General features: G+C 41.2%; 34 protein-coding genes, 15 tRNA genes, 12 rRNA genes, 1 pseudogene and 2 riboswitches (2 of these 64 cut by a window edge). Of the genes and pseudogenes, 12 read left to right on the top strand and 50 right to left on the bottom strand.

Annotation, left to right across the window (positions count from 1 at the left end; translation table 11 throughout):
• The 7 genes from MHH45_RS14905 to MHH45_RS14935 form a co-directional block, all read left to right on the top strand.
• A protein-coding gene (locus tag MHH45_RS14905; RefSeq protein WP_088094704.1) for a response regulator transcription factor crosses the window boundary here: on the top strand, positions 1-323 show its end. The gene continues 391 nt to the left of window position 1, outside the view; 323 of the gene's 714 nt are visible here — the last part of the coding sequence; its start codon lies beyond the left edge, outside the window; its stop codon occupies positions 321-323.
• Positions 313-1,356, top strand: a complete 1,044-nt coding sequence (locus MHH45_RS14910) for a sensor histidine kinase (RefSeq protein ID WP_016117057.1) — start codon at positions 313-315, stop codon at positions 1,354-1,356. The genes MHH45_RS14905 and MHH45_RS14910 overlap by 11 nt, the downstream gene beginning before the upstream one ends.
• Positions 1,357-1,402: 46 nt before the next feature.
• Entirely contained in the window at positions 1,403-2,344 is a 942-nt protein-coding gene (locus MHH45_RS14915) for an ABC transporter ATP-binding protein (RefSeq protein ID WP_033670936.1), read from the top strand.
• Positions 2,337-3,074 (top strand): ABC transporter permease, encoded by a 738-nt coding sequence (locus MHH45_RS14920; RefSeq protein WP_016117055.1) that lies wholly within the window; start codon positions 2,337-2,339, stop codon positions 3,072-3,074. The genes MHH45_RS14915 and MHH45_RS14920 overlap by 8 nt, the downstream gene beginning before the upstream one ends.
• A 214-nt stretch (positions 3,075-3,288) precedes the next feature.
• Complete coding sequence (locus tag MHH45_RS14925; RefSeq protein ID WP_088094705.1) at positions 3,289-4,812, top strand: serine hydrolase domain-containing protein; 1,524 nt, start codon at positions 3,289-3,291, stop codon at positions 4,810-4,812.
• 33 nt (positions 4,813-4,845) lie between these two features.
• A complete protein-coding gene (gene bacA, locus MHH45_RS14930) occupies positions 4,846-5,643 on the top strand; it encodes an undecaprenyl-diphosphate phosphatase (protein WP_016117053.1) in 798 nt (265 codons plus the stop codon).
• A 332-nt stretch (positions 5,644-5,975) separates the two neighbouring features.
• A complete protein-coding gene (locus MHH45_RS14935) occupies positions 5,976-6,422 on the top strand; it encodes an ASCH domain-containing protein (RefSeq protein ID WP_033670935.1) in 447 nt (148 codons plus the stop codon).
• Between the two features lie 194 nt (positions 6,423-6,616).
• On the opposite strand, the gene rrf (MHH45_RS14940) is transcribed toward MHH45_RS14935, so the two are convergent.
• The 17 genes and pseudogenes from rrf (MHH45_RS14940) to groES all read right to left on the bottom strand — a co-directional run bounded on the left by rrf (MHH45_RS14940) (position 6,617) and on the right by groES (position 32,950).
• Positions 6,617-6,732: ribosomal RNA gene (gene rrf / locus MHH45_RS14940) — 5S ribosomal RNA — on the bottom strand.
• 49 nt (positions 6,733-6,781) lie between these two features.
• Positions 6,782-9,703 (bottom strand): 23S ribosomal RNA (locus MHH45_RS14945).
• A gap of 145 nt (positions 9,704-9,848) precedes the next feature.
• Positions 9,849-11,400 (bottom strand): 16S ribosomal RNA (locus tag MHH45_RS14950).
• Together the 16S, 23S and 5S rRNA genes form the textbook arrangement of a ribosomal RNA operon.
• Before the next feature lie 626 nt (positions 11,401-12,026).
• Positions 12,027-12,950 (bottom strand): DMT family transporter, encoded by a 924-nt coding sequence (locus tag MHH45_RS14955; protein ID WP_016132251.1) that lies wholly within the window; start codon positions 12,948-12,950, stop codon positions 12,027-12,029.
• 531 nt (positions 12,951-13,481) lie between these two features.
• A 5S ribosomal RNA gene (rrf, locus tag MHH45_RS14965) occupies positions 13,482-13,597 on the bottom strand.
• Positions 13,598-13,647: 50 nt separating this feature from the next.
• Positions 13,648-16,569: ribosomal RNA gene (locus MHH45_RS14970) — 23S ribosomal RNA — on the bottom strand.
• A 145-nt stretch (positions 16,570-16,714) separates the two neighbouring features.
• Positions 16,715-18,266: ribosomal RNA gene (locus tag MHH45_RS14975) — 16S ribosomal RNA — on the bottom strand.
• A gap of 432 nt (positions 18,267-18,698) precedes the next feature.
• Positions 18,699-19,170, bottom strand: a pseudogene (locus MHH45_RS14980) (alpha/beta hydrolase).
• Positions 19,171-19,875: 705 nt separating this feature from the next.
• Positions 19,876-19,991: ribosomal RNA gene (gene rrf, locus MHH45_RS14985) — 5S ribosomal RNA — on the bottom strand.
• A 49-nt stretch (positions 19,992-20,040) separates the two neighbouring features.
• Positions 20,041-22,962, bottom strand: a 23S ribosomal RNA gene (locus MHH45_RS14990).
• A gap of 145 nt (positions 22,963-23,107) precedes the next feature.
• A 16S ribosomal RNA gene (locus MHH45_RS14995) occupies positions 23,108-24,659 on the bottom strand.
• A 291-nt stretch (positions 24,660-24,950) separates the two neighbouring features.
• Positions 24,951-26,438 carry a sensor histidine kinase gene (locus MHH45_RS15000; protein ID WP_016117051.1) on the bottom strand — a complete coding sequence of 496 codons (1,488 nt, stop codon included), beginning with the start codon at positions 26,436-26,438 and terminating at the stop codon, positions 24,951-24,953.
• Between the two features lie 25 nt (positions 26,439-26,463).
• Complete coding sequence (locus MHH45_RS15005) at positions 26,464-27,165, bottom strand: response regulator transcription factor (protein ID WP_016117050.1); 702 nt, start codon at positions 27,163-27,165, stop codon at positions 26,464-26,466.
• 141 nt (positions 27,166-27,306) lie between these two features.
• The gene (locus MHH45_RS15010; protein WP_088094655.1) at positions 27,307-28,632 is read right to left on the bottom strand and encodes an NCS2 family permease; all 1,326 of its coding nucleotides are present in this window, start codon (positions 28,630-28,632) and stop codon (positions 27,307-27,309) included.
• Between the two features lie 128 nt (positions 28,633-28,760).
• Positions 28,761-28,863, bottom strand: a riboswitch (purine riboswitch).
• 162 nt (positions 28,864-29,025) lie between these two features.
• Positions 29,026-30,564: a glutamine-hydrolyzing GMP synthase gene (gene guaA / locus MHH45_RS15015; RefSeq protein WP_139350085.1), complete on the bottom strand. Its 1,539-nt coding sequence runs from the start codon at positions 30,562-30,564 to the stop codon at positions 29,026-29,028.
• A 160-nt stretch (positions 30,565-30,724) separates the two neighbouring features.
• A riboswitch (purine riboswitch) is annotated at positions 30,725-30,826 on the bottom strand.
• 167 nt (positions 30,827-30,993) lie between these two features.
• Positions 30,994-32,628, bottom strand: a complete 1,635-nt coding sequence (groL, locus tag MHH45_RS15020; RefSeq protein ID WP_016117048.1) for a chaperonin GroEL — start codon at positions 32,626-32,628, stop codon at positions 30,994-30,996.
• Between the two features lie 37 nt (positions 32,629-32,665).
• Positions 32,666-32,950, bottom strand: a complete 285-nt coding sequence (gene groES, locus MHH45_RS15025; RefSeq protein ID WP_000917306.1) for a co-chaperone GroES — start codon at positions 32,948-32,950, stop codon at positions 32,666-32,668.
• Positions 32,951-33,386: 436 nt separating this feature from the next.
• On the opposite strand from groES, the gene MHH45_RS15030 reads away from it, so the two are divergent.
• Entirely contained in the window at positions 33,387-34,130 is a 744-nt protein-coding gene (locus tag MHH45_RS15030) for a CPBP family intramembrane glutamic endopeptidase (protein WP_088094656.1), read from the top strand.
• Positions 34,131-34,132: 2 nt separating this feature from the next.
• Entirely contained in the window at positions 34,133-34,327 is a 195-nt protein-coding gene (locus MHH45_RS15035) for a YdiK family protein (RefSeq protein WP_088094657.1), read from the top strand.
• A gap of 25 nt (positions 34,328-34,352) precedes the next feature.
• Here the strand turns inward: MHH45_RS15035 and MHH45_RS15040 are convergent, their stop codons facing one another.
• Positions 34,353-34,982, bottom strand: coding sequence for a redox-sensing transcriptional repressor Rex (locus MHH45_RS15040; RefSeq protein WP_016117045.1), 630 nt, complete (start codon positions 34,980-34,982; stop codon positions 34,353-34,355).
• A 184-nt stretch (positions 34,983-35,166) separates the two neighbouring features.
• On the opposite strand from MHH45_RS15040, the gene MHH45_RS15045 reads away from it, so the two are divergent.
• A complete protein-coding gene (locus tag MHH45_RS15045) occupies positions 35,167-37,092 on the top strand; it encodes an ABC-F family ATP-binding cassette domain-containing protein (RefSeq protein WP_212667646.1) in 1,926 nt (641 codons plus the stop codon).
• Between the two features lie 279 nt (positions 37,093-37,371).
• Here the strand turns inward: MHH45_RS15045 and tsaD are convergent, their stop codons facing one another.
• The 23 genes from tsaD to MHH45_RS15160 all read right to left on the bottom strand — a co-directional run bounded on the left by tsaD (position 37,372) and on the right by MHH45_RS15160 (position 47,084).
• Positions 37,372-38,388, bottom strand: a complete 1,017-nt coding sequence (tsaD, locus tag MHH45_RS15050) for a tRNA (adenosine(37)-N6)-threonylcarbamoyltransferase complex transferase subunit TsaD (protein ID WP_088094658.1) — start codon at positions 38,386-38,388, stop codon at positions 37,372-37,374.
• Positions 38,388-38,831: a ribosomal protein S18-alanine N-acetyltransferase gene (gene rimI / locus MHH45_RS15055; protein ID WP_016117042.1), complete on the bottom strand. Its 444-nt coding sequence runs from the start codon at positions 38,829-38,831 to the stop codon at positions 38,388-38,390. The genes tsaD and rimI overlap by 1 nt, the downstream gene beginning before the upstream one ends.
• Positions 38,832-38,842: 11 nt before the next feature.
• Positions 38,843-39,535 carry a tRNA (adenosine(37)-N6)-threonylcarbamoyltransferase complex dimerization subunit type 1 TsaB gene (gene tsaB / locus MHH45_RS15060; RefSeq protein ID WP_016117041.1) on the bottom strand — a complete coding sequence of 231 codons (693 nt, stop codon included), beginning with the start codon at positions 39,533-39,535 and terminating at the stop codon, positions 38,843-38,845.
• Complete coding sequence (tsaE, locus tag MHH45_RS15065) at positions 39,516-39,989, bottom strand: tRNA (adenosine(37)-N6)-threonylcarbamoyltransferase complex ATPase subunit type 1 TsaE (protein WP_044880901.1); 474 nt, start codon at positions 39,987-39,989, stop codon at positions 39,516-39,518. The genes tsaB and tsaE overlap by 20 nt, the downstream gene beginning before the upstream one ends.
• Positions 39,990-40,180: 191 nt before the next feature.
• A tRNA-Asp gene (locus MHH45_RS15070) sits at positions 40,181-40,256 on the bottom strand.
• 2 nt (positions 40,257-40,258) lie between these two features.
• Positions 40,259-40,335 (bottom strand) — tRNA-Met (locus tag MHH45_RS15075).
• 11 nt (positions 40,336-40,346) lie between these two features.
• A 5S ribosomal RNA gene (gene rrf, locus MHH45_RS15080) occupies positions 40,347-40,462 on the bottom strand.
• A gap of 101 nt (positions 40,463-40,563) precedes the next feature.
• A 23S ribosomal RNA gene (locus tag MHH45_RS15085) occupies positions 40,564-43,485 on the bottom strand.
• 145 nt (positions 43,486-43,630) lie between these two features.
• Positions 43,631-45,182 (bottom strand): 16S ribosomal RNA (locus tag MHH45_RS15090).
• A 76-nt stretch (positions 45,183-45,258) separates the two neighbouring features.
• A tRNA-Gly gene (locus MHH45_RS15095) sits at positions 45,259-45,329 on the bottom strand.
• A gap of 1 nt (position 45,330) precedes the next feature.
• Positions 45,331-45,407: transfer RNA gene (locus MHH45_RS15100), tRNA-Pro, on the bottom strand.
• Between the two features lie 3 nt (positions 45,408-45,410).
• Positions 45,411-45,487, bottom strand: a tRNA-Arg gene (locus MHH45_RS15105).
• 92 nt (positions 45,488-45,579) lie between these two features.
• Positions 45,580-45,665: transfer RNA gene (locus MHH45_RS15110), tRNA-Leu, on the bottom strand.
• A gap of 3 nt (positions 45,666-45,668) precedes the next feature.
• Positions 45,669-45,749: transfer RNA gene (locus MHH45_RS15115), tRNA-Leu, on the bottom strand.
• A gap of 15 nt (positions 45,750-45,764) precedes the next feature.
• Positions 45,765-45,837 (bottom strand) — tRNA-Lys (locus tag MHH45_RS15120).
• A 5-nt stretch (positions 45,838-45,842) separates the two neighbouring features.
• Positions 45,843-45,917: transfer RNA gene (locus tag MHH45_RS15125), tRNA-Gln, on the bottom strand.
• Between the two features lie 86 nt (positions 45,918-46,003).
• A tRNA-Asp gene (locus MHH45_RS15130) sits at positions 46,004-46,079 on the bottom strand.
• Positions 46,080-46,081: 2 nt separating this feature from the next.
• A tRNA-Met gene (locus MHH45_RS15135) sits at positions 46,082-46,158 on the bottom strand.
• 23 nt (positions 46,159-46,181) lie between these two features.
• Positions 46,182-46,257 (bottom strand) — tRNA-Val (locus tag MHH45_RS15140).
• Positions 46,258-46,262: 5 nt separating this feature from the next.
• Positions 46,263-46,337: transfer RNA gene (locus MHH45_RS15145), tRNA-Glu, on the bottom strand.
• 8 nt (positions 46,338-46,345) lie between these two features.
• Positions 46,346-46,436, bottom strand: a tRNA-Ser gene (locus tag MHH45_RS15150).
• A gap of 3 nt (positions 46,437-46,439) precedes the next feature.
• Positions 46,440-46,514 (bottom strand) — tRNA-Asn (locus MHH45_RS15155).
• Between the two features lie 105 nt (positions 46,515-46,619).
• The gene (locus MHH45_RS15160) at positions 46,620-47,084 is read right to left on the bottom strand and encodes a SprT family protein (protein ID WP_088094342.1); all 465 of its coding nucleotides are present in this window, start codon (positions 47,082-47,084) and stop codon (positions 46,620-46,622) included.
• Positions 47,085-47,338: 254 nt separating this feature from the next.
• On the opposite strand from MHH45_RS15160, the gene cmpA reads away from it, so the two are divergent.
• Positions 47,339-47,455 (top strand): cortex morphogenetic protein CmpA, encoded by a 117-nt coding sequence (cmpA, locus tag MHH45_RS15165; protein WP_017154227.1) that lies wholly within the window; start codon positions 47,339-47,341, stop codon positions 47,453-47,455.
• Between the two features lie 110 nt (positions 47,456-47,565).
• Here the strand turns inward: cmpA and MHH45_RS15170 are convergent, their stop codons facing one another.
• The 6 genes from MHH45_RS15170 to acpS form a co-directional block, all read right to left on the bottom strand.
• A complete protein-coding gene (locus tag MHH45_RS15170; RefSeq protein WP_016132240.1) occupies positions 47,566-49,734 on the bottom strand; it encodes a Tex family protein in 2,169 nt (722 codons plus the stop codon).
• Positions 49,735-49,799: 65 nt separating this feature from the next.
• On the bottom strand, positions 49,800-50,150 hold the full coding sequence (gene ndoA, locus MHH45_RS15175; protein WP_003194532.1) for a type II toxin-antitoxin system endoribonuclease NdoA: 351 nt from the start codon (positions 50,148-50,150) through the stop codon (positions 49,800-49,802).
• Between the two features lie 4 nt (positions 50,151-50,154).
• Positions 50,155-50,442, bottom strand: a complete 288-nt coding sequence (locus MHH45_RS15180) for an antitoxin EndoAI (RefSeq protein WP_000004571.1) — start codon at positions 50,440-50,442, stop codon at positions 50,155-50,157.
• 248 nt (positions 50,443-50,690) lie between these two features.
• A complete protein-coding gene (alr, locus tag MHH45_RS15185) occupies positions 50,691-51,857 on the bottom strand; it encodes an alanine racemase (RefSeq protein WP_016117036.1) in 1,167 nt (388 codons plus the stop codon).
• Positions 51,858-52,122: 265 nt separating this feature from the next.
• The gene (locus MHH45_RS15190; RefSeq protein ID WP_033671682.1) at positions 52,123-53,070 is read right to left on the bottom strand and encodes a LolA family protein; all 948 of its coding nucleotides are present in this window, start codon (positions 53,068-53,070) and stop codon (positions 52,123-52,125) included.
• A 156-nt stretch (positions 53,071-53,226) separates the two neighbouring features.
• A complete protein-coding gene (gene acpS, locus MHH45_RS15195; protein WP_016117034.1) occupies positions 53,227-53,586 on the bottom strand; it encodes a holo-ACP synthase in 360 nt (119 codons plus the stop codon).
• Positions 53,587-53,678: 92 nt separating this feature from the next.
• Between acpS and MHH45_RS15200 the strand changes: the two genes are divergently transcribed.
• Complete coding sequence (locus tag MHH45_RS15200; protein ID WP_016132236.1) at positions 53,679-54,239, top strand: rhomboid family intramembrane serine protease; 561 nt, start codon at positions 53,679-53,681, stop codon at positions 54,237-54,239.
• 3 nt (positions 54,240-54,242) lie between these two features.
• Here the strand turns inward: MHH45_RS15200 and uvsE are convergent, their stop codons facing one another.
• The 3 genes from uvsE to MHH45_RS15215 form a co-directional block, all read right to left on the bottom strand.
• Positions 54,243-55,205, bottom strand: a complete 963-nt coding sequence (uvsE, locus tag MHH45_RS15205; protein ID WP_088094341.1) for a UV DNA damage repair endonuclease UvsE — start codon at positions 55,203-55,205, stop codon at positions 54,243-54,245.
• 89 nt (positions 55,206-55,294) lie between these two features.
• Positions 55,295-56,851: a DEAD/DEAH box helicase gene (locus MHH45_RS15210; protein WP_016117031.1), complete on the bottom strand. Its 1,557-nt coding sequence runs from the start codon at positions 56,849-56,851 to the stop codon at positions 55,295-55,297.
• Between the two features lie 306 nt (positions 56,852-57,157).
• Positions 57,158-57,671: the 3' portion of a UDP-N-acetylmuramoyl-tripeptide--D-alanyl-D-alanine ligase gene (locus tag MHH45_RS15215; protein WP_088094340.1), read on the bottom strand. Its footprint extends 863 nt past the window's final position; the window shows 514 of its 1,377 coding nt (coding positions 864-1,377); its start codon lies beyond the right edge, outside the window — the gene reads right to left on this strand; the stop codon is at positions 57,158-57,160.

Here is a 57,671-nt window from a genome sequence, read left to right on the forward strand (position 1 = left end):
AGGACAAAACACTCCTAACATTTAAAGGGCTAACAATTGATGTGAAAAAGTACACAGTTAACGTAGATGGCGCAGAAATCTCTTTAACTGGAAAAGAATTAGAATTATTAAAGTTTTTTGCTTTAAACCCTGAACAAGTTTTTACAAAAACACAACTCTTCCGTAATGTTTGGGATAGTAATTATATAGAAGATGATAATACCATTATGGTGCACATTCGAAAGCTTAGAAAGAAAATCGAGGCTGACCCTTCCAATCCTAAATTCATCCAAACCGTCTGGGGCATCGGTTATAAATTTGTAGGTGAGAAGCATGAAGAATGATAAAGTTCTGTATCTTCTTCTATTGCAACTTTTAGCAATTACGGCACTCCTATCTATAGATATAAGTAACAATCAATTAGAAACAGGAAGATTAGCTTTATTTATTGCACTCTTCATTATGACAATCAGTCTTTTCTTTATAAGACTTCATTTTATCGAAAATCGAAAATCCATGGTTACCGGATTAAAACGTGCTATCAAGGGAAGTACACATGCTAGACTCTATACAAATAACGATCATTCATTGGATGAAGTAATTTTTTCTACAAATGAATTAATAACCGCGCTAGAAAAAGTACAAATTGAAGCTGTAAAATCTCATGAATCTAGAAAACAGCTCCTATCTAGTATTTCGCATGATATCCGGACACCCCTTACTTCTATTATTGGCTATGTTGATGCTTTAAAAGATGATATTGCTACTTCAGAAGAAGAGAAACGAGAATATCTTGAAATTATTTCAAAGAAATCAAGCAACTTAAAACAATTAGTTGATGAAATATTTAATATGGCCAAGCTAGATGCAGATGAATTTCCATTGAAGGAAGAGCCTCTCAATTTTGCTGAAATTGCTAGAGAATCTTTAATTGAATTTTTACCTGAACTAACAAAACATGATTTAGAGTTACAAGTTAGCATCCCAGAAACACCTTGTCCCGTTACAGCAGATTATCTTAGCCTTATACGAGTTATAGGTAACCTCATGAAAAATGCTATATATTACGGAAAATCCGGAAAGATAATAGGAATAAAACTCTTAGAGACCACTAATGAATATCAGCTGCTTATTTGGGATAAAGGACCTGGAATTTCAAAACATGATTTAAATAACGTATTTGAGAGAATGTACCGAAGTGAACAATCAAGGAACCATTCTCATGGTGGGAGTGGTCTAGGACTCGCTATCGCTAAAGCTCTCGTAGAAAAAAACGGCGGGAAAATATGGGTAGAAAGTATTCCGTGGGAAAGAACCACCTTTGGATTTTCTATCCCAAAACAAACCATTTTTAAGAAACAGTTAAGAAATGATTAAGTAGCAGTTAAATCCTCCTTTTTATCATGTAATTAAGAGCTTATTTATGGAAAGCAGGTGTTTCAGAGTGAATGCAATTATAAAGACAACAAATCTCACTAAGATTTATGACAAACAAAAATCAGTAGATAATCTAAATATAACTGTAAACCAAGGAGAGATTTACGGATTTATCGGGCGAAATGGTGCTGGTAAAACGACTACAATTCGAATGCTACTGGGATTAATAAAACCTACAAGCGGAAAAATCGAAATATTCGGAGAGGATTTATCTCGGAATCAAAAAGAAATTTTAAGGAGAATCGGTTCTATCGTTGAAGTGCCAGGGTTCTATGAAAACCTAACTGCAAGAGAGAATCTATTAATTAATGCAAAGATAATCGGGGTTCATAAAAAGGATGCGATTGGAGAAGCACTAGAAATTGTAGGCTTGCAGCATGAAACAAAAAAGTTAGTAGGAAAATACTCTTTAGGGATGAAACAGCGTTTAGGAATTGCAAGAGCTCTTCTCCATTATCCCGAACTGTTAATATTAGATGAACCAACTAATGGTTTAGATCCAATTGGTATTAAAGAAATGCGAAAGCTCATTAAATCTTTAGCACAAGAAAGAAATATAACGATATTAATTTCCAGCCATATTTTAGCTGAAGTCGAACAGCTAGTCGATCATATGGGAATTATTCATGAAGGAAAGTTATTAAAGGAAATTGCTCTTGATACACTTCGAAAAACAAATCGAAAATACTTAGAATTCCAAGTAAATAACGATAACAAAGCTGTAATGCTTTTAGAAAATCAATTTCATATTTCGGATTATGAAGTGCATGATGAGGGTAACATTCGCGTCTATTCCCATTTTGGGCAACAAGGACAAATTAATAAAACATTTGTCCAAAACGATATCGAAGTATTAAAAATTATGATGAGCGAAGATAGATTAGAAGATTACTTCACCAAATTAGTTGGAGGTGGAACAATTGGTTAATCTACTATACACAGAATTATTAAAATTAAAACGTTCTAACATGTTCTTAATTAGTATTATTGGAGCAGCTGTGGCACCTTTTATGGTAGTAGTAGCGTCATATGTACACATAAAAACAAAAAATCCTAATCCAACTATACTATTTGATAGACTGTTCTCTGATGTCAATCTATATACTGTTTTAATAATCGGAATCCCCCTATACGGTGTAGTGACTGCTTATCTCTTTAACCGGGAATATACGGAAGATACATTAAAAAATCTATTAACCATTCCTGTATCACGTATTAACTTTATTATAAGTAAATTCATCCTCCTATTTGTTTGGATTATGATGCTAACTATAGTTGCTTGGGGACTAACTTTATTATTAGGATTATTAGGAAACTTCTCTGGCTTCAGTAGCTCATTACTTCTGCAATCTTTAATGAAATTTTTAATGTGCGGCGGATTTCTTTTTATTTTATCAACCCCTATTGTACTGCTAACCCTTGTAATGAAAACTTATGTTCCGCCTATTATATTAACAATCGTTATAACGATGATAAATGTTATGACTGCAAACTCAGAGCACAAAGATTTATTTCCTTGGGCAGCAACAATCGATATAGTAAATAACGAACTGCAACCAACATATCCTCCGGAATATTCATATATCATCATTGCAGCTACATCTATTATCGGCTTTATCACAACAATATTCTATTTTAAAAAGGTTGATATTCATTAATCTAAGTAGATAAATTAAGGGTTTTATTAGTAGATGCGTTGTGTACCACTTAAAATCAGGCTTTTATTCAAAGTTGTTCCCACACCTCTCTTTTGTCCCCCCTGATAATTTTGAGGTGTGGGTCTAATTTCCGGTTATTTAGATTAAACACTCCCTATAAAAGATTTCAACCACTTTGTCATCTATTATTACCTACGGACAGGAGCTATTAAAGATGAATAAAAAGAAGATACTCTACCATTACCTTTCTATCAGTTTTTTAATACTAGTCTTTCTTATCCCATTCTCACAAATTAGCTTTGCTGAAAGTGAACAAACTAAAGAACAACGCATACAACAAATTGACCAATTTATTAAAGAACAACAAGAGCTTAGTCAAATACCAGGAATATCAGTAGTCATTGTCGAAAAAGGAAAAACTGTATATCAAGAAGGATTTGGGTACGCAGATTTAAAAACCCAAAAGGTTGTAAATGAAGATACTTTATTTGAGCTAGCTTCAACAAGTAAAGCTTTTACAGGTTTAGCTATTTTACAATTAGAAAAAGAGGACTTACTAAAAAGAACTGACGATATCACAAAATTTTTACCATGGCTAAAATTAACTTATAACGATAAACCAGGAAATATTACTTTAAATCATTTGCTTTATCAAACTAGCGGAATACCTTCTACCACTATTAGCGATATTCCCATCAGTACAGAGAATGATGCACTAGAAGCAACCGTCAAAACATTACAACACACAAAATTGGATCATAAGCCAGGAAGCTCTTTTGAATACGCAACTATTAATTATGATATTTTAGGACTTGTAATTGAAAAAGTGACAAAAAAGCCATATGAAGTTTATATGAAGCAAAACATCTTAAATCAAATTGGAATGAAAAATTCATTAGTAGGTTACTTACAAGGACAATCCAATGAGATGGCTACTGGGTATAAATTAAGATTTATGAGACCATATGCATATACACAACCTATCTATCGTGGTAATACACCCGCAGGTTATGTTATCAGTAATACAAATGATTTAGCAAAATGGATGAATCTTCAATTAGGAACTGAAACAAACGATTCCATTGATCCACAACTAATTTCGGATTCACATATCCCTGATAAGACAGTGAAACCAGTTGCTAATAATAGCTACTATGCCAGCGGATGGGTTGTTTTACAAAAAGACAAAAAAATTGTATTCCATGATGGAGAAAATCCAAACTTTTCGTCTTTTATTATAATGCAACCGGATGAACAAACAGGCGTAGCGGTGTTAGCAAATATGAAAAGTACATTTACTACATCAATTGGTCAAGGTGTTATAGATCTCTGGAACGGAAAGAACATTTCCGGTACACAGCAAATAGATAGCTTTCAAAAGGTAGATAAAATAGCAACCATAATATTCATTGTGACAGCGTGCTTAAGTATATTATTTATAATTTTAACCATAAGACTTATAAGAAGGTTATTACAAAAACGCCGAAATTGGACTTTATTAAACAAAAAGAAATTCATATTATTTCTCATAAATATATGTGTCGTTGCAGGGGGACTACTATTCTTTTTAAAACTCCCCAAAATACTACTTGGAGTACCTTGGTCGTTTGTTACAGTATGGGCTCCCATTACAGTTACACTAACAATGTATAGCTTTATAACAGTTATAATTTTATATTCCATCTATACAACTTTAATGTTTTTCACTAAGAAAAACGTCAATAGATTTCTTTCATAGATTTTCATTAACATTTGACATAGGAGTGAAATTATGAGCGATACAATTATTGCCTTCATACTCGGTATTGTAGAAGGACTAGCAGAATTCCTACCTATTTCTTCTACTGGGCATCTTATACTAGTCGGACACTTATTAGGTTTTGAAGGAGAAAGAGCAAAAACATTTGAGATTGTCATACAATTAGGAGCAATTTTAGCTATTGCTTTTTTATATCACAAACGCCTTGTTTCCTTATGTAACATTAAGCCTCTCTTGCAGAAAGAGAAAAAATTCAATGCACTACATGTTTTCCTAGGTGTATTCCCAGCTGTAGTTGTTGGCTTACTATTACATGATGTAATCAAAACATACTTATTTCAGCCATATACTGTCGTTATCGGACTTGTAGCAGGAGCTATTCTTATGATTTTTGCAGAAGTTAAAAAACCTGAAGCTACCTCTTATTCATTAGATGATTTAACGTATCGTCAAGCATTAACAATTGGATTATTTCAATGTTTAGCGGTATATCCTGGTTTTTCAAGAGCTGGATCCACAATGTCTGGAGGATTGTTAGCAAAAGTGAATTATAACGCTGCATCAGAATTTTCTTTTCTTATCGCTCTTCCCGTCATGGTTGGTGCAACCGGTCTAGACTTATTAAAAAGTTGGGAACATTTAAGTATAGATGATATTCCAATGTTTGCAGTAGGATTTATTACTTCTTTTGTAGTAGCAATGTTAGCAGTAGTAACGTTTCTAAAGCTACTCTCGAAAATAGGTTTAAAACCTTTTGCCTATTATCGCATTTTGTTAGCTATTGTATTTACTATATTCGTATTGCTCTAACTATAGAAAGATCACCTATAAAAACACTAACTAACCGATATTCCTATGGAAGAATCGGTTAGTTGAAATTATACGACCCTAACAGACATACCTTCTCCATTTTAAAAAAAGATATGCTAAACAAAATCTCCATAAAAAGCGTTGGTTTTATTACTCGAAATAAATTATCTAATCTTAAAAACTTAAGTAGTTGTTTAAAATAACTTGACTTATTAATTCTGAATATTCTTTAATGTTATTATAGAGGTTTATAGGAGAGATAGATGACCAGAACCTTATGACAATGAATTATGTATTTGAATATATAATAGAGAAATAGGTGAATGATACAAATGAACCAATTAGCACAAAAGTATTGGGATGAGTATTGGAAGGAAAGTGAAAAACCTCAATCTGTCAGCGCATGGCAGTTCGGAGCATCTCCTGATTATCTTGCTCAATTAGTAATTGATGGCGTGAAAACAGCAACATGCTCTGGTCATATCTTCTATGAACTAGACAATGAGCCACTTCCAGCAATAAATGATTATAGTATTATCTTAAATAGCCAGGATGAGCCTGTAGCCATTATTAAAACAATAGAAGTAACTGTAACACCAATGAATGAAGTGCCCGAAGAATTTGCCATTGCAGAAGGCGAAGGTGATCGAACTTATGACTACTGGAAAGATACCCACACAAAGTTCTTTACCAAAGAATTGAATGCACTTGGACATGAGTTTTCTGAAGATATGCTACTCGTTTGTGAACGTTTTAAACTCATTGATGTAAAAAAATAAACATACCCACTTTTCAAATACAAGGTCATCACCTATGATTCAAAAAAACGCATAGGTGATGACCTTATCTTATTATCTCTAATGAAGAAGAAAATTTATGAACAGCTATGAAGAAAAATAAAATAAATACTTAGGTACACAAAGCATTTATTTTATTAAACAAAAAAACCTAAGTCGAAACGACTTAGGTTTTTGCTTGGCGACGTCCTACTCTCACAGGGACAAGGTCCCAACTACCATCGGCGCTAGAGAGCTTAACTTCCGTGTTCGGTATGGGAACGGGTGTGACCTCTCTGCCATCATCACCAAACTATGAAGGCATATTCCTTCAAAACTAGATAACATTTGCTTCATATTATATGGTTAAGTCCTCGATCTATTAGTATTCGTCAGCTCCACATGTCACCATGCTTCCACCTCGAACCTATCAACCTGATCATCTTTCAGGGATCTTACTAGCTTACGCTATGGGAAATCTCATCTTGAGGGGGGCTTCATGCTTAGATGCTTTCAGCACTTATCCCTTCCGCACATAGCTACCCAGCTATGCCCTTGGCAGAACAACTGGTACACCAGCGGTGCGTCCATCCCGGTCCTCTCGTACTAAGGACAGCTCCTCTCAAATTTCCTACGCCCACGACGGATAGGGACCGAACTGTCTCACGACGTTCTGAACCCAGCTCGCGTACCGCTTTAATGGGCGAACAGCCCAACCCTTGGGACCGACTACAGCCCCAGGATGCGATGAGCCGACATCGAGGTGCCAAACCTCCCCGTCGATGTGGACTCTTGGGGGAGATAAGCCTGTTATCCCCGGGGTAGCTTTTATCCGTTGAGCGATGGCCCTTCCATGCGGAACCACCGGATCACTAAGCCCGACTTTCGTCCCTGCTCGACTTGTAGGTCTCGCAGTCAAGCTCCCTTATGCCTTTGCACTCTACGAATGATTTCCAACCATTCTGAGGGAACCTTTGGGCGCCTCCGTTACACTTTAGGAGGCGACCGCCCCAGTCAAACTGCCCACCTGACACTGTCTCCCGGGTCGATAAGACCCGTAGGTTAGAATTTCAATACAGTCAGGGCGGTATCCCACCAGCGCCTCCACCGAAGCTAGCGCTCCGGTTTCAAAGGCTCCCGCCTATCCTGTACAAACTGTACCAAAATTCAATATCAGGCTACAGTAAAGCTCCACGGGGTCTTTCCGTCCTGTCGCGGGTAACCTGCATCTTCACAGGTACTATAATTTCACCGAGTCTCTGGTTGAGACAGTGCCCAAATCGTTACACCTTTCGTGCGGGTCGGAACTTACCCGACAAGGAATTTCGCTACCTTAGGACCGTTATAGTTACGGCCGCCGTTTACTGGGGCTTCAGTTCAGAGCTTCGCTTACGCTAACCCCTCTCCTTAACCTTCCAGCACCGGGCAGGTGTCAGCCCCTATACTTCGCCTTACGGCTTCGCAGAGACCTGTGTTTTTGCTAAACAGTCGCTTGGGCCTATTCACTGCGGCTTTCCGTTAAGAAAGCACCCCTTCTCCCGAAGTTACGGGGTCATTTTGCCGAGTTCCTTAACCAGAGTTCTCTCGCACACCTTAGGATTCTCTCCTCGCCTACCTGTGTCGGTTTGCGGTACAGGCACCTTTTATCTCGCTAGAAGCTTTTCTTGGCAGCGGGGAATCAAAGACTTCGCTCCATAAGGAGCTTCCCCATCACAGCTCAGCCTTCACGATAAGCGGATTTGCCTACTTATCAGCCTAACTGCTTGGACGTGCACAACCAATCGCACGCTTCTTCTATCCTTCTGCGTCCCTCCATTGCTCAAACGATAAAGAGGTGGTACAGGAATATCAACCTGTTGTCCATCGCCTACGCCTGTCGGCCTCGGCTTAGGTCCTGACTAACCCTGAGCGGACGAGCCTTCCTCAGGAAACCTTAGGCATTCGGTGGACGGGATTCTCACCCGTCTTTCGCTACTCATACCGGCATTCTCACTTCTAAGCGCTCCACCAGTCCTTACGGTCTGACTTCACTGCCCTTAGAACGCTCCCCTACCACTGATACCATAGGTATCAATTCGCAGCTTCGGTGGTGTATTTAGCCCCGGTACATTTTCGGCGCAGAGTCACTCGACTAGTGAGCTATTACGCACTCTTTAAATGGTGGCTGCTTCTAAGCCAACATCCTAGTTGTCTAAGCAACTCCACATCCTTTTCCACTTAATACACACTTTGGGACCTTAGCTGGCGATCTGGGCTGTTTCCCTCTTGACTACGGATCTTATCACTCGCAGTCTGACTCCTAAGGATAAGTCATTGGCATTCGGAGTTTGACTGAATTCGGTAATCCGATGAGGACCCCTAGTTCAATCAGTGCTCTACCTCCAAGACTCTTACACTTAAGGCTAGCCCTAAAGCTATTTCGGGGAGAACCAGCTATCTCCAGGTTCGATTGGAATTTCTCCGCTACCCACACCTCATCCCCGCACTTTTCAACGTGCGTGGGTTCGGGCCTCCATTCAGTGTTACCTGAACTTCACCCTGGACATGGGTAGATCACCTGGTTTCGGGTCTACGACCACGTACTAAACGCCCTATTCAGACTCGCTTTCGCTACGGCTCCGCCTCTTCAGCTTAACCTCGCACGGGATCGTAACTCGCCGGTTCATTCTACAAAAGGCACGCCATCACCCATTAACGGGCTCTGACTATTTGTAGGCACACGGTTTCAGGATCTCTTTCACTCCCCTTCCGGGGTGCTTTTCACCTTTCCCTCACGGTACTGGTTCACTATCGATCACTAGGTAGTATTTAGCCTTGGGAGATGGTCCTCCCAGATTCCGACGGAATTTCACGTGTTCCGCCGTACTCAGGATACATTCAAGAGAGAACGAAGTTTCGACTACGGGGTTGTTACCCTCTGTGACGAGCCTTTCCAGGCTGCTTCGTCTACCTCGTTCCTTTGTAACTCCGTATAGAATGTCCTACAACCCCAAGAGGCAAGCCTCTTGGTTTGGGCTAGATTCCGTTTCGCTCGCCGCTACTCAGGAAATCGCATTTGCTTTCTCTTCCTCCAGGTACTTAGATGTTTCAGTTCCCTGGGTCTGTCTTCCATACCCTATGTATTCAGGTAAGGATACCATACCATTACGTATGGTGGGTTTCCCCATTCGGAAATCTTCGGATCAAAGCTTACTTACAGCTCCCCGAAGCATATCGGCGTTAGTCCCGTCCTTCATCGACTCCTAGTGTCAAGGCATCCACCGTGCGCCCTTTCTAACTTAACCAAACTAAAATTAAAAAATATGAGCTACACTGTTATCTAGTTTTCAAAGAACATACATTTATTTCTGAGAGATAGTTCTCTCAAAACTGAACAAAACGAAACACGGAAACTTATATTGATGAACAGCGTTCATCAATTCTCCATAGAAAGGAGGTGATCCAGCCGCACCTTCCGATACGGCTACCTTGTTACGACTTCACCCCAATCATCTGTCCCACCTTAGGCGGCTGGCTCCAAAAAGGTTACCCCACCGACTTCGGGTGTTACAAACTCTCGTGGTGTGACGGGCGGTGTGTACAAGGCCCGGGAACGTATTCACCGCGGCATGCTGATCCGCGATTACTAGCGATTCCAGCTTCATGTAGGCGAGTTGCAGCCTACAATCCGAACTGAGAACGGTTTTATGAGATTAGCTCCACCTCGCGGTCTTGCAGCTCTTTGTACCGTCCATTGTAGCACGTGTGTAGCCCAGGTCATAAGGGGCATGATGATTTGACGTCATCCCCACCTTCCTCCGGTTTGTCACCGGCAGTCACCTTAGAGTGCCCAACTTAATGATGGCAACTAAGATCAAGGGTTGCGCTCGTTGCGGGACTTAACCCAACATCTCACGACACGAGCTGACGACAACCATGCACCACCTGTCACTCTGCCCCCGAAGGGGAAGCCCTATCTCTAGGGTTGTCAGAGGATGTCAAGACCTGGTAAGGTTCTTCGCGTTGCTTCGAATTAAACCACATGCTCCACCGCTTGTGCGGGCCCCCGTCAATTCCTTTGAGTTTCAGCCTTGCGGCCGTACTCCCCAGGCGGAGTGCTTAATGCGTTAACTTCAGCACTAAAGGGCGGAAACCCTCTAACACTTAGCACTCATCGTTTACGGCGTGGACTACCAGGGTATCTAATCCTGTTTGCTCCCCACGCTTTCGCGCCTCAGTGTCAGTTACAGACCAGAAAGTCGCCTTCGCCACTGGTGTTCCTCCATATCTCTACGCATTTCACCGCTACACATGGAATTCCACTTTCCTCTTCTGCACTCAAGTCTCCCAGTTTCCAATGACCCTCCACGGTTGAGCCGTGGGCTTTCACATCAGACTTAAGAAACCACCTGCGCGCGCTTTACGCCCAATAATTCCGGATAACGCTTGCCACCTACGTATTACCGCGGCTGCTGGCACGTAGTTAGCCGTGGCTTTCTGGTTAGGTACCGTCAAGGTGCCAGCTTATTCAACTAGCACTTGTTCTTCCCTAACAACAGAGTTTTACGACCCGAAAGCCTTCATCACTCACGCGGCGTTGCTCCGTCAGACTTTCGTCCATTGCGGAAGATTCCCTACTGCTGCCTCCCGTAGGAGTCTGGGCCGTGTCTCAGTCCCAGTGTGGCCGATCACCCTCTCAGGTCGGCTACGCATCGTTGCCTTGGTGAGCCGTTACCTCACCAACTAGCTAATGCGACGCGGGTCCATCCATAAGTGACAGCCGAAGCCGCCTTTGAATTTCGCACCATGCGGTGCAAAATGTTATCCGGTATTAGCCCCGGTTTCCCGGAGTTATCCCAGTCTTATGGGCAGGTTACCCACGTGTTACTCACCCGTCCGCCGCTAACTTCATAAGAGCAAGCTCTTAATCCATTCGCTCGACTTGCATGTATTAGGCACGCCGCCAGCGTTCATCCTGAGCCAGGATCAAACTCTCCAATAAAGTTAGTTTGTCTAGCATCTAAAATAAAAATTGACGTTTCACGTTGTTTGTTTCGTTCAGTTTTCAAAGAACTTGTTTGCCGCTCATTTGCGACTCCCTTATGTTAACACTTTCATGTTTCAATGTCAACTAAGTTTTTCATTTCGTTTGTCGCGTTCTGCGTTGTTGCTATCGGCGACTCGTATAATACTACACTTATATATTGAAATAGTCAATGGATTTTATATAAAAAATTGTTTTTTATCTCTTTTATAGATAAACACTCACAAATCATTAATCTTTTATTCATACACCCTTTCCATTCCTATAGATTCAGTACCCCTAAAAGGGAAAAAAGTAAAACTATTTATCCCTACTAGACATTATAAATGCGTACTCAAGGAGCCTTCATTCTATTTCAGAGTCAAAAGAATAGTAATACTTCATTAGCAATTTGTTTTTTATCAAATAATTTTACTTCAAACATCCCTGGATTATCATCCCTTTGTTCATTATTATAAATACAGTATATAAATGTATAATTTAGTATTGTATTACACAGGTTCCCTAATCTTCCTGTATGCTCCTCTAAACCAACTAAAAAGAGAGCATGCCATTCGATGCATCCCCCCTTTCATATTCTGGCATTAATATGTTTTGTACTTCCTATCTTCTTTAGTTTGTCGATCAACGGATTTCATTAGAGCACTTAATTTACCTTTATCCGCCCAGATAACCCCAAATAAAACTAGACATCCTCCTATTAATATCTTCCATGTTAAAGATTCTTTTAATAAAATAACCGAAGCAATAATACTTATGAGTGGTAAAGCATTTAAATACAATCCACTTACTGATGCCGAAACTCCTTCTAGCGCCTTATTCCAAAACCAATAAGCTAGGATTGTTGCACAAACAACAAGGTATGTAAAACTAAGCCCTGTCTTCCATGTTTCTATTTGAGGTAGACCATAATAAAAAGTTTCGATAACTGCAAAGGGGAATAGAATGATTGCCCCTATGATTAATGTTAATGTTGTAAATACTTCGTTTGATAGATTCTTTTCTTGTTTTGGTCTTTTTAATAATATTGTATAGAAAGCAAATAAAAAAGTACTTAATAAAATAAGTATGTCCCCAACTAGAGAAGCGCTTTGATTATCATTACCAGATGGAATGGTAATACATATTACTCCTATAAAACCTAATATAATTCCAATCCAATAGTTTAACTGAATCTTTTCTTTTAAAAACAGTGCCGAGAAAATAATTGTAACTAAAGGTAAAGCAGCATCAATGATGCTAACATGTAATCCACTTGTTAAAGAAATCCCATACGAGGTAAACATAAAATATCCCGCCACACCAGTAAAAGATAATACGCTTATTCTTTTCCACGGAACATCCCTATTAACAATACTTTTTCGTAGCTGCTGAAAAGAAAACAATAGACATATCCCGCCAGCAAAGCAAAGACGAAGAAATAATAGGGTGAATGGCTGAATTGACTCTAACGCCCATTTTGTCGGAGCAATTGCTATCCCCCATAGTATAATCGCAATTAATAGCATACTTATTCCTTTAATGTTTTTCTCCCCTTTTCATATATGTCTCTTCATACCATATGTAGACCTATTTACTTTGTACCATATAATAAAGAGAATAAAGATCATTACTCAATTTTTGTGCGATTCCAATACAGTAAACCTTAAATCCTCGCGTATAATCGAATAAACAAAAATTAATTTCCTATTCTCTTTCACGGTAAGCAGAACAATATTCACCAGCAGTTTTAGCCGCTACTTCAACTAATTTATGAACAAGTCCATCCCAAACAGTAACTGTACATAAAGATACCCATTCAATGTTTCCTCTAACAAGGTGAAAAGAATCGCAATCATTTCATGTGGTTACCAAAACTTCACTGTACACTATATTTTAATTTCTGTAATTTTGAATAAAAAAATGATATCTAACATGTCCTTTTCCCTTGGCTTTTGTATAAGTCTTTCCATAAAAGTCCCATTGGAATTTTTTCTTCGATCACTCGCTTATTATGTAAATGCACAAAAAAGACGAGTCATTCTGACTCGTCTAAAGTTGCTTGGCGACGTCCTACTCTCACAGGGACAAGGTCCCAACTACCATCGGCGCTAGAGAGCTTAACTTCCGTGTTCGGTATGGGAACGGGTGTGACCTCTCTGCCATCATCACCAAACTATTGAAGGTATATTCCTTCAAAACTAGATAACATTTGCTTCATATTATATGGTTAAGTCCTCGATCTATTAGTATTCGTCAGCTCCACATGTCACCATGCTTCCACCTCGAACCTATCAACCTGATCATCTTTCAGGGATCTTACTAGCTTACGCTATGGGAAATCTCATCTTGAGGGGGGCTTCATGCTTAGATGCTTTCAGCACTTATCCCTTCCGCACATAGCTACCCAGCTATGCCCTTGGCAGAACAACTGGTACACCAGCGGTGCGTCCATCCCGGTCCTCTCGTACTAAGGACAGCTCCTCTCAAATTTCCTACGCCCACGACGGATAGGGACCGAACTGTCTCACGACGTTCTGAACCCAGCTCGCGTACCGCTTTAATGGGCGAACAGCCCAACCCTTGGGACCGACTACAGCCCCAGGATGCGATGAGCCGACATCGAGGTGCCAAACCTCCCCGTCGATGTGGACTCTTGGGGGAGATAAGCCTGTTATCCCCGGGGTAGCTTTTATCCGTTGAGCGATGGCCCTTCCATGCGGAACCACCGGATCACTAAGCCCGACTTTCGTCCCTGCTCGACTTGTAGGTCTCGCAGTCAAGCTCCCTTATGCCTTTGCACTCTACGAATGATTTCCAACCATTCTGAGGGAACCTTTGGGCGCCTCCGTTACACTTTAGGAGGCGACCGCCCCAGTCAAACTGCCCACCTGACACTGTCTCCCGGGTCGATAAGACCCGTAGGTTAGAATTTCAATACAGTCAGGGCGGTATCCCACCAGCGCCTCCACCGAAGCTAGCGCTCCGGTTTCAAAGGCTCCCGCCTATCCTGTACAAACTGTACCAAAATTCAATATCAGGCTACAGTAAAGCTCCACGGGGTCTTTCCGTCCTGTCGCGGGTAACCTGCATCTTCACAGGTACTATAATTTCACCGAGTCTCTGGTTGAGACAGTGCCCAAATCGTTACACCTTTCGTGCGGGTCGGAACTTACCCGACAAGGAATTTCGCTACCTTAGGACCGTTATAGTTACGGCCGCCGTTTACTGGGGCTTCAGTTCAGAGCTTCGCTTACGCTAACCCCTCTCCTTAACCTTCCAGCACCGGGCAGGTGTCAGCCCCTATACTTCGCCTTACGGCTTCGCAGAGACCTGTGTTTTTGCTAAACAGTCGCTTGGGCCTATTCACTGCGGCTTTCCGTTAAGAAAGCACCCCTTCTCCCGAAGTTACGGGGTCATTTTGCCGAGTTCCTTAACCAGAGTTCTCTCGCACACCTTAGGATTCTCTCCTCGCCTACCTGTGTCGGTTTGCGGTACAGGCACCTTTTATCTCGCTAGAAGCTTTTCTTGGCAGCGGGGAATCAAAGACTTCGCTCCATAAGGAGCTTCCCCATCACAGCTCAGCCTTCACGATAAGCGGATTTGCCTACTTATCAGCCTAACTGCTTGGACGTGCACAACCAATCGCACGCTTCTTCTATCCTTCTGCGTCCCTCCATTGCTCAAACGATAAAGAGGTGGTACAGGAATATCAACCTGTTGTCCATCGCCTACGCCTGTCGGCCTCGGCTTAGGTCCTGACTAACCCTGAGCGGACGAGCCTTCCTCAGGAAACCTTAGGCATTCGGTGGACGGGATTCTCACCCGTCTTTCGCTACTCATACCGGCATTCTCACTTCTAAGCGCTCCACCAGTCCTTACGGTCTGACTTCACTGCCCTTAGAACGCTCCCCTACCACTGATACCATAGGTATCAATTCGCAGCTTCGGTGGTGTATTTAGCCCCGGTACATTTTCGGCGCAGAGTCACTCGACTAGTGAGCTATTACGCACTCTTTAAATGGTGGCTGCTTCTAAGCCAACATCCTAGTTGTCTAAGCAACTCCACATCCTTTTCCACTTAATACACACTTTGGGACCTTAGCTGGCGATCTGGGCTGTTTCCCTCTTGACTACGGATCTTATCACTCGCAGTCTGACTCCTAAGGATAAGTCATTGGCATTCGGAGTTTGACTGAATTCGGTAATCCGATGAGGACCCCTAGTTCAATCAGTGCTCTACCTCCAAGACTCTTACACTTAAGGCTAGCCCTAAAGCTATTTCGGGGAGAACCAGCTATCTCCAGGTTCGATTGGAATTTCTCCGCTACCCACACCTCATCCCCGCACTTTTCAACGTGCGTGGGTTCGGGCCTCCATTCAGTGTTACCTGAACTTCACCCTGGACATGGGTAGATCACCTGGTTTCGGGTCTACGACCACGTACTAAACGCCCTATTCAGACTCGCTTTCGCTACGGCTCCGCCTCTTCAGCTTAACCTCGCACGGGATCGTAACTCGCCGGTTCATTCTACAAAAGGCACGCCATCACCCATTAACGGGCTCTGACTATTTGTAGGCACACGGTTTCAGGATCTCTTTCACTCCCCTTCCGGGGTGCTTTTCACCTTTCCCTCACGGTACTGGTTCACTATCGATCACTAGGTAGTATTTAGCCTTGGGAGATGGTCCTCCCAGATTCCGACGGAATTTCACGTGTTCCGCCGTACTCAGGATACATTCAAGAGAGAACGAAGTTTCGACTACGGGGTTGTTACCCTCTGTGACGAGCCTTTCCAGGCTGCTTCGTCTACCTCGTTCCTTTGTAACTCCGTATAGAATGTCCTACAACCCCAAGAGGCAAGCCTCTTGGTTTGGGCTAGATTCCGTTTCGCTCGCCGCTACTCAGGAAATCGCATTTGCTTTCTCTTCCTCCAGGTACTTAGATGTTTCAGTTCCCTGGGTCTGTCTTCCATACCCTATGTATTCAGGTAAGGATACCATACCATTACGTATGGTGGGTTTCCCCATTCGGAAATCTTCGGATCAAAGCTTACTTACAGCTCCCCGAAGCATATCGGCGTTAGTCCCGTCCTTCATCGACTCCTAGTGTCAAGGCATCCACCGTGCGCCCTTTCTAACTTAACCAAACTAAAATTAAAAAATATGAGCTACACTGTTATCTAGTTTTCAAAGAACATACATTTATTTCTGAGAGATAGTTCTCTCAAAACTGAACAAAACGAAACACGGAAACTTATATTGATGAACAGCGTTCATCAATTCTCCATAGAAAGGAGGTGATCCAGCCGCACCTTCCGATACGGCTACCTTGTTACGACTTCACCCCAATCATCTGTCCCACCTTAGGCGGCTGGCTCCAAAAAGGTTACCCCACCGACTTCGGGTGTTACAAACTCTCGTGGTGTGACGGGCGGTGTGTACAAGGCCCGGGAACGTATTCACCGCGGCATGCTGATCCGCGATTACTAGCGATTCCAGCTTCATGTAGGCGAGTTGCAGCCTACAATCCGAACTGAGAACGGTTTTATGAGATTAGCTCCACCTCGCGGTCTTGCAGCTCTTTGTACCGTCCATTGTAGCACGTGTGTAGCCCAGGTCATAAGGGGCATGATGATTTGACGTCATCCCCACCTTCCTCCGGTTTGTCACCGGCAGTCACCTTAGAGTGCCCAACTTAATGATGGCAACTAAGATCAAGGGTTGCGCTCGTTGCGGGACTTAACCCAACATCTCACGACACGAGCTGACGACAACCATGCACCACCTGTCACTCTGCCCCCGAAGGGGAAGCCCTATCTCTAGGGTTGTCAGAGGATGTCAAGACCTGGTAAGGTTCTTCGCGTTGCTTCGAATTAAACCACATGCTCCACCGCTTGTGCGGGCCCCCGTCAATTCCTTTGAGTTTCAGCCTTGCGGCCGTACTCCCCAGGCGGAGTGCTTAATGCGTTAACTTCAGCACTAAAGGGCGGAAACCCTCTAACACTTAGCACTCATCGTTTACGGCGTGGACTACCAGGGTATCTAATCCTGTTTGCTCCCCACGCTTTCGCGCCTCAGTGTCAGTTACAGACCAGAAAGTCGCCTTCGCCACTGGTGTTCCTCCATATCTCTACGCATTTCACCGCTACACATGGAATTCCACTTTCCTCTTCTGCACTCAAGTCTCCCAGTTTCCAATGACCCTCCACGGTTGAGCCGTGGGCTTTCACATCAGACTTAAGAAACCACCTGCGCGCGCTTTACGCCCAATAATTCCGGATAACGCTTGCCACCTACGTATTACCGCGGCTGCTGGCACGTAGTTAGCCGTGGCTTTCTGGTTAGGTACCGTCAAGGTGCCAGCTTATTCAACTAGCACTTGTTCTTCCCTAACAACAGAGTTTTACGACCCGAAAGCCTTCATCACTCACGCGGCGTTGCTCCGTCAGACTTTCGTCCATTGCGGAAGATTCCCTACTGCTGCCTCCCGTAGGAGTCTGGGCCGTGTCTCAGTCCCAGTGTGGCCGATCACCCTCTCAGGTCGGCTACGCATCGTTGCCTTGGTGAGCCGTTACCTCACCAACTAGCTAATGCGACGCGGGTCCATCCATAAGTGACAGCCGAAGCCGCCTTTGAATTTCGCACCATGCGGTGCAAAATGTTATCCGGTATTAGCCCCGGTTTCCCGGAGTTATCCCAGTCTTATGGGCAGGTTACCCACGTGTTACTCACCCGTCCGCCGCTAACTTCATAAGAGCAAGCTCTTAATCCATTCGCTCGACTTGCATGTATTAGGCACGCCGCCAGCGTTCATCCTGAGCCAGGATCAAACTCTCCAATAAAGTTAGTTTGTCTAGCATCTAAAATAAAAATTGACGTTTCACGTTGTTTGTTTCGTTCAGTTTTCAAAGAACTTGTTTGCCGCTCATTTGCGACTCCCTTATGTTAACACTTTCATGTTTCAATGTCAACTAAGTTTTTTATTTCGTTTGTCGCATTCTGCGTTGTTGCATCGGCGACTTCTAATATATTACACACTTATCATTATAAAAGCAATACCTTTTTAAAATAAAATTCAAATTTCCCATTAAATATAGAAGATAAGGCTTTAATCCGTTAGCTTTCTTTATCCTCACTTAAATTTAACCATCACTTATCCACGCATAACATTTAGATAGGAAGGCTCCCTATTTAAGCTACAATCAATGTATCCCCTATATATAAAGAAAGAATCTTTCACTTTTAATAGCGAAAGATTCTTTCTTTATATATACTTATGCTGGAATATACTTTCCAATAAATCCCCATACCGTATTCCAATATTTCTCCGAATCTATTTTTTCAGCTTCTCCATGACCTGCACCTGGCACAATCAATTTCTCTTTTTCCACCTTTGTAGCATTATACACTTCATCCAACATTTCAAAAGGAACAAATGTATCCGCATCTCCATGGATAAACAACATCGGAGTTTTACTTTTTGCAACTTGCTTGACGGCCGATCCCTCATTCAAGTCATAACCAGCACGGAGTTTTGTAATTGTATTCGCCGCATTCATAACAGGGAATTTTGGTAAATGAGTTACCCGATACAGTTACGGTTTTCTTTAAATGAGGGTTTCCCTCTAAAAATTCTTTTTCTTGTTTCGTATTTAGCGCATAGTTATAAAAGTAGTTCCCAACTAGCATATACGCAATAACTAGGAGGAGTAAAACTACTATTGTAACAATACTTATTTTCTTCATTCTATGAATCCTTTCTCTACGATGTATATTTTAAAAATACCTTATATTACATTATATCGAATTCGAATATAACGCCCTCATATTTCATCAAGATTTTTACTAATCTAGAATAGTAAGTCTCCTTAAAATTTACAATCGAGAAAAAGAAGCGAATAACAAAGAAAAAACTATTCATAGTAATGCGCAAGTAACAAACTTTCCTTAACAAAATATTCATAGTGAATATTTTGTTAAGGAAAGCAATATTATGTTTTAATCGTCCTATTATATAACTATAACGAAAGAACATAACTAGTTCGACTTCTTTCTTTTCTAATGAATCCATATGCCCATTCGCTATAGTTTCCTAATATTGAATCTATTATAGATACAATATTAGGAAACTTTGAAATCCAAATACTACAGATTATTTTTAATGAATTTGAATTATAACGGAAAACATTTGAACCTTATACCCTAGAAAAATCTATTTATTGCACTCTACCAGACGATCTATTAGATATCTATAAAAATCTTAAAGAAGACATCTTATTATATGGGAAAAACGAATTCAACAAAGCTACTTAGCATTGGAAATTTCTTTTAGAGGCTCAATAAGGTTCACATGCTGTGCGATGTGCACATTACATTTCGAAAAATTTTATTAAAGATCTTCAATAAGCTATAAACACAAAAAAGACGAGTCATTCTGACTCGTCTAAAGTTGCTTGGCGACGTCCTACTCTCACAGGGACAAGGTCCCAACTACCATCGGCGCTAGAGAGCTTAACTTCCGTGTTCGGTATGGGAACGGGTGTGACCTCTCTGCCATCATCACCAAACTATGAAGGCATATTCCTTCAAAACTAGATAACATTTGCTTCATATTATATGGTTAAGTCCTCGATCTATTAGTATTCGTCAGCTCCACATGTCACCATGCTTCCACCTCGAACCTATCAACCTGATCATCTTTCAGGGATCTTACTAGCTTACGCTATGGGAAATCTCATCTTGAGGGGGGCTTCATGCTTAGATGCTTTCAGCACTTATCCCTTCCGCACATAGCTACCCAGCTATGCCCTTGGCAGAACAACTGGTACACCAGCGGTGCGTCCATCCCGGTCCTCTCGTACTAAGGACAGCTCCTCTCAAATTTCCTACGCCCACGACGGATAGGGACCGAACTGTCTCACGACGTTCTGAACCCAGCTCGCGTACCGCTTTAATGGGCGAACAGCCCAACCCTTGGGACCGACTACAGCCCCAGGATGCGATGAGCCGACATCGAGGTGCCAAACCTCCCCGTCGATGTGGACTCTTGGGGGAGATAAGCCTGTTATCCCCGGGGTAGCTTTTATCCGTTGAGCGATGGCCCTTCCATGCGGAACCACCGGATCACTAAGCCCGACTTTCGTCCCTGCTCGACTTGTAGGTCTCGCAGTCAAGCTCCCTTATGCCTTTGCACTCTACGAATGATTTCCAACCATTCTGAGGGAACCTTTGGGCGCCTCCGTTACACTTTAGGAGGCGACCGCCCCAGTCAAACTGCCCACCTGACACTGTCTCCCGGGTCGATAAGACCCGTAGGTTAGAATTTCAATACAGTCAGGGCGGTATCCCACCAGCGCCTCCACCGAAGCTAGCGCTCCGGTTTCAAAGGCTCCCGCCTATCCTGTACAAACTGTACCAAAATTCAATATCAGGCTACAGTAAAGCTCCACGGGGTCTTTCCGTCCTGTCGCGGGTAACCTGCATCTTCACAGGTACTATAATTTCACCGAGTCTCTGGTTGAGACAGTGCCCAAATCGTTACACCTTTCGTGCGGGTCGGAACTTACCCGACAAGGAATTTCGCTACCTTAGGACCGTTATAGTTACGGCCGCCGTTTACTGGGGCTTCAGTTCAGAGCTTCGCTTACGCTAACCCCTCTCCTTAACCTTCCAGCACCGGGCAGGTGTCAGCCCCTATACTTCGCCTTACGGCTTCGCAGAGACCTGTGTTTTTGCTAAACAGTCGCTTGGGCCTATTCACTGCGGCTTTCCGTTAAGAAAGCACCCCTTCTCCCGAAGTTACGGGGTCATTTTGCCGAGTTCCTTAACCAGAGTTCTCTCGCACACCTTAGGATTCTCTCCTCGCCTACCTGTGTCGGTTTGCGGTACAGGCACCTTTTATCTCGCTAGAAGCTTTTCTTGGCAGCGGGGAATCAAAGACTTCGCTCCATAAGGAGCTTCCCCATCACAGCTCAGCCTTCACGATAAGCGGATTTGCCTACTTATCAGCCTAACTGCTTGGACGTGCACAACCAATCGCACGCTTCTTCTATCCTTCTGCGTCCCTCCATTGCTCAAACGATAAAGAGGTGGTACAGGAATATCAACCTGTTGTCCATCGCCTACGCCTGTCGGCCTCGGCTTAGGTCCTGACTAACCCTGAGCGGACGAGCCTTCCTCAGGAAACCTTAGGCATTCGGTGGACGGGATTCTCACCCGTCTTTCGCTACTCATACCGGCATTCTCACTTCTAAGCGCTCCACCAGTCCTTACGGTCTGACTTCACTGCCCTTAGAACGCTCCCCTACCACTGATACCATAGGTATCAATTCGCAGCTTCGGTGGTGTATTTAGCCCCGGTACATTTTCGGCGCAGAGTCACTCGACTAGTGAGCTATTACGCACTCTTTAAATGGTGGCTGCTTCTAAGCCAACATCCTAGTTGTCTAAGCAACTCCACATCCTTTTCCACTTAATACACACTTTGGGACCTTAGCTGGCGATCTGGGCTGTTTCCCTCTTGACTACGGATCTTATCACTCGCAGTCTGACTCCTAAGGATAAGTCATTGGCATTCGGAGTTTGACTGAATTCGGTAATCCGATGAGGACCCCTAGTTCAATCAGTGCTCTACCTCCAAGACTCTTACACTTAAGGCTAGCCCTAAAGCTATTTCGGGGAGAACCAGCTATCTCCAGGTTCGATTGGAATTTCTCCGCTACCCACACCTCATCCCCGCACTTTTCAACGTGCGTGGGTTCGGGCCTCCATTCAGTGTTACCTGAACTTCACCCTGGACATGGGTAGATCACCTGGTTTCGGGTCTACGACCACGTACTAAACGCCCTATTCAGACTCGCTTTCGCTACGGCTCCGCCTCTTCAGCTTAACCTCGCACGGGATCGTAACTCGCCGGTTCATTCTACAAAAGGCACGCCATCACCCATTAACGGGCTCTGACTATTTGTAGGCACACGGTTTCAGGATCTCTTTCACTCCCCTTCCGGGGTGCTTTTCACCTTTCCCTCACGGTACTGGTTCACTATCGATCACTAGGTAGTATTTAGCCTTGGGAGATGGTCCTCCCAGATTCCGACGGAATTTCACGTGTTCCGCCGTACTCAGGATACATTCAAGAGAGAACGAAGTTTCGACTACGGGGTTGTTACCCTCTGTGACGAGCCTTTCCAGGCTGCTTCGTCTACCTCGTTCCTTTGTAACTCCGTATAGAATGTCCTACAACCCCAAGAGGCAAGCCTCTTGGTTTGGGCTAGATTCCGTTTCGCTCGCCGCTACTCAGGAAATCGCATTTGCTTTCTCTTCCTCCAGGTACTTAGATGTTTCAGTTCCCTGGGTCTGTCTTCCATACCCTATGTATTCAGGTAAGGATACCATACCATTACGTATGGTGGGTTTCCCCATTCGGAAATCTTCGGATCAAAGCTTACTTACAGCTCCCCGAAGCATATCGGCGTTAGTCCCGTCCTTCATCGACTCCTAGTGTCAAGGCATCCACCGTGCGCCCTTTCTAACTTAACCAAACTAAAATTAAAAAATATGAGCTACACTGTTATCTAGTTTTCAAAGAACATACATTTATTTCTGAGAGATAGTTCTCTCAAAACTGAACAAAACGAAACACGGAAACTTATATTGATGAACAGCGTTCATCAATTCTCCATAGAAAGGAGGTGATCCAGCCGCACCTTCCGATACGGCTACCTTGTTACGACTTCACCCCAATCATCTGTCCCACCTTAGGCGGCTGGCTCCAAAAAGGTTACCCCACCGACTTCGGGTGTTACAAACTCTCGTGGTGTGACGGGCGGTGTGTACAAGGCCCGGGAACGTATTCACCGCGGCATGCTGATCCGCGATTACTAGCGATTCCAGCTTCATGTAGGCGAGTTGCAGCCTACAATCCGAACTGAGAACGGTTTTATGAGATTAGCTCCACCTCGCGGTCTTGCAGCTCTTTGTACCGTCCATTGTAGCACGTGTGTAGCCCAGGTCATAAGGGGCATGATGATTTGACGTCATCCCCACCTTCCTCCGGTTTGTCACCGGCAGTCACCTTAGAGTGCCCAACTTAATGATGGCAACTAAGATCAAGGGTTGCGCTCGTTGCGGGACTTAACCCAACATCTCACGACACGAGCTGACGACAACCATGCACCACCTGTCACTCTGCCCCCGAAGGGGAAGCCCTATCTCTAGGGTTGTCAGAGGATGTCAAGACCTGGTAAGGTTCTTCGCGTTGCTTCGAATTAAACCACATGCTCCACCGCTTGTGCGGGCCCCCGTCAATTCCTTTGAGTTTCAGCCTTGCGGCCGTACTCCCCAGGCGGAGTGCTTAATGCGTTAACTTCAGCACTAAAGGGCGGAAACCCTCTAACACTTAGCACTCATCGTTTACGGCGTGGACTACCAGGGTATCTAATCCTGTTTGCTCCCCACGCTTTCGCGCCTCAGTGTCAGTTACAGACCAGAAAGTCGCCTTCGCCACTGGTGTTCCTCCATATCTCTACGCATTTCACCGCTACACATGGAATTCCACTTTCCTCTTCTGCACTCAAGTCTCCCAGTTTCCAATGACCCTCCACGGTTGAGCCGTGGGCTTTCACATCAGACTTAAGAAACCACCTGCGCGCGCTTTACGCCCAATAATTCCGGATAACGCTTGCCACCTACGTATTACCGCGGCTGCTGGCACGTAGTTAGCCGTGGCTTTCTGGTTAGGTACCGTCAAGGTGCCAGCTTATTCAACTAGCACTTGTTCTTCCCTAACAACAGAGTTTTACGACCCGAAAGCCTTCATCACTCACGCGGCGTTGCTCCGTCAGACTTTCGTCCATTGCGGAAGATTCCCTACTGCTGCCTCCCGTAGGAGTCTGGGCCGTGTCTCAGTCCCAGTGTGGCCGATCACCCTCTCAGGTCGGCTACGCATCGTTGCCTTGGTGAGCCGTTACCTCACCAACTAGCTAATGCGACGCGGGTCCATCCATAAGTGACAGCCGAAGCCGCCTTTGAATTTCGCACCATGCGGTGCAAAATGTTATCCGGTATTAGCCCCGGTTTCCCGGAGTTATCCCAGTCTTATGGGCAGGTTACCCACGTGTTACTCACCCGTCCGCCGCTAACTTCATAAGAGCAAGCTCTTAATCCATTCGCTCGACTTGCATGTATTAGGCACGCCGCCAGCGTTCATCCTGAGCCAGGATCAAACTCTCCAATAAAGTTAGTTTGTCTAGCATCTAAAATAAAAATTGACGTTTCACGTTGTTTGTTTCGTTCAGTTTTCAAAGAACTTGTTTGCCGCTCATTTGCGACTCCCTTATGTTAACACTTTCATGTTTCAATGTCAACTAAGTTTTTTATTTCGTTTGTCGCGTTCTGCGTTGTTGCTATCGGCGACTCGTATAATACTACACTTCATTTATATAAACGTCAATATGTTTTTCTAAAAAAATATAAGGAAGGCTTATTCCTTATAAACAAGCCTTCCTCTTCCATAACTCTCTCTTTATTTACTTTTCTTCTATAATTGGTAGTGAAACGATAAACTGAATAATTCCATCCTCATATTCTGCTCGAATTTCTCCCCCTTGTAATTCAACAATACTTTTAGCGATTGCTAATCCGAGTCCCGATCCTTCCGTTACTCTACTTCTAGATTGATCTTTCTTATAGAAGCGTTCAAACAAGTTCCCTAACTCTTCCTTTGTAAACTCTTCACTATGGTTCGCAACCGTAATTTGTATATTCCGGCGTTGTCTTTGAAGGGAAACCTTAATCTCTCCATCATCTTTACTATATTTAATAGCATTCATTAATAGATTCTCAAATACACGGACCATCTTCTCTGAATCAATCGCAGCATACACACGTTCTTTAGGAAACTGCTTCACGAGTATAAGTCCTTCTTCTTCAGCCTGTGGTACTAGCTCTTCTATTAATTGCTCCAGAAGTTCGGTTATACACACTTCTTGCTTTTCTAATACCATCTTTTCATTTGTTAACTTTGTATACTCAAATAAATCTTCTATTAAATTCTTTAACTGCTCAGATTTCGAGAAAGCAATTCTCACATATTCATTGTGCTGTTCTTTACTTTCATATTTTGAATCCTGTAATAAACGCAAATAACCCATAATAGATGTAAGTGGCGTTCGCAAGTCATGAGATACATTTGTAATCAATTCATTCTTTTGCTTCTCTATTTTTCTTTCTTTTTCTATGTTGGAAAATAATTCTTTTGCCATCTGATTCATATTCACAGCTAACAAACTTAATTCATCTTGCCCCTTCTGCGGAATTCTATATTGCAGGTTACCTTTTGCGATTTCTTTTACACCTTCCGCCATCGCCTCAACTTGCCTCATCTTTCTTTTAGTTATATAAAAGAAAGAAAATAAAAAAATAACAAAGCCAATCAAAAATGGAAACGGCCCATCATTCTGTACTACTCTAATATCCCCTTGCGGTATACCGCTTGCGATCATATACATATTTTTCTCTTGAATTGTTAAAGGATAAAAAGTCGTAAATTCTTTACGCTCTCTTTCGATTTCATTATCTATTACATTTTTTTGATATTCATATTGAGAGCGATTTATTTTGAAACTCATTATATTACGAATAGTACTATGAAGATTAACTTGTTCTTCCTGAGCATCTTTTGTCTTATATATAACTTTTCCATTCTCATCTACAATCAACACTTTTAATTCACCTTGATACTCCGGACGTTCAAAAACTTCTTGGACGTTAACATCAGCACCTTCTCTTGTAATAACCTCGGCAAGTCTTTCAGCAGTTGCATCAATTCTTCGCATACCAGATGAATAATCAATTACAGAGTATGTATTTATTCCTTGAAAAAACGGAGATGATGTCCACACTCCTATTACACCCAACAAAATACAGAAAGCAAACGTAGTTATCAGTTGTACACGTAAACTCTTTTGTACTCCCCTTATTACTTTATATATTATTTTTTTTAAAGTTCGATTCATCCAACCAATCGGCCTAAATATGTTTTTAATTATCTTTCTCAATCTTATATCCCACTCCCCATACTGTTTTTATATATATTGGCTTTCTCGGATTCTCTTCTGTCTTCTCACGTATTTTTCGAATATGCACCATGACGGTATTATCAGATTGGAAAGATCGTTCATTCCAAACCTTTTCATAAATTTGTTCTGCACTAAAGACCATCTCTGGATTACGAGCTAATAACTCCAAAATCGAAAATTCCCTCGGAGTTAGTTTCACTTCTTCATTTTCTACAACAACTTTGTGGGTTGAGACGTTTATTTTCATATTCCCGATTTCAATTTCATTTTCATTTTGGACAACAAATCCATTCATTTTCATATATCGGCGAAGCTGCGATTTTATTCTCGCTATCAGTTCTAACGGATTGAAAGGTTTCGTTACATAATCGTCCGCTCCTGTTGTTAGCCCTAAAATTTTATCCATATCTTGCGTTTTCGCAGACAACATAATAATTGGCATCTCTTTCGCTTCTCTTATTTTCATACACATATGGATACCATCAATTTTCGGCATCATAATATCCAATACAACTAAATGCACTTCATTTTTCTCTAATATATATAAACCCTCTGCTCCATCCTCTGCCTGTAGCACCTTATATCCTTCATTCTTTAAATAAATCGTAATTAAATCCCGAATTTCTTTTTCATCATCTACAACAAGTATTGTTTCGTGTCCCACAATATCTCCCCCATAGCTTTTTCATTCCTTAACTTCTATTATAAGAAAACTTCTGAAGAAAAACGGAACGAAATCCTTAAGATTTTCTGAAGACGCAAAAAAGGTCTAGACTCCCCTTAGTCTAGACCTTTCAAAACCCCTTTATTTACGAACGTAGATGAAATATAGTACGAATAAAACTCCCATTACATACATAATTGGATGAATTTCTTTACGACGACCACTTACAACCATTGTAATTGGATAGAAGATAAATCCAATTGCTATTCCTGTTGCAATACTATACGTAAGTGGCATAGAAATAATCGTAAAGAATGCTGGTACTGCAATCTCGAATTTCTTCCAATCAATTTCTCCTAGACACGAAACCATCAAAATCCCTACAATAATTAAAGCCGGTGCCGTTACAGAAGCTGTCACAACACTTAATAATGGTGAAAAGAAAAGTGCTAACAAGAAAAACCCTGCTGTTACAACTGCTGTAAATCCTGAACGCCCTCCTGCTGCTACCCCTGCAGACGATTCAATGTAAGACGTTGTCGTAGATGTCCCAAGAATCGCACCAATTACAGTTGCAATTGCATCTGCAAATAATGCTTTTCCCGCACGTGGTAATTTATTGTTCTTCATTAACCCAGCTTGATTCGCAACTGCTACAAGTGTACCCGCTGTATCAAAGAAATCAATGAAGAAGAACGTTATAATAACAATTCCCATTTGAACAGTGAAGATATCTCCGAAGTGCTGGAATGCCACGCCGAACGTAGGTTCTAAACTAGGAATTGCACCAACGACAGCTTTGGGTGTATCAATTAATCCTGTTGCTACTCCAAGGATTGCTGTAAGAATCATCCCGTAGAAAACAGCACCGTTTATTTTTTTAATCATTAGAATGATTGTAATCACTACACCGAAAATCGCAAGTAATGTTGTGCCCTTTGTTAAATCCCCCAATCCAACAAGAACCGCATCATTCTTCACAATAATTCCTGCATTTTGAAAACCAAGAAAGGCGATAAACAAACCAATTCCTGCTGCTACTGCAAACTTCAACTCTAATGGAATGGCATTAATAATTTTTTCGCGAATACCAGAAGCAGTAAGAATAATAAAGATAATACCTGACATTAAAGTTCCAGCAATCGCTGTTTGCCACGGAATTCCCATCGTTAACACCGCTGTATAAGCAAAGAATGCATTGATTCCCATTCCTGGCGCTAAGGCAATTGGATATTTTGCGAAAATCCCCATAATCAGTGACCCAATTGCAGCCGCTAAAGCAGTGGCAACAAAGACCGCTCCTGGATCCATTCCTGTTCCTGCTGGTAACCCTTTAATGTTTCCCAGTGACAGTGTAGCAGGATTGACAAATAATACATAAGCCATAGATAAAAATGTCGTTAACCCTGCAATGAACTCTGTTTTATAATTTGTACCGAGCTCATCGAACTGAAAATAACGTTTCATTCTACGTTTCCCCCGTTATATGATTACTCGTCGTAACCCTCCCTAGCCCTCTTTTATCTATAAAAATAAAAAAGGCTTCCATTGCATATACATGGAAGCGTTCTGTAAATAAAGGCAGATTTCCCCTTACCTTTATAAAAACGCCTCGTAGTCAAGCCATTTACGGTAGCTAGGTAGAAACTTTCGGGCCATATCCCCGATATTATACGACGGCTGTAATATTCATTTTTTCGTATCAATTACATACTCATATTAACTCACATATAGGTGTATGTCAATTTAAAAACGAACATTTTTATGTTATTTTTATTTTTTGTTCGTATAAACAACAAAAAAAGACCCATCTATGCATAAAATCATAGATGGGTCTTCTTTTAAACCAATAAACCTATTCTATTCCCACTCAATTGTTGCTGGTGGCTTACTCGTTACATCATACACGATACGGTTAACGTGCTTTACTTCGTTTACGATACGTACAGAGATTTTCTCTAATACATCCCAAGGGATACGTGCCCAATCTGCTGTCATACCATCGATTGATGTTACTGCACGGATACCTACTGTGTAATCGTAAGTACGCTCGTCACCCATAACACCTACGCTACGCATGCCAGGAAGTGCAGTGAAGTATTGCCAAATTTCACGATCTAAGCCAGCTTTTTGGATTTCCTCACGTAAAATTGCATCGGATTCACGAACGATTTCTAATTTTTCTTCTGTGATTTCGCCTAATACACGGATACCAAGTCCTGGACCCGGGAACGGTTGACGCCATACGATTTCATCAGGAATCCCTAATTCTGATCCTAATACACGGACTTCATCTTTAAATAGAGTGTTTAAAGGCTCAATTAATTTGAACTGCATATCTTCTGGAAGTCCACCAACGTTATGGTGAGATTTAATTGTTTGTGCAGTTGCTGTACCACTTTCAACAATATCTGTGTACAGTGTACCTTGTGCTAAGAAGTCCATTCCTTCTAATCTAGAAGCTTCATCATCAAATACGTAAATAAATTCATTACCAATGATTTTGCGTTTTTGTTCTGGATCTTCTACACCTTTTAACTTGTTCATGAAGCGTTCTTTTGCATCCACTTTAATAACGTTCATGTGGAAGCCTTCGCTAAATGTTTTCATAACACCTTCCGCTTCATCTTTACGAAGTAAACCATGGTCAACGAAAATACATGTTAATTGGTCACCGATTGCTTTATGGATTAATACTGCTACAACAGAAGAGTCTACACCGCCACTAAGTGCGCATAGTACTTTTTTATCGCCAACAGTTTCACGGATTTTTTCTAATTCTACTTCAATAAAGTTCTCCATGTTCCAACCTTCAGAACAGCCACATACGCCGAATACGAAGTTTTTGATTAAATCATTACCGTGCTCAGAATGACGTACTTCTGGATGGAATTGCACACCGTATAAGTTTTTTGCTTCATTGCTCATACCAGCAATTGGACAAGACTCACTTGTTGCATCTACTACGAATCCTTCTGGTAAACCAGTTACTAAGTCACCATGACTCATCCATACAACTTGCTCTTCTGGAAGGTTCGCATATAATTTTGATTTGTTCTCTACTTTAAGAACTGCTTTTCCGTACTCACGATGGTTTGCACGTTCTACTTTTCCACCAAAGTGTTTTGTCATAAGCTGCATACCGTAGCAAATACCGAAAATCGGTAATCCTAATTCAAAGATTTTTTCATCACAGTGGAATGCATTTTCACCATATACACTATTCGGTCCACCAGAGAAAATAATCCCTTTTGGATTCATTGCTTTAATTTCTTCTGCAGTAATTGTATGTGGATGAAGTTCACTGTATACACCGAACTCACGAATTCGACGTGCAATTAACTGATTGTACTGACTCCCAAAATCTAAAACGATAATTGTATCGTGCTGTTTTTTCAAAATAATCACCCCAACGTTAGTTCTGTATATAAATATTTTCACCAATTTGGCAAAAAGCATTACCAATATAATAAAAAAAGCCAGTCCTCCGCCCTCAGTCTCATAACAAAGAAAAGGCAGAGGTCTGGCTTTATAAAGATAGTACTCCGCTCTTTATAAATATAAGACACACTGCCTTCATAGTCAGGTTGTTTACGGTAACCCGGTAGAGACTCTCAAACCATATCATTGAGGATATATGAAGGATTGTTTTATATTATCTTCCTAGATTCTAACAATGAAGTATCAATACGGTCAAGAGAGAAAGCGACAAAATTCTACAGAAATTATTTTCTTTATCCCAAGAAACCTTTATTCCTATATTTTTTTGTCCCATAACAAAAAACATTCACCCCTATATAGAGATGAATGTTTCTTTGGCGAATGAAATTACATCATTCCGCCCATACCGCCCATGCCCATACCGCCCATGTCAGGCATTGCAGGTGCATTTGGTTCTGGTTTGTCAGCAACAACTGCTTCAGTTGTTAAGAACATAGCTGCAACAGATGCTGCGTTTTGAAGTGCAGAACGAGTTACTTTTGCTGGGTCTACAATACCAGACTCAAGCATGTTTACCCATTCGCCTGTTGCTGCGTTGAAACCAACGCCTACTTTTTCACCTTTTAAGCGTTCTACAACAACAGATCCTTCTAGACCAGCGTTGATTGCGATTTGGCGAACTGGCTCTTCTAATGCACGAAGTACAATGTTGATACCTGTTGCTTCGTCGCCTTCAGCTGCAATACTAGCCACTTTAGTGTATACGTTCATAAGTGAAGTACCGCCACCTGCAACAATACCTTCTTCTACTGCTGCACGAGTTGAGTTAAGTGCATCTTCAATGCGAAGTTTACGCTCTTTTAACTCAGTTTCAGTTGCTGCACCTACTTTAATTACTGCTACACCGCCTGCAAGTTTAGCAAGACGCTCTTGTAATTTTTCACGATCGAATTCAGAAGTTGTTTCTTCTAATTGTGCACGGATTTGACCGATGCGAGCTTCGATTTGTTCGGTGTTACCTACACCTTCAACTACAGTTGTGTTTTCTTTTGTTACAACAACTTTACCAGCGCGTCCTAAAGATGCAACTGTAGCAGATTTTAAGTCACGTCCTAATTCTTCAGTGATTACTTCACCGCCAGTTAAAATCGCGATATCTTCTAGCATTGCTTTACGACGGTCACCAAAGCCAGGAGCTTTAACAGCTACTACATTGAATGTACCACGAAGTTTGTTTACTACTAATGTAGCTAAAGCTTCGCCTTCCACATCTTCTGCAATGATAAGAAGTGGCTTACCTTGTTGTACCACTTGCTCTAACACTGGTAAGATCTCTTGGATGTTAGAAATCTTTTTGTCAGTGATTAAGATATATGGGTTATCAAGTACTGCTTCCATTTTGTCAGAATCAGTAATCATATAAGGAGATGCATATCCACGATCAAATTGCATACCTTCTACTACATCTAATTCTGTTGTGAATCCTTTAGATTCTTCTAATGTAATAACGCCGTCGTTACCAACGCGCTCCATTGCTTCAGCAATTAATTTACCTACTTCTTCGTCATCAGCAGAAATAGCAGCTACTTGCGCGATAGAAGATTTACCTTCGATTGGTTTAGAAATTGCTTTTAATTCTTCTACTGCTGCAACAACAGCTTTTTCGATACCTTTACGAAGACCCATTGGGTTCGCACCAGCTGTTACGTTTTTTAAGCCTTCACGAATCATAGCTTGTGCTAATACAGTTGCAGTTGTTGTTCCGTCACCAGCTACGTCATTTGTTTTGCTAGCAACTTCTGCTACTAATTTTGCACCCATGTTTTCGAATGCATCTTCTAATTCGATTTCTTTTGCGATTGTTACACCATCATTTGTAATAAGTGGTGAACCGAATTTTTTCTCAAGTACAACGTTACGACCTTTTGGTCCAAGCGTTACTTTTACTGCATTTGCAAGAGTGTCGACACCGCGAAGCATCGAACGACGTGCTTCTTCACTAAATTTAATATCTTTTGCCATAATATTTGACCCCCTTGGATTTTTTAAATGTATATAATTAACCGATAACTGCTAAAATGTCACTTTCACGTAAAATCAAGTAGTCTGTACCTTCATATTTCACTTCAGTACCTGCATATTTTGAGAAGATGATAAGATCACCTGCTGCTACCTCTAAAGCAACACGCTCACCATTTTCAAGCACTCGACCAGTACCTACTGCAATAACTTTACCCTCTTGTGGTTTTTCTTTTGCAGTGTCTGGTAATACAATACCACTTGCTGTTTTTTCTTCTGCTTGAACAAGCTCAATTACAACGCGATCACCTAATGGCTTTAGCATGAACAATAACCTCCTCATTTTTCTATGTAAATTTCCTTTATTAGCACTCAACGACCTCGAGTGCTAACACACTTATAATAATAAATAATCTAATTTTCTTTTGCAAGTAAAAAAATCATAATTTTTTCGCAAATTGATATATAAACTTTTTCTATACAACTTCCTAAGAAAAATCATTCTGTTATCGTTGCAGCCATTCTCGCGAAAGCCTTATATATACGAATCGGCGTTTTCACTTATCGTATGTTACAATATGAAAGATGCCATAAGTTGTTTTCTCTATAGGTACGGCTTTTTCCTGTCTCCTATTTCATTTTCAAAGAAAGATTTACAAAAAAATAATAATATGAATGGTTATTACGTATCCCTGGCTGGATGTTTACATGTTATCCCGCCTTATCTCATAAACTAGAGTTAGAAAGGATGGTTAACCAATTTGAAAAAACAATATTGGTGGATTATAGTTACATACATTCTTATGCAATTATCAGGTATTGTTGGATTACCGCTTCTTTTGAAAACCGGACTATATGATAATAGGGGGTTCACCAAAGAAGAAAAAATGCAGCTACTGACTGGTCACTGGGCAATTATTAGCTTTTTCATTGCATTATGTATTGTACTTTTACTACTTCGAACAGATATTCGCGAAAGCCGTTTCGATACAAAACGCGCCAGTATTCCTGCCACAATTGGTTGGATCTTTATCGGTTTCTTTTTAGCTTTCTTTTCTCAAACAATTGCAGGCACAATCGAAATGCGTTTATTGGGCATTAAACCTGGATCTGAGAACACAGCTCGCTTGATGGAAATAGCACGGACCACCCCGTGGTTCCTTATTGTTATATCAATAATAGGGCCTATTTTAGAGGAAATTGTCTTTAGAAAAATTTTATTTGGTACATTGTATAAGAAATTCAACTTCTTTATCGCTGCTATTATTAGCTCACTTGTATTTGCAGCAATTCACTTTGATTTTACACACTTATTGGTATACACTTCCATGGGGCTTGTATTCGCCTTTTTATATGTAAAAACAAAGCGAATTATCGTTCCTATTATGGCACATGTTGCGATGAATACATTAGTTGCAATAGCCCAAGTGCTAGTAAGTAACGAACAAATACAAGAAATGATTAAAGAAGCAGAAAAAATGCAAGGATTTATCGGAGGATTTTAAATATGAGGAACTCACCATTGTTCATGGCAACACTGTATTTCCTTCTTGGTTGTGTCTTTACACGTTTCGCAATTACGAACGTTACAGATACAATTTGGAACTTTGGGACACTGCTGTTTGCTGCTATGGCAACAATTGATTTTAATTTGGCACTTCGACTTATCTTAGTCAAATTTACAAAGAAAAAGCCACAATAAAACGCAGAGGGATTTCCTCTGCGTTTTATTGTGGATAATTTTTCAAAAAATAAACAAGTGTTTGTAATTCTACAGCTAGATCAATATGGTGAATTCTTATATTTTCTGAAACATTTAATCGTGCTGGTGTAAAATTTAAAATTCCGTGTACATTTGTTTCGGCCAATCGATCTGCTACAGCTTGTGCAACAGTAGCAGGTACTGTTAATATTGCCACTTGTATATCATTTGTTAAACGCTCTTCTAATTTATCTAAATGATATACAGGAATTCCTCCGATTTCTTTTCCAACTTTCTCTTCATTGACATCAAATGCCATTTCAATCTTTGTATTATTATTTTTGGTGAAATTGTAATGTAAGAAAGCGGTCCCTAAATTACCCACTCCAATAAGTGCTACACGTGTTATATCATCTTGATCAAGCGTTTCTCGGAAGAATGATAGTAAATAATTCACATTATATCCATATCCCTTTTTCCCTAACGCTCCAAAATATGAAAAATCTCTCCGAATTGTTGCTGAATCTACCTTTACAGCTTCACTCAATTCAGCCGATGAAACACGCTGCTTACCAGAAAGAGATAAGTTTTGGATAAATCGATAGTATAGAGGCAATCGTTTGGCAGTGGCCTGTGGAATCTTTTGCTGATCCATATAACCTCTCCTCTCTCCCTATCTTTGTTCACAAATTTAAAACAAATACAGAAGTTTAGCACTTATGACTTTCCTTGTATAATAGAGAGAAGACTTCTCTCTTTATTTTAAACTATACACTATTTTTAGTATGATTGAGAAATATAAACATGGCAAAGTTAAGAAATTATTTGAGGTGAAAACATTGATTTTATTACAAGTGAATGGGCTTTCAAAATTATACGGTGCTGAAACAATTCTTGCAAACATTAAATTGGAAGTTCAAACAAAAGATCGCATTGCACTAGTTGGTCGAAATGGTGCTGGAAAATCTACATTATTAAAAATAATTGCCGGTGAATTATCTCACGATGGTGGAGAAATTATAAAACCAAAAGATGTTTCAATTGGATACTTGGCCCAAAATACTGGTTTAGAAACTTCTTTAACAATTTGGGATGAAATGCTTACTGTCTTTACTCATCTGCAGCAAATGGAAAAGAAACTTCGAAGGTTAGAGCTAGACATGGGTAAGGAAGAGAACTTTTCAAATGCTGCTACGTACGAAAAATTACTCGCTGATTATGATCAATTACAGTTAGACTACAAAGATCAAGGTGGTTATCAATATGAAGCTGATATTCGCTCCATTTTAAGTGGACTTGGTTTTCCAGCTGAAACACACCAAACAACGATTTCTACGTTAAGTGGTGGACAGAAAACAAGACTTGCTCTTGGGAAACTACTGCTAACAAAACCAGACTTACTCATCTTGGACGAACCAACAAACCATTTAGATATCGATACATTAACATGGCTTGAACAATATTTACAAGGCTATCCTGGAGCTATTTTAATCGTTTCCCACGATCGCTATTTTTTAGACAAGCTTGTTACACAAGTATATGAAATTTCTAATAAAGAAAGCAGACGATATGTTGGTAACTACAGTAAATATTTAGATTTAAAAGCTGCACTACATGAGCAGGAAATGAAGCGTTATGAGAAACAACAAGAGGAAATTGCTAAACTAGAAGACTTTGTCCAAAAGAATATTGCCCGTGCATCTACAACAAAACGTGCACAAAGTCGTCGGAAGCAGTTAGACAGAATGGAATTACTAACTAGACCATTAGGTGATTCTAAATCAGCATCCTTCCACTTTGATATCGAAAAACAAAGCGGAAACGATGTATTACAAATAAAGGATGTTTCAATTGGATATGACAAAGAACCGATTATTGAACATGTAAATATGCGCTTAACCCGCGGTGATAGTGTCGCACTAGTTGGTCCAAATGGTATTGGGAAATCTACATTATTAAAATCAATTGTGAATAAATTAAAGACGTTAAGCGGTGAAGTTTCTTTCGGTTCAAATGTATCTATTGGATATTATGATCAAGAACAGGCAAACCTAACATCATCTAAGCGTGTTTTAAACGAACTATGGGATGACTATCCACTAGAGCCAGAAAAAGAAATTCGCACGATACTCGGTAACTTTTTATTCACAGGGGACGATGTATTAAAGCCAGTATCTTCCTTAAGTGGTGGTCAAAAAGCACGATTAGCTCTAGCAAAATTGATGATGCAAAAATCTAATTTACTAATTCTCGATGAACCAACAAACCATCTCGATTTAAATAGTAAAGAGATTTTAGAAAATGCCTTAATTGATTATCCTGGAACTCTTTTATTCGTTTCCCATGATCGCTATTTCATTAACCGTGTCACAACTACAGTTGTTGAGTTATCAACAGGTGGTGCACAAGAATATTTAGGTGACTATGACTACTATATTGAAAAGAAAAATGAAATGATTGAACGTGCGGAATTTGAACAACAAGAAGAGGAGGCACCAGTCCAAAAAACTATCGCTCAAGAAAAATTAAATTACCTTGAAGAAAAAGAACGTAAGAAATCAGAACGCCAACGCATCCGAAAGATTGAAGAAATTGAACAAAATATTGCAAATTTAGAAGAAGAAATTGCACAATTAGAAGAGGAGCTTTGTCTGCCTGAAGTATATGCTGACTACGAACGAGCTAGTGAGATTACAACAGCAAAGCAAACAAAACAAGAAAAATTAGAGCAGTTTATGGCGGAGTGGGAAGAGTTACACGTATAACCCTTATATATTTATATAATAAAAACAAGGTAGTTGAAAGCATTCAACTACCTTGTTTATTTTTCAATACAAAAGATTATGGTCGAAGGTCTGACCTCGATAGTGTTATCCACAACCTTATGCACATATCCACCTTTATTATATAAACACAAAAATAACTTTTCCACATTATCCACAAATCACAAAAAAATTATACACATTTAATATTCACAATAAAACCCATATTATCAACAGATAATATGGGTTTTATCCACAAGTTGTGGTTAATTATGTGTATAACTATGCTTCAATATCTAATCCTGGATTTGCATTTAAAGCCAATGTTGCACGTTTTCCTTGCTCATATGCAATAGTTCCTGCTGCTGCAATCATTGCTGCATTATCTGTGCATAAAGATAACGGTGGAATAATGAGCTCGATTTCTTCTTTTTTTGCAAACTCTTCCTCTAAACGTGCACGAAGTCCTTTATTCGCTGCAACGCCACCAGCGAGAAGCACTTGTTTTACATCATACGCTTCTGCAGCACGTGCTGCTTTCGTTACTAGTACATCTATTACACTCGCTTGGAAGCTAGCTGCTAAATCTTCTGGTGTGATTTCTTCCCCACGTTGTTTTGCGTTATGCACAGTGTTGATAACTGCTGATTTCAGTCCACTAAAGCTAAAATCATACGAATCTGGTTCCAACCATGCACGTGGTAAATCAATCGTTGGTTGTCCTTCATGAGCAAGACGGTCAATATGAGGACCACCTGGATATGGCATAGATAATGTACGTGCAACTTTATCATATGCTTCTCCTGCCGCATCATCTCTCGTTTCGCCAATTACTTCAAACGAACCATGCTCTTTCATATAAACAAGCTCTGTATGCCCGCCAGACACAACAAGTGACAACAAAGGGAATTGTAGTTCTTTTACTAAGCGATTCGCGTAAATATGCCCAGCAATATGATGAACACCAACAAGAGGAATATTATGAGCAAAGGCAACTGCTTTAGCTGCATTTACACCAATTAAAAGTGCCCCTACTAAACCTGGCCCTTCCGTCACAGCAATTGCATCAATATCTTCAAATGTAATGTTCGCTTCCTTTAATGCTTCTTCTAATACAACTGTAATTTGTTCTACATGATGACGAGATGCAATTTCCGGCACAACTCCGCCAAAACGCTTATGGCTCTCAATCTGTGAAGCAACAATATTTGCCACTATTTCTGTTCCATTTTTAACAACCGCTACAGCCGTTTCATCACAGCTCGTTTCAATACCAAGTATAATCGTATTTTTTCCCATTATATATTCACCCACATTACAAGACCATCTTCATAATTGTCTGTATAGTATCGTTTACGAATCCCACCATTTTGGAATCCATACTTTCGGTATAACTGTTTCGCTACTTCATTTGATACCCGTACTTCAAGTGTCATCGTTTTTGCTCCCATTTCTTTTGCCTGATCCATTACGTCTTTCAGCAAAGCATCTCCAAGTTTTTGACCGCGATATTCTGGCAAAATGGCTATGTTCGTAATATGTGATTCATCAATAATAATCCACAATCCACAGTATCCAATTACTACACCATCTTTTTCTATTACGACATAATGTGCATATTCATTCATCGTCAATTCACGATGAAATGCATCAGCAGTCCAAGGAGTTGGGAATGACGCTTCTTCAATTACTACAATTTGAGCAATATCATCAGTCGTCATCTTTCTAAATGTAATATCCATTTTGATAACCCCTATTTTGTTTGACTTTCTATCCATTTTGCTTCTGCTTCTGCTAAACGGAGGTAGCTCGGAACAAATGTATGCACACTTTGCTCCTCTTTTTGTAATCCTAAAAATGCTAGCTCACTTGGTCTTGGGTTGTTCTTTGTAAAAGAAGCAAACACAGCTCGATCTCCCAAATATTCTACAATCGTTTCTTTATGTTGTTCTACATCATTGCCGATAAATAAAACAGGTTGCCCCTTCTCTTTTAACATCTGTAACCAATCAACAATAAGAATAATTCGATCCTCTTCTATAGAAGATAACTGCTCTTCTTTATATGTATACAAGCCCGTATAAATTTGTCCGCGACGTCCATCAAACAATGGACAAATAACCCCTTGGAAATTCGCTCCATTCGCAGCCACTACTTCTAAGCTAGACACACCGACAATCGGTATTTGCAACGACCAAGCTAATGTTTTTGCAACAGTCACACCAATTCGAACTCCTGTATAAGATCCAGGACCAGCCGCTACGATAATTTTATCTAGCTCTTTCGGCTTTATATTACATTCCGTCAGAAGTTGTTCTACAGCCGGCATAAGGCGTACAGAATGATTTTTAGTTAAATTCGTAATGATTTCTCCGACAACAGTATTTCCATCAATAAGAGAAATCCCCATTACATAATTTGAAGTATCAATTGCTAGTACTTTCATCTTGTAATAGCTCCTCACATAATCTAATATAGCGTTCACCACTTGGCTCTAACATAATTTTTCTTGTATCATCACCTGTATGGAACAAGCTTATTTTTAATTTCTCATTTGGCAGAAAAGATTCAATTAAATGAGCCCATTCTACTACTGTTATACCTTCACCATAAAAATACTCATCAAATCCTAAATCTTCTTCACTTTCCGCTAAACGATACACATCCATATGATATAGCGGTAATCTTCCTTTGTACTCTTTAATAATATTGAATGTCGGACTATTTACAACTCGTTTCACACCAAGGCCTTTTGCAAGACCTTTCGTAAATGTTGTCTTGCCAGCACCAAGATCGCCTTCTAAAACAAGTACATCTTGTTCCCTAACAAGTTGTCCTAGCCTTTCTGATAAGTTCTGTGTCTCTTCAGAAGAAGTTGTCGTTATTTCATATTTATTCAAAGGTTTCACCTACCTTACTCACAATATTCTCTGCTCTTTATTATACAGATTTTTTCACTTTGTTTCATTTTGAACATATAAAAAAGACCTTAGGAGTTGTCCTAAGGGTAAGATTGACTGTCTTTATAAGTTTTCTTAAAAATAAATAAAAAAATACGAAACAAGTTGTTTCGTTCTTTTCTTTGTATAAATGGCGGTCCCGACCGGGGTCGAACCGGCGATCTCCTGCGTGACAGGCAGGCATGTTAACCACTACACCACGGGACCATTGGTTGCGGGGACAGGATTTGAACCTGCGACCTTCGGGTTATGAGCCCGACGAGCTACCGGACTGCTCCACCCCGCGACGATATAAAAGCCTGGCAACGTCCTACTCTCACAGGGACAAGGTCCCAACTACCATCGGCGCTAGAGAGCTTAACTTCCGTGTTCGGTATGGGAACGGGTGTGACCTCTCTGCCATCATTACCAGACATTATTCATTTGAGACAACAATTATTATAACTTATTCACTTGAAAAGTCAACAAGTTTTTTATATTCTCTCAAAACTAGATAACACTTGCTTCATATTATATGGTTAAGTCCTCGATCTATTAGTATTCGTCAGCTCCACATGTCACCATGCTTCCACCTCGAACCTATCAACCTGATCATCTTTCAGGGATCTTACTAGCTTACGCTATGGGAAATCTCATCTTGAGGGGGGCTTCATGCTTAGATGCTTTCAGCACTTATCCCTTCCGCACATAGCTACCCAGCTATGCCCTTGGCAGAACAACTGGTACACCAGCGGTGCGTCCATCCCGGTCCTCTCGTACTAAGGACAGCTCCTCTCAAATTTCCTACGCCCACGACGGATAGGGACCGAACTGTCTCACGACGTTCTGAACCCAGCTCGCGTACCGCTTTAATGGGCGAACAGCCCAACCCTTGGGACCGACTACAGCCCCAGGATGCGATGAGCCGACATCGAGGTGCCAAACCTCCCCGTCGATGTGGACTCTTGGGGGAGATAAGCCTGTTATCCCCGGGGTAGCTTTTATCCGTTGAGCGATGGCCCTTCCATGCGGAACCACCGGATCACTAAGCCCGACTTTCGTCCCTGCTCGACTTGTAGGTCTCGCAGTCAAGCTCCCTTATGCCTTTGCACTCTACGAATGATTTCCAACCATTCTGAGGGAACCTTTGGGCGCCTCCGTTACACTTTAGGAGGCGACCGCCCCAGTCAAACTGCCCACCTGACACTGTCTCCCGGGTCGATAAGACCCGTAGGTTAGAATTTCAATACAGTCAGGGCGGTATCCCACCAGCGCCTCCACCGAAGCTAGCGCTCCGGCTTCAAAGGCTCCCGCCTATCCTGTACAAACTGTACCAAAATTCAATATCAGGCTACAGTAAAGCTCCACGGGGTCTTTCCGTCCTGTCGCGGGTAACCTGCATCTTCACAGGTACTATAATTTCACCGAGTCTCTGGTTGAGACAGTGCCCAAATCGTTACACCTTTCGTGCGGGTCGGAACTTACCCGACAAGGAATTTCGCTACCTTAGGACCGTTATAGTTACGGCCGCCGTTTACTGGGGCTTCAGTTCAGAGCTTCGCTTACGCTAACCCCTCTCCTTAACCTTCCAGCACCGGGCAGGTGTCAGCCCCTATACTTCGCCTTACGGCTTCGCAGAGACCTGTGTTTTTGCTAAACAGTCGCTTGGGCCTATTCACTGCGGCTTTCCGTTAAGAAAGCACCCCTTCTCCCGAAGTTACGGGGTCATTTTGCCGAGTTCCTTAACCAGAGTTCTCTCGCACACCTTAGGATTCTCTCCTCGCCTACCTGTGTCGGTTTGCGGTACAGGCACCTTTTATCTCGCTAGAAGCTTTTCTTGGCAGCGGGGAATCAAAGACTTCGCTCCATAAGGAGCTTCCCCATCACAGCTCAGCCTTCACGATAAGCGGATTTGCCTACTTATCAGCCTAACTGCTTGGACGTGCACAACCAATCGCACGCTTCTTCTATCCTTCTGCGTCCCTCCATTGCTCAAACGATAAAGAGGTGGTACAGGAATATCAACCTGTTGTCCATCGCCTACGCCTGTCGGCCTCGGCTTAGGTCCTGACTAACCCTGAGCGGACGAGCCTTCCTCAGGAAACCTTAGGCATTCGGTGGACGGGATTCTCACCCGTCTTTCGCTACTCATACCGGCATTCTCACTTCTAAGCGCTCCACCAGTCCTTACGGTCTGACTTCACTGCCCTTAGAACGCTCCCCTACCACTGATACCATAGGTATCAATTCGCAGCTTCGGTGGTGTATTTAGCCCCGGTACATTTTCGGCGCAGAGTCACTCGACTAGTGAGCTATTACGCACTCTTTAAATGGTGGCTGCTTCTAAGCCAACATCCTAGTTGTCTAAGCAACTCCACATCCTTTTCCACTTAATACACACTTTGGGACCTTAGCTGGCGATCTGGGCTGTTTCCCTCTTGACTACGGATCTTATCACTCGCAGTCTGACTCCTAAGGATAAGTCATTGGCATTCGGAGTTTGACTGAATTCGGTAATCCGATGAGGACCCCTAGTTCAATCAGTGCTCTACCTCCAAGACTCTTACACTTAAGGCTAGCCCTAAAGCTATTTCGGGGAGAACCAGCTATCTCCAGGTTCGATTGGAATTTCTCCGCTACCCACACCTCATCCCCGCACTTTTCAACGTGCGTGGGTTCGGGCCTCCATTCAGTGTTACCTGAACTTCACCCTGGACATGGGTAGATCACCTGGTTTCGGGTCTACGACCACGTACTAAACGCCCTATTCAGACTCGCTTTCGCTACGGCTCCGCCTCTTCAGCTTAACCTCGCACGGGATCGTAACTCGCCGGTTCATTCTACAAAAGGCACGCCATCACCCATTAACGGGCTCTGACTATTTGTAGGCACACGGTTTCAGGATCTCTTTCACTCCCCTTCCGGGGTGCTTTTCACCTTTCCCTCACGGTACTGGTTCACTATCGATCACTAGGTAGTATTTAGCCTTGGGAGATGGTCCTCCCAGATTCCGACGGAATTTCACGTGTTCCGCCGTACTCAGGATACATTCAAGAGAGAACGAAGTTTCGACTACGGGGTTGTTACCCTCTGTGACGAGCCTTTCCAGGCTGCTTCGTCTACCTCGTTCCTTTGTAACTCCGTATAGAATGTCCTACAACCCCAAGAGGCAAGCCTCTTGGTTTGGGCTAGATTCCGTTTCGCTCGCCGCTACTCAGGAAATCGCATTTGCTTTCTCTTCCTCCAGGTACTTAGATGTTTCAGTTCCCTGGGTCTGTCTTCCATACCCTATGTATTCAGGTAAGGATACCATACCATTACGTATGGTGGGTTTCCCCATTCGGAAATCTTCGGATCAAAGCTTACTTACAGCTCCCCGAAGCATATCGGCGTTAGTCCCGTCCTTCATCGACTCCTAGTGTCAAGGCATCCACCGTGCGCCCTTTCTAACTTAACCAAACTAAAATTAAAAAATATGAGCTACACTGTTATCTAGTTTTCAAAGAACATACATTTATTTCTGAGAGATAGTTCTCTCAAAACTGAACAAAACGAAACACGGAAACTTATATTGATGAACAGCGTTCATCAATTCTCCATAGAAAGGAGGTGATCCAGCCGCACCTTCCGATACGGCTACCTTGTTACGACTTCACCCCAATCATCTGTCCCACCTTAGGCGGCTGGCTCCAAAAAGGTTACCCCACCGACTTCGGGTGTTACAAACTCTCGTGGTGTGACGGGCGGTGTGTACAAGGCCCGGGAACGTATTCACCGCGGCATGCTGATCCGCGATTACTAGCGATTCCAGCTTCATGTAGGCGAGTTGCAGCCTACAATCCGAACTGAGAACGGTTTTATGAGATTAGCTCCACCTCGCGGTCTTGCAGCTCTTTGTACCGTCCATTGTAGCACGTGTGTAGCCCAGGTCATAAGGGGCATGATGATTTGACGTCATCCCCACCTTCCTCCGGTTTGTCACCGGCAGTCACCTTAGAGTGCCCAACTTAATGATGGCAACTAAGATCAAGGGTTGCGCTCGTTGCGGGACTTAACCCAACATCTCACGACACGAGCTGACGACAACCATGCACCACCTGTCACTCTGCCCCCGAAGGGGAAGCCCTATCTCTAGGGTTGTCAGAGGATGTCAAGACCTGGTAAGGTTCTTCGCGTTGCTTCGAATTAAACCACATGCTCCACCGCTTGTGCGGGCCCCCGTCAATTCCTTTGAGTTTCAGCCTTGCGGCCGTACTCCCCAGGCGGAGTGCTTAATGCGTTAACTTCAGCACTAAAGGGCGGAAACCCTCTAACACTTAGCACTCATCGTTTACGGCGTGGACTACCAGGGTATCTAATCCTGTTTGCTCCCCACGCTTTCGCGCCTCAGTGTCAGTTACAGACCAGAAAGTCGCCTTCGCCACTGGTGTTCCTCCATATCTCTACGCATTTCACCGCTACACATGGAATTCCACTTTCCTCTTCTGCACTCAAGTCTCCCAGTTTCCAATGACCCTCCACGGTTGAGCCGTGGGCTTTCACATCAGACTTAAGAAACCACCTGCGCGCGCTTTACGCCCAATAATTCCGGATAACGCTTGCCACCTACGTATTACCGCGGCTGCTGGCACGTAGTTAGCCGTGGCTTTCTGGTTAGGTACCGTCAAGGTGCCAGCTTATTCAACTAGCACTTGTTCTTCCCTAACAACAGAGTTTTACGACCCGAAAGCCTTCATCACTCACGCGGCGTTGCTCCGTCAGACTTTCGTCCATTGCGGAAGATTCCCTACTGCTGCCTCCCGTAGGAGTCTGGGCCGTGTCTCAGTCCCAGTGTGGCCGATCACCCTCTCAGGTCGGCTACGCATCGTTGCCTTGGTGAGCCGTTACCTCACCAACTAGCTAATGCGACGCGGGTCCATCCATAAGTGACAGCCGAAGCCGCCTTTGAATTTCGCACCATGCGGTGCAAAATGTTATCCGGTATTAGCCCCGGTTTCCCGGAGTTATCCCAGTCTTATGGGCAGGTTACCCACGTGTTACTCACCCGTCCGCCGCTAACTTCATAAGAGCAAGCTCTTAATCCATTCGCTCGACTTGCATGTATTAGGCACGCCGCCAGCGTTCATCCTGAGCCAGGATCAAACTCTCCAATAAAGTTAGTTTGTCTAGCATCTAAAATAAAAATTGACATTTCACGTTGTTTGTTTCGTTCAGTTTTCAAAGAACTAAAAGCGGGTGAAGAGAATCGAACTCTCGACCAGAGCTTGGAAGGCTCTTGTTTTACCACTAAACTACACCCGCGTGGTCGGGAAGACAGGATTTGAACCTGCGACCCCCTGGTCCCAAACCAGGTGCTCTACCAAGCTGAGCCACTTCCCGTTATGGCGCGCCCGAGAGGACTCGAACCCCTAACCTTTTGATCCGTAGTCAAACGCTCTATCCAATTGAGCTACGGGCGCTTATTCATGATGTTTTGTCGTTGTTGTATTTCAGCGACTCAATTATCTTATCACACTGCATTTTCAAATGCAAGCACTTTTTTATTTTTCTTTGGTGCGGCCGAGAGGACTTGAACCTCCACGGGGTTTCCCCCACTAGGCCCTCAACCTAGCGCGTCTGCCATTCCGCCACGACCGCATATGCGGGTGAAGGGAGTCGAACCCCCACGCCAAAGGCGCCAGATCCTAAGTCTGGTGCGTCTGCCAATTCCGCCACACCCGCAGAAATAAAAAAGAATGAGCCATGAAGGACTCGAACCTTCGACCCTCTGATTAAAAGTCAGATGCTCTACCAACTGAGCTAATGGCTCGTAAATGGCTGGGCTAGCTGGATTCGAACCAGCGCATGACGGAGTCAAAGTCCGTTGCCTTACCGCTTGGCTATAGCCCATCAAAAAATATAATGTTTTTTCGAGACGAAAGTCATTATATCACAATAACCAATAAAAAACAACTGCTCAAAAGCAGAAGTTAAAATGGCGGTCCCGACCGGGGTCGAACCGGCGATCTCCTGCGTGACAGGCAGGCATGTTAACCACTACACCACGGGACCATTGGTTGCGGGGACAGGATTTGAACCTGCGACCTTCGGGTTATGAGCCCGACGAGCTACCGAACTGCTCCACCCCGCGACGATACTATTTATATGTTTATATGGTGGAGGATGACGGGATCGAACCGCCGACCCCCTGCTTGTAAGGCAGGTGCTCTCCCAGCTGAGCTAATCCTCCAAAAGTGGTGACCCGTACGGGATTCGAACCCGTGTTACCGCCGTGAAAGGGCGGTGTCTTAACCACTTGACCAACGGGCCAATATGAATGGCAGAGAAGAAGGGATTCGAACCCTCGCACCGCGTTAGCGATCTACTCCCTTAGCAGGGGAGCCCCTTGAGCCACTTGGGTACTTCTCTGTATGGCTCCGCAGGTAGGACTCGAACCTACGACCGATCGGTTAACAGCCGATAGCTCTACCACTGAGCTACTGCGGAATAAGAAAGACAATTTACATCTTATAAAAGTTCATACTATAAGTCAAGTCGTTTATACAAATTCTTGTGCAAACGTGACATGTTTATAATATACTGGATTGATTTTTAACTGTCAAGGTGTTTTTTTATCTCTTTCAACCTACCTTTACACTTCCCGCAAACATATCTTTTTGTATTTATTTGACGCCTTCTTCTATATTGAAGAAAACATCTCATACATTCATACATATGAGTTTTAATCACCTTCTCTTCTTCGCTTATTCTCTTACAGAATCTAGGCGCACCAACCTTCTTCATTAACTGACGAAAATCTTGATCTCGATGTTGGTACCCTTTCCCCATAATATGCAAATGATAATGACACAACTCATGCTTAATAACGCCAATCAGTTCTTCTTTTCCATACACTTCATAATAACGATAGTTTAATTCTATATTATGACTTCGCAATAAATACCTCCCACCGGTTGTACGTAGTCGTTTATTGAACATTGCTTTATGTAAAAAAGCCCTACTGAAATATTGCAACGATATTTCTTCTACAAGTCTTTGAACTTCTTTTTCATTCATTTTTATTCCCCCAAAAACTAAAAATAAACTTACACTTTTCCTCTTTCTTATACATATATTAAATAGTACATATACCCATCCTCATTCAAAAGCGCAATTTCTATGAACTACCCTCTTCCTCATCTATCCATAGAACTTCGCTAACCAAACTCTTATAAGCAGTTCCCGAAATTGAGCTTTTCACTTACTTCGAATCTTATCTCAATGTATAGGGGGCTACTTGTTAGAGCCGGATTAAACAAGGAGGGATTCTTATGCCTACGTGGCTCCGAAAACAAATGCAACGTGCATATTTCGAAAAAAACCGGTATCAAATTAAGTTACTAAATGAATGCTGGTTTTATTATAGCAAAACACATCAAAATTCCTGATAAAGTGAACGTTATATCAGTGGGGGATAAAGGCTCCCCCCACTGATTCGAATTTTACTAACATCCGTTCATAAAAAAAGAGCAGTGTCATACCTGCCCTCTTCCCATTATTATTCAATAGGTAACATTGATAAGGCAACGCGCCCTTTTTTCATATCAACATCATCTACCCAGACCTTTACAATTTGCCCGACAGACACCACATCTAACGGATGCTTCACAAACTGTTTGCTAAGTTTAGAAATATGTACTAAACCATCTTGTTTCACACCAATATCGACAAACGCACCAAAGTCAACAACATTTCGAACAGTTCCTTCTAACTCCATGCCACGCTTTAAATCTTCTAATTTGAGAATTCCCTTTTTCAAAAGTGGTTTTGGTAATTCATCACGCAGATCTCGTTCCGGACTAATTAAAGCATCTATAATATCAATTAATGTCGGCTCACCGATATTTATCTCTTGAGATAATTTAGAGAGCTCTACTCCTTCTAAACACTTTTGTAAGTGCGGTTGTCCTACATCATCAATTGATAACCCTAAGCTTTTTAATAGTAATTCAACATTTTTATACTGCTCTGGATGAATACTTGTTCTATCAAGTGGATTTTCCCCTTCTAGTATACGTAAGAAACCAATACATTGTTCATACGTTTTGGCACCTAAACGTGGTATTTTCTTCAACTCTGTACGCTTTGTAAATTTCCCGTCTTCTTCACGTTTGTTTACAATATTTTTCGCAACTGTTTTTGATAATCCGGAAACGTATTGCAATAGCGCTACAGAAGCTGTATTCACATTCACCCCTACTTGGTTAACGGCTGTTTCCACGACAAATGTTAATGATTCATTTAATCTTTTTTGTGATACATCATGTTGATATTGTCCTACCCCAACTGATTTCGGATCAATTTTCACAAGTTCGGCAAGCGGATCTTGCAGACGTCTTCCAATCGAAACGGCACTTCTTTCTTCAACTTGTAGATTTGAAAATTCTTCACGAGCCAAATCAGAAGCTGAATATACACTAGCGCCTGCTTCATTAACAATAATATAAAATACATCTCGCATTACTAATTGTAAGACATCTACTATAAACTCTTCCGTTTCCCTAGAAGCTGTACCATTTCCAATCGCAATCATCTGAACCTGATATTTTTCTATAATAGAAACAACTTTTGTTTTTGCATCTTCATATTTCCGAACAGGTGGGTGCGGATAAATGACATCAATATGCAGAACTTTCCCTGTATCATCTACTACCGCTAACTTACATCCTGTTCGATATGCAGGATCTACTGCTAATACCACTTTCCCTTTCATCGGTGGCTGTAACAGTAAATTACGTAAATTCTCAGAGAAAATATGAATCGCTTGTTCTTCCGCTGTTTCAGTTAATTCTTTTCGAATTTCCCTTTCAATTGATGGCTGAATTAATCTTTTATATCCATCTTCAATCGCTAACTGTACATACGCTGCACTTTTGGAAGAAACATCATGAATCACTTTTTTATGTAAAAAACGAACAATCTCTTCTGTTGGTGGGACAACAGAAACTTTTAGAACTTCTTCTTTTTCACCACGATTCATGGCTAATACACGATGAGGTACAACCTTCTGCAGTGGCTCTTCATAACTGTAATACATCTCATATATATTTTTTTCATCTTTTTCTTCATCTTTTACAGAAGACGCAATCATTCCTTTTCTAAAGGTAACATTTCGAATCCAGCTGCGGTACGCCGCATCATCGGATACAAGTTCTGCAATAATATCTTGTGCACCTTGCAATGCTTCTTGGGCAGATTGTACTTCTTTCTCGGCATTAACAAATTCCTTTGCCTTATCTTTCGGGTCTTCTTTCGTAAACAGGATTAACCACTCAGCTAACGGCTCTAGTCCCTTGTCTTTCGCGATCGTCGCTTTCGTTCTTCTTTTTTCTTTATAAGGACGGTACAAATCCTCTACTTCCTGTAGCTTTGTTGCAGATACAATATGATGGCGTAGCTCTTCTGTTAATTTTCCCTTTTCGTTAATCAGACGAAGAACTTCTTCTTTCCGATCTTCAAGTTGCATCATATATTGCCATCTTTCTAAGATTGCACGAATTTGCACTTCATCTAAAGAGCCTGTCCATTCCTTTCGGTAACGAGCAATAAATGGAACTGTGTTACCTTCTTCTGTTAATTGAATAACATGACGAACTTGCTTTTCTGTAAAGCCTAATTCTTTCACTAACATTTTCATTAACGCTTGTCGATTATCTACCATTTCCATATACAACCGTAACCTCCTCTAATAAAAAAAGTTGCCCCTAAAAGAGAGCAACTTAAACTGCCGATTTAAAAATCTATTAGTCCTAAACTAATTTGTAAAGCTTCGTCTACACGACTCATCATCATCTCATCTAAATGAGTGATTTTGTCCGTTAAGCGTTGCTTATCGATTGTTCGAATCTGCTCGAGCAAGATAACAGAATCTCTCTCAAATCCGTACTTTTTTGCATCAATTTCCACATGTGTGGGCAATTTTGCTTTCTGAATCTGTGCAGTAATAGCCGCTACAATCACAGTCGGACTAAAACGATTTCCGATGTCATTTTGAATGACAAGAACCGGACGAACGCCTCCTTGCTCAGAACCAACAACTGGGGAAAGGTCTGCAAAATACACGTCGCCGCGTTTTACAATCAAAATATTACCCCCCGCTAACTAAGCGTTCTACTGTATGAGCTGCTTCATACTCTGCTAAGAAAGCTTCAGATGCAATACCAAGATTAATTTTTCCCATTTCAATATACCCACGTCGCATTGATTCATGTTGGTAGCGTTTCTTCGTCTTATGTTGACGCAATAACAGTTGTGTTGCCTGGCAAATTAGTTCATGGCGATTCTTATTCTCTTGTTTTCCAATTCCGTCCAATTCCGTTACCACTTGCTTTGGCAACCGAACCACGATTTCAGTAGTTACACTTGATTCGGACACAAAAATACACCTCCACCGTCAACTACACACCCAAATATATATGACACCTATTGTAATAATACCATTGTATGGAGCCTGTTGCAAAGACTTCCTTATTCCTTGTTTATGTTTTCCAATTCACAAACAAAACATTCACTCTCATTTACTTTTTATCTCTTTTTAACAAGAAGTGAAGGGGAATTTCCACGAACAGGAGCCCCCATCATTATTGATAACTAGCAAGTAGGGACTATCACAAAGATGTTTGCTTATATATCATTTAAATAGTTTATTACTTTTACCACTTCCCCATGTCGTATGAATACACGTGGAACACGAAAACTAATTGTCGCGATAATCTCATAATTAATGGTATTTGAATACTCGGCAACCTCAGTTGCACTAATGTACTCATCACCTTGCTGTCCAATCAGGGTAACCTTTGTTCCAAGTGGTACTTCACAGGGAAGATGCAACATACATTGATCCATTGTAATCCGACCTACAATAGGAACTCTTTTCCCCTGAACGAGCACTTCAAATCTCTGTAGTCGTCTAAGCCAACCATCTGCATATCCAATCGGTACTGTCGCAATCCACTCTTCTGTCTTCGTACGATATGTGACATTATAGCTAATCCTATCACCTTTAATGACTTGTTTAATATGTGCGACTGTTGTATGAAATGAAAGAGCAGGTTCTAATTTAATTGGTAAATAAGGGCGTATTTCTACAGAAGGTGATAACCCATACATTGCAATTCCAATTCGAACTGCATTAAATGTAATTCCAGCAAATCGCATAGTAGCTGCACTATTTGCCGTATGAATAAATGTTGGATTCACCCCGAATGCTTTCAACCAACTAAGTTGCTCTAAAAAAGTGTTATACTGCTTATCAAAGTAAGATGTCTCTACTTCATCTGCTGTTGCAAAATGCGTATATACCCCTTCCAACTCCAAAAAGGGGGCATCTTCTAAGCTTCGTAAGAACTCTTTTAACTCTTTACGTTCACGAATCCCAATTCTACCCATACCACTATCGAAGTTAATATGAAACTTCATCGAGAACGGGCTATCCCAAATTTCTACTGCTTCTTCAACCCATTCCTTTTGAAAAACAGTTAGTGCTACATCATTCTCAGCAGCTACATTCACATCACGTGGCGGTGAAGGACCTATTACTAAGATTGGTGCAGTAATCCCAGCACGCCTAAGTACTAGTGCCTCATCTAAAAAAGCAACTGCTAATCTTGTTGCTCCTGCTTCTAATGCTGTTCTCGCTACTAGAACATAGTCATGTCCATATGCGTTCGCTTTCACTACAGCAAAAATCTCGACACTTTCCGGAATGATTTCTTTAATGTGCGTTACATTATTGTAAATTGCATCCAAATTTACTTCTACCCACGTATCACGGTAAAACGATGATTCCATAAAAACACTTCCTTATATACGATATGCGAAGCTCATTCTTTTATATTCGTCTTTTTATGAAATCCATTCCTCAAGACAAGAAAAAACGTGGTGCATACACATCACCACGCCTTAAAAGTTTATCCCGCTATTCACGGGCATTAAAACCCCACCCTCAAGATTTAGAGAAAAACAAGGAAAATAGATGGGGAGTAACTGCCTGTAAAATCCTGATTTGTGATGACTTTCCATCAATTTCGAATCCCACACTGGTAGAGTTTCCACTTTATTTCACCTGCTTTTCTGCAACAGAACGAGCTACCATTAACAGCTCATCTGATTTTAAACCTTTAGACACGAGCATATATTCCACTCCGTTATGCGACCATGTTAATGAGTCTTTCGCTAGAGCACCAATTGTAAAGCCAAGATCGACTAACTCTCCACTTACACTTATTGACGCTGAAGCTTCAGCAACCTTCGCTTTTTCTTGTATCAATGTAAAGGATTTCTTATTTCCAGTGTATGTGAGTATCGCACGCTTGCCACCGTCTGTCTTTAACTCTTTTTCTTCATTTAAAACCATCCCTTGCGGAGTATCACGTGGATATAAAATAGCAAATGGCTTATCTTCTTTCGCTGTTGTTTGCACATCCACTTGCGCCCTGGACATATTTTGTTTCGTATCAAATGCCCCCTTATCAAACTTTGTATCAAACTTTACTTTTGAAAAATCTACTTTCACAAGAACATTTTGATCATTATCCATCAATTTTACCGAAACAGGCGCTAAATCACTTTTATTAAATTTAATCTCTTGCTTCGGCAGCATATTTTGATGGTGATAATTCGTTTTTGTTTTAAACACATAATATTTATCCGTTTTCTCAAATGAAAGATTCTTATCATTTAAAATATCTCTTACAAGTGACTCATACAAATAAGCTTGGCTGCTATTTTGCGGCCAGTCGCTTTGAAATCGAAAACTTTTATTAAGAGCTGGTGTTAATACAAAAACACCCTCATTATTTCGTAAAATAATTTGACTTTGATCCTTTTTCGTATTTTTTAAATTCACACGATAATAAGAAGGTTCTTTGTGCCAAACTTCCACGTTATACTCTTGTGGTTCATTCCCCGTTTTAATAGATAACTTTGCTTCAGCTTGATAACTCTTCATACCCTTAACCTTCGCTTCTAAATCTCGCACGACGTCTTCCTGTTTCTTTTCCATACAACCCGCTAACACGAAAACGGTCAATAAACCGACAATAACTAAAAATAGCCGCCTTTTCATCATTTCAGCCCCTTTGCCCCTATAAATGAATGGAAGATATTTCTTCCTTATCGCTAAATCAAATATATGAGACAAAGATGTAAAATATGCAGACTAGCGTGCCGAGCTTTCTAAAACAACCTGTGCCACTGCAAATTCTCTACTATGACTGATTGATAGATGAACAATCTGCTCTGTATTTGCAATAAGAACTGGCTTACCTCTATCATCATTTTTTATTTCAATATCCAAAAAACTCACTTCTTTTCCAATACCAGTTCCAAGAGCTTTAGAATACGCTTCTTTCGCTGCAAATCTTCCCGCTACAAATTCTACAAGACGATTCCCTTTTAATTTAGAAGCAACACTACGTTCCTCCTCAGTTAAAATACGCTCCATAAATTTAAGCTTTCCATCTAGCATTTTTTCAATTCGATTTAGTTCGATAATATCAATTCCGATCCCTATAATCATTTCAAAATTCCCCTTCTTCTATTTGTCTTCCTTCATTCATATTGTAAGAATAACAGAGAATCTTTCTGATGCAAAAGGAGTGAAAATATAAAATGCCAATACCCTATATGCGAACCACCTTACAACCCGTCATTCTCTCTTTACTTTTCTTGCAACTAATCATGATGATAATAGGAGATCTTTTCTTCCCTACTTTAGCTGCTTACAATGAATGTATTTCTAAGGGAGAATGGTGGCGATTTATAACTTCTCTATTTATACATGTAGACTTTCAGCACTTTCTTTCCAATAGCATTTGTCTATTTCTTCTCGGTCAATCTATCGAAAAACAACTAGGGAGTATTCGATTCCCTATTTTATTTTTTACTGCTGGCATTAGCGGCAATATTTTCTCTTATATTATTATGCCCATCGGGTATGTTCATGCCGGCGCATCAGGTGGAATTTTCGGATTACTCGGTGCACAGCTTTTTCTTTTATATAGTCGCTATCGGTCTTCTCAACCAAAAGAATTAATTTTCTTTTCTTCAATTATATTACTATTACTTCTTTTCACATTCTTCAATCCGTCCGCTAATCCTATTAGCCATTTAACCGGACTACTAATTGGTGGTATTTGTACTCCATTTTTAGCAAAAAAAACGATGGTGTAGAGCTTATTTAATATAAAAGCTCCCGCCATCAATCATTTCCACCTCTGATTTTGTACCAAGATCTCGTATTAATTGAAATAAAGATTCATCCTTCTTTTTCGCTTCAATCATACAATCAATTTGCGAAACGCTACCTTTGATTTTCTGTAAAAAGGATAGAAAGGTATCTGCATTAATAAAGTCTGCGTGCGCTCGAGGATCATTGCCTTCTCTCGGGCTGGAAATATGCATTTTGATTGGTAATAAAGATGTTTTCCAAGTATTTACTACACGGTCCCAATCTTCATACCAATCTTCTTCATCGTTATTCATCATATGATGATGCAGGTCAAACACGACTGGAACTGCCAATTTTTCACCTAAATATAGTGTTTCTTTTAATGAAAAGGTCGTATCATCATTTTCTAACATAATCATTTCTTGAATACTTGCAGGAACATTTGACCAATTTTCAATGAAACGTTCTAACGCAAGTTCTTTATCATCATATCCACCACCAACATGTAACACAGAGCGATGACTCCGCTGTATGCCCATTCCTTTCAATAATTTCCGATGCATTTGAAGCGTCTTTATTGATTGTTTTACAATATTTTCTTGCGGTGAATTTAGCACAACAAAGTGATCAGGATGAAAATCGATCCTCATCTTCATCCGATGCGCATACTCACCCACTTCTTTTAATTTCTCTTTTAAAGGACGAATGTAATTCCAACCCAACAATTCTTCATGGTTTGCTAGAGGAATTAACTTTGAACTAAGCCGAAAAAATGCTATATCATGTCCCTTATTATGCTTTAATAACCGTAAACAATTTTCTAAATTAGAATTAGAAATTCTTTCAAGTTTATGAATCGCCGCCTCTCGATCTTTAATACGTTGAAATTGTGCATATGTCATCGTTTGAGATGGAGATGCATTGTTTAAGTGTACACTCATCGCTACATAGCCAAGTCTTACAAGCATAAAGTCCCTCTTTTCTATACAACTTACTTGTAGTATGCACAATTACACAAATAAAAAAGAGGATGACCTTTTGGTCATCCTCTTTTTTATTAAGCTTGTGGCTTACGGCTATGATGTTTTCTTTCGCCGCGTCCATTTGAAGATCCTGGGCGCCCCTGACCTTCACCTTTACGACCACGGTTACGATTACCATCACGGTTACCGTCACGATTGCGACCATCACGGTTGCGATCGCGATTACGACCATCTCCACCACGTCCATCGCGACTACGGTTACCATCACGGTATCCATTTCCGTTACCACCGCGCTTTTTAGAACCTCTTGAAACAACTGGTGGCTCTGATGTTAAAGCAATCGGTGTTGTATCTGGCTCTTTTGTCATCATTTTTAAAGCAGCTGCTACAACAGTTACAGAATCATTTTCTTCTAACATTTCTTCTGCAATACGTTTGTAGTATGATAAGTTATCACTTTCAATTGTGCTTTGAAGTTTTTCTGCGATTAAACGTTGTTGACCTTCTAATGCTTCGTCAAGTGTCGGTGCATTCATACGGTCTATTTTACGTTTTGTTGTATGTTCGATATTTTTTAATTGTCCTGATTCACGTGGCGTTACAAATAGCATTGCAATACCTTTTTTACCAGCACGGCCAGTACGACCAATACGGTGAACATATGATTCTGGATCTTGTGGGATATCGAAGTTATATACGTGTGTTACACCTGAAATATCAAGACCACGCGCCGCAACGTCTGTTGCAACAAGAACTTCAATAGAACCTTCTTTAAATTTACGCAATACAGACATACGTTTCGCTTGTGTTAAATCACCATGAATACCTTCTGCTGCATAACCGCGTAAGTTTAAAGCTTCTGATAACTCATCCACACGACGCTTTGTGCGACCAAATACAATCGCAAGCTCTGGAGATTGAATATCTAATAAACGTGTTAACACGTCAAACTTTTTCTTTTCTTGCACTTCTAAATAGAACTGCTGAATGTTTGGCATTGTTACTTCTTTTGCTTTTACTTTAATGTGTTGAGGCTCAGTCATGAAACGCTCAGCAATACGACGGATTGGGTCTGGCATTGTTGCTGAGAATAATAATGTTTGATGTGTTTCTGGCACATCTGTTAAAATTGCTTCAATATCTTCAATGAAGCCCATGTTTAACATTTCATCTGCTTCGTCAAGAACAACAGTTTCTACGTTTTGTAGACGAAGTGTTTTACGGTTAATATGATCTAAAATACGACCCGGCGTACCAACAATAATGTGTGGGTGTTTTTTTAGAGCACGAATTTGGCGGTTAATATCTTGGCCACCATAGATTGGTAAAATACGAACACGTTTATGTTTACCAATTTTGTAAAGTTCTTCTCCAACTTGGATTGCTAATTCACGCGTTGGTGCGATAACAATACCTTGAACTGATTCTTTATGTGTATCCACTTTATCTAATAGTGGTAATCCAAATGCTGCCGTTTTCCCTGTACCTGTTTGTGCTTGCCCAATAATGTCTTTACCTTGCAATGCATGTGGAATTGTTTCAGCTTGAATTGGCGTAGCCTCTTCAAAGCCCATACTTTCAACAGATTGTAGTAAAGAATCACTTAATCCTAATTCTCGAAATGTTGTCAATGTTACTTCTCCTTTTCTATCCTATACTTATCATTTAAAAAAAGGCGTTTTCCGAATTTGCGGAAAAGCCCTTTTCCTGAATGCTCACGTATATAAACGGGCGTATATTCTTCGCGAAAATACTTCTAAACGTTATTACACTTTATCAATTATAAGTTTTGTATGTGCAAAAAGCAAACCCAACTGTTACCTTATTTCATATAAAGAGCTTTTTTCTTCACTTTTATTTTTTTATTTTTTTACTGTAAGCGCTTATTAGCAGTTTCCACTATTTTTGTATCTATCATCCCTATTTACACGCACCAATTATTTCAACATCGTAATAACTTCTTCCAACTTCATTCCGCGAGATGCTTTTACTAATACAACGTCTTTCACATCAACGACTGCTTGTAAATTTTTCACAAGCTCTTCTTTATTGTCATATGCTTTTACACGTTCATTAGGGAAGTTAATTTTTGCTCCTTCAGCAATTTGCGCCCCAAGCCTACCGTACGTAAATACATAGGAGATTCGTGCAGGGTCAATTAACTTACCAACTTCATAATGAAATTGCACTTCTTGGTTTCCAAGCTCTAGCATATCACCAAGAACAACAATTTTTTTAGAAAATCCGTCTAAACCATTCATTAAATGAAAGGCAGCTTCCATAGCTGTTGGACTTGCATTATATGCGTCATTAATAATTGTTAACCCATTTTCTGTTTTCACAATTTCCATTCGCATACCTGTCATTTGAAGTGTTACTAAACCTCGCTTCATTTCTTCCCACGTTACACCGAAGTATTTCGCAATCGCCATTGATGCAAGTGTATTATAC

The sequence above is a fragment of the Bacillus sp. FSL K6-0042 genome (assembly GCF_038006685.1).
Taxonomy (GTDB): Bacteria; Bacillota; Bacilli; order Bacillales; family Bacillaceae_G; genus Bacillus_A; species Bacillus_A pseudomycoides.

Coding starts and splice junctions, on each gene's coding strand:
- MHH45_RS15200 (WP_016132236.1), top strand. CDS start 53,679: ATGCCAATACCCTATATGCGAACCACCTTACAACCCGTCATTCTCTCT.
- MHH45_RS15170 (WP_016132240.1), bottom strand. CDS start 49,734: ATGGAAATGGTAGATAATCGACAAGCGTTAATGAAAATGTTAGTGAAA.
- MHH45_RS15160 (WP_088094342.1), bottom strand. CDS start 47,084: ATGAATGAAAAAGAAGTTCAAAGACTTGTAGAAGAAATATCGTTGCAA.
- tsaD (WP_088094658.1), bottom strand. CDS start 38,388: ATGGGAAAAAATACGATTATACTTGGTATTGAAACGAGCTGTGATGAA.
- MHH45_RS14915 (WP_033670936.1), top strand. CDS start 1,403: ATGGAAAGCAGGTGTTTCAGAGTGAATGCAATTATAAAGACAACAAAT.
- MHH45_RS15040 (WP_016117045.1), bottom strand. CDS start 34,982: ATGGATCAGCAAAAGATTCCACAGGCCACTGCCAAACGATTGCCTCTA.
- cmpA (WP_017154227.1), top strand. CDS start 47,339: ATGCCTACGTGGCTCCGAAAACAAATGCAACGTGCATATTTCGAAAAA.
- acpS (WP_016117034.1), bottom strand. CDS start 53,586: ATGATTATAGGGATCGGAATTGATATTATCGAACTAAATCGAATTGAA.
- MHH45_RS14955 (WP_016132251.1), bottom strand. CDS start 12,950: ATGCTATTAATTGCGATTATACTATGGGGGATAGCAATTGCTCCGACA.
- MHH45_RS14935 (WP_033670935.1), top strand. CDS start 5,976: ATGAACCAATTAGCACAAAAGTATTGGGATGAGTATTGGAAGGAAAGT.
- rimI (WP_016117042.1), bottom strand. CDS start 38,831: ATGGATATTACATTTAGAAAGATGACGACTGATGATATTGCTCAAATT.
- uvsE (WP_088094341.1), bottom strand. CDS start 55,205: ATGCTTGTAAGACTTGGCTATGTAGCGATGAGTGTACACTTAAACAAT.
- bacA (WP_016117053.1), top strand. CDS start 4,846: ATGAGCGATACAATTATTGCCTTCATACTCGGTATTGTAGAAGGACTA.
- MHH45_RS15035 (WP_088094657.1), top strand. CDS start 34,133: ATGAGGAACTCACCATTGTTCATGGCAACACTGTATTTCCTTCTTGGT.
- MHH45_RS15000 (WP_016117051.1), bottom strand. CDS start 26,438: ATGAATCGAACTTTAAAAAAAATAATATATAAAGTAATAAGGGGAGTA.
- groES (WP_000917306.1), bottom strand. CDS start 32,950: ATGCTAAAGCCATTAGGTGATCGCGTTGTAATTGAGCTTGTTCAAGCA.
- tsaB (WP_016117041.1), bottom strand. CDS start 39,535: ATGAAAGTACTAGCAATTGATACTTCAAATTATGTAATGGGGATTTCT.
- MHH45_RS14910 (WP_016117057.1), top strand. CDS start 313: ATGAAGAATGATAAAGTTCTGTATCTTCTTCTATTGCAACTTTTAGCA.
- MHH45_RS14925 (WP_088094705.1), top strand. CDS start 3,289: ATGAATAAAAAGAAGATACTCTACCATTACCTTTCTATCAGTTTTTTA.
- MHH45_RS15010 (WP_088094655.1), bottom strand. CDS start 28,632: ATGAAACGTTATTTTCAGTTCGATGAGCTCGGTACAAATTATAAAACA.
- MHH45_RS15190 (WP_033671682.1), bottom strand. CDS start 53,070: ATGGAAAAGAAACAGGAAGACGTCGTGCGAGATTTAGAAGCGAAGGTT.
- groL (WP_016117048.1), bottom strand. CDS start 32,628: ATGGCAAAAGATATTAAATTTAGTGAAGAAGCACGTCGTTCGATGCTT.
- alr (WP_016117036.1), bottom strand. CDS start 51,857: ATGGAATCATCGTTTTACCGTGATACGTGGGTAGAAGTAAATTTGGAT.